The organism is Micromonospora sp. NPDC023737 (assembly GCF_040639715.1).
GTDB lineage: Bacteria > Actinomycetota > Actinomycetes > Mycobacteriales > Micromonosporaceae > Micromonospora.
In genome coordinates, this window is record NZ_JBFAAL010000003.1 from 451,799 (window position 1) to 508,579 (window position 56,781).

Annotated in this window: 52 protein-coding genes (2 of these 52 only partly in view); 32 read left to right on the plus strand and 20 right to left on the minus strand. The window is 71.7% G+C overall.

From position 1 onward, the window contains the following. Window positions 1-180: the 5' end (the start) of an AraC family transcriptional regulator gene (locus AB0F98_RS10945; protein ID WP_357732141.1), read on the minus strand. The gene continues 639 nt to the left of window position 1, outside the view; 180 of the gene's 819 nt are visible here — the first part of the coding sequence; it begins with the start codon at window positions 178-180; its stop codon lies off the left edge, out of view. 31 nt (window positions 181-211) lie between these two features. Here AB0F98_RS10945 and AB0F98_RS10950 point away from each other — a divergent pair, with 31 nt between their 5' ends. From AB0F98_RS10950 to AB0F98_RS10975, 6 genes are all read left to right on the plus strand, one after another. After that, entirely contained in the window at window positions 212-781 is a 570-nt protein-coding gene (locus AB0F98_RS10950) for a TIGR03086 family metal-binding protein (RefSeq protein WP_357732144.1), read from the plus strand. 118 nt (window positions 782-899) lie between these two features. After that, a complete protein-coding gene (locus tag AB0F98_RS10955; protein ID WP_357732147.1) occupies window positions 900-1,454 on the plus strand; it encodes a PadR family transcriptional regulator in 555 nt (184 codons plus the stop codon). After that, window positions 1,432-2,133 (plus strand): ABC transporter ATP-binding protein, encoded by a 702-nt coding sequence (locus AB0F98_RS10960; protein ID WP_357732150.1) that lies wholly within the window; start codon window positions 1,432-1,434, stop codon window positions 2,131-2,133. The genes AB0F98_RS10955 and AB0F98_RS10960 overlap by 23 nt, the downstream gene beginning before the upstream one ends. After that, on the plus strand, window positions 2,130-3,659 hold the full coding sequence (locus tag AB0F98_RS10965) for an FtsX-like permease family protein (RefSeq protein WP_357732153.1): 1,530 nt from the start codon (window positions 2,130-2,132) through the stop codon (window positions 3,657-3,659). Before AB0F98_RS10960 ends, AB0F98_RS10965 begins: the two co-directional genes overlap by 4 nt. A gap of 96 nt (window positions 3,660-3,755) precedes the next feature. After that, window positions 3,756-4,193: a hypothetical protein gene (locus tag AB0F98_RS10970; protein WP_357732156.1), complete on the plus strand. Its 438-nt coding sequence runs from the start codon at window positions 3,756-3,758 to the stop codon at window positions 4,191-4,193. Beyond that, on the plus strand, window positions 4,190-6,322 hold the full coding sequence (locus AB0F98_RS10975) for a bifunctional polysaccharide deacetylase/glycosyltransferase family 2 protein (RefSeq protein ID WP_357732159.1): 2,133 nt from the start codon (window positions 4,190-4,192) through the stop codon (window positions 6,320-6,322). Before AB0F98_RS10970 ends, AB0F98_RS10975 begins: the two co-directional genes overlap by 4 nt. A 23-nt stretch (window positions 6,323-6,345) precedes the next feature. Here the strand turns inward: AB0F98_RS10975 and AB0F98_RS10980 are convergent, their stop codons facing one another. After that, the gene (locus AB0F98_RS10980; protein WP_357732162.1) at window positions 6,346-6,531 is read right to left on the minus strand and encodes a hypothetical protein; all 186 of its coding nucleotides are present in this window, start codon (window positions 6,529-6,531) and stop codon (window positions 6,346-6,348) included. 91 nt (window positions 6,532-6,622) lie between these two features. Between AB0F98_RS10980 and AB0F98_RS10985 the strand changes: the two genes are divergently transcribed. After that, the gene (locus AB0F98_RS10985; protein ID WP_357732165.1) at window positions 6,623-7,576 is read left to right on the plus strand and encodes a threonine/serine dehydratase; all 954 of its coding nucleotides are present in this window, start codon (window positions 6,623-6,625) and stop codon (window positions 7,574-7,576) included. A gap of 159 nt (window positions 7,577-7,735) precedes the next feature. Here the strand turns inward: AB0F98_RS10985 and AB0F98_RS10990 are convergent, their stop codons facing one another. Beyond that, on the minus strand, window positions 7,736-9,832 hold the full coding sequence (locus AB0F98_RS10990) for a S9 family peptidase (protein WP_357732168.1): 2,097 nt from the start codon (window positions 9,830-9,832) through the stop codon (window positions 7,736-7,738). Window positions 9,833-9,933: 101 nt separating this feature from the next. On the opposite strand from AB0F98_RS10990, the gene AB0F98_RS10995 reads away from it, so the two are divergent. Beyond that, the gene (locus AB0F98_RS10995) at window positions 9,934-11,286 is read left to right on the plus strand and encodes an FAD-binding oxidoreductase (protein WP_357732171.1); all 1,353 of its coding nucleotides are present in this window, start codon (window positions 9,934-9,936) and stop codon (window positions 11,284-11,286) included. A 122-nt stretch (window positions 11,287-11,408) separates the two neighbouring features. Here the strand turns inward: AB0F98_RS10995 and AB0F98_RS11000 are convergent, their stop codons facing one another. Both AB0F98_RS11000 and AB0F98_RS11005 read right to left on the minus strand, forming a co-directional pair. Beyond that, the gene (locus AB0F98_RS11000; protein ID WP_357732174.1) at window positions 11,409-11,840 is read right to left on the minus strand and encodes a hypothetical protein; all 432 of its coding nucleotides are present in this window, start codon (window positions 11,838-11,840) and stop codon (window positions 11,409-11,411) included. Between the two features lie 252 nt (window positions 11,841-12,092). Next, window positions 12,093-14,177, minus strand: coding sequence for a SpoIIE family protein phosphatase (locus AB0F98_RS11005; protein ID WP_357732177.1), 2,085 nt, complete (start codon window positions 14,175-14,177; stop codon window positions 12,093-12,095). Between the two features lie 180 nt (window positions 14,178-14,357). Here AB0F98_RS11005 and AB0F98_RS11010 point away from each other — a divergent pair, with 180 nt between their 5' ends. Beyond that, window positions 14,358-18,722, plus strand: coding sequence for a HAMP domain-containing protein (locus tag AB0F98_RS11010; protein WP_357732180.1), 4,365 nt, complete (start codon window positions 14,358-14,360; stop codon window positions 18,720-18,722). Then, window positions 18,719-19,273 (plus strand): response regulator, encoded by a 555-nt coding sequence (locus tag AB0F98_RS11015; RefSeq protein WP_357732183.1) that lies wholly within the window; start codon window positions 18,719-18,721, stop codon window positions 19,271-19,273. Before AB0F98_RS11010 ends, AB0F98_RS11015 begins: the two co-directional genes overlap by 4 nt. A gap of 129 nt (window positions 19,274-19,402) precedes the next feature. On the opposite strand, the gene AB0F98_RS11020 is transcribed toward AB0F98_RS11015, so the two are convergent. After that, a complete protein-coding gene (locus AB0F98_RS11020; RefSeq protein WP_357732186.1) occupies window positions 19,403-19,738 on the minus strand; it encodes an STAS domain-containing protein in 336 nt (111 codons plus the stop codon). Window positions 19,739-19,878: 140 nt separating this feature from the next. On the opposite strand from AB0F98_RS11020, the gene hemL reads away from it, so the two are divergent. Genes hemL through ccsB form a run of 6 tightly spaced genes read left to right on the plus strand, consistent with a single transcriptional unit; the run spans window position 19,879 to window position 25,948 of the window. Continuing rightward, the gene (hemL, locus tag AB0F98_RS11025) at window positions 19,879-21,216 is read left to right on the plus strand and encodes a glutamate-1-semialdehyde 2,1-aminomutase (protein WP_357732189.1); all 1,338 of its coding nucleotides are present in this window, start codon (window positions 19,879-19,881) and stop codon (window positions 21,214-21,216) included. 5 nt (window positions 21,217-21,221) lie between these two features. After that, window positions 21,222-21,869, plus strand: coding sequence for a histidine phosphatase family protein (locus AB0F98_RS11030; protein WP_357732193.1), 648 nt, complete (start codon window positions 21,222-21,224; stop codon window positions 21,867-21,869). A 2-nt stretch (window positions 21,870-21,871) separates the two neighbouring features. Further along, the gene (locus AB0F98_RS11035; protein WP_357732196.1) at window positions 21,872-22,447 is read left to right on the plus strand and encodes a TlpA disulfide reductase family protein; all 576 of its coding nucleotides are present in this window, start codon (window positions 21,872-21,874) and stop codon (window positions 22,445-22,447) included. Then, on the plus strand, window positions 22,447-23,292 hold the full coding sequence (locus AB0F98_RS11040; protein ID WP_357732199.1) for a cytochrome c biogenesis protein CcdA: 846 nt from the start codon (window positions 22,447-22,449) through the stop codon (window positions 23,290-23,292). The genes AB0F98_RS11035 and AB0F98_RS11040 overlap by 1 nt, the downstream gene beginning before the upstream one ends. Beyond that, complete coding sequence (locus tag AB0F98_RS11045; RefSeq protein ID WP_357732202.1) at window positions 23,292-24,956, plus strand: cytochrome c biogenesis protein ResB; 1,665 nt, start codon at window positions 23,292-23,294, stop codon at window positions 24,954-24,956. Before AB0F98_RS11040 ends, AB0F98_RS11045 begins: the two co-directional genes overlap by 1 nt. Next, window positions 24,956-25,948 carry a c-type cytochrome biogenesis protein CcsB gene (gene ccsB / locus AB0F98_RS11050; RefSeq protein WP_357732205.1) on the plus strand — a complete coding sequence of 331 codons (993 nt, stop codon included), beginning with the start codon at window positions 24,956-24,958 and terminating at the stop codon, window positions 25,946-25,948. The genes AB0F98_RS11045 and ccsB overlap by 1 nt, the downstream gene beginning before the upstream one ends. A 532-nt stretch (window positions 25,949-26,480) precedes the next feature. Here the strand turns inward: ccsB and AB0F98_RS11055 are convergent. Beyond that, window positions 26,481-26,657: a hypothetical protein gene (locus AB0F98_RS11055; RefSeq protein ID WP_357732208.1), complete on the minus strand. Its 177-nt coding sequence runs from the start codon at window positions 26,655-26,657 to the stop codon at window positions 26,481-26,483. Window positions 26,658-27,119: 462 nt separating this feature from the next. Between AB0F98_RS11055 and AB0F98_RS11060 the strand changes: the two genes are divergently transcribed. The 3 genes from AB0F98_RS11060 to AB0F98_RS11070 are packed head-to-tail and all read left to right on the plus strand — an operon-like array spanning window position 27,120 to window position 30,140. Beyond that, window positions 27,120-28,580, plus strand: coding sequence for a menaquinone biosynthesis decarboxylase (locus tag AB0F98_RS11060; protein WP_357732211.1), 1,461 nt, complete (start codon window positions 27,120-27,122; stop codon window positions 28,578-28,580). Next, complete coding sequence (mqnP, locus tag AB0F98_RS11065) at window positions 28,580-29,491, plus strand: menaquinone biosynthesis prenyltransferase MqnP (RefSeq protein WP_357732214.1); 912 nt, start codon at window positions 28,580-28,582, stop codon at window positions 29,489-29,491. The genes AB0F98_RS11060 and mqnP overlap by 1 nt, the downstream gene beginning before the upstream one ends. Before the next feature lie 19 nt (window positions 29,492-29,510). After that, complete coding sequence (locus AB0F98_RS11070) at window positions 29,511-30,140, plus strand: UbiX family flavin prenyltransferase (protein WP_357732217.1); 630 nt, start codon at window positions 29,511-29,513, stop codon at window positions 30,138-30,140. A 79-nt stretch (window positions 30,141-30,219) separates the two neighbouring features. Here the strand turns inward: AB0F98_RS11070 and AB0F98_RS11075 are convergent, their stop codons facing one another. Beyond that, on the minus strand, window positions 30,220-30,486 hold the full coding sequence (locus tag AB0F98_RS11075) for a BldC family transcriptional regulator (protein WP_076469042.1): 267 nt from the start codon (window positions 30,484-30,486) through the stop codon (window positions 30,220-30,222). 268 nt (window positions 30,487-30,754) lie between these two features. Between AB0F98_RS11075 and AB0F98_RS11080 the strand changes: the two genes are divergently transcribed. After that, window positions 30,755-31,213: an Lrp/AsnC family transcriptional regulator gene (locus AB0F98_RS11080; protein ID WP_357732221.1), complete on the plus strand. Its 459-nt coding sequence runs from the start codon at window positions 30,755-30,757 to the stop codon at window positions 31,211-31,213. Window positions 31,214-31,273: 60 nt separating this feature from the next. Here the strand turns inward: AB0F98_RS11080 and AB0F98_RS11085 are convergent, their stop codons facing one another. The 3 genes from AB0F98_RS11085 to AB0F98_RS11095 all read right to left on the minus strand — a co-directional run bounded on the left by AB0F98_RS11085 (window position 31,274) and on the right by AB0F98_RS11095 (window position 34,513). Continuing rightward, complete coding sequence (locus AB0F98_RS11085; protein ID WP_357732224.1) at window positions 31,274-31,903, minus strand: putative glycolipid-binding domain-containing protein; 630 nt, start codon at window positions 31,901-31,903, stop codon at window positions 31,274-31,276. A 166-nt stretch (window positions 31,904-32,069) separates the two neighbouring features. Next, complete coding sequence (locus AB0F98_RS11090) at window positions 32,070-33,662, minus strand: DEAD/DEAH box helicase (protein WP_357732491.1); 1,593 nt, start codon at window positions 33,660-33,662, stop codon at window positions 32,070-32,072. Between the two features lie 341 nt (window positions 33,663-34,003). Beyond that, on the minus strand, window positions 34,004-34,513 hold the full coding sequence (locus AB0F98_RS11095; RefSeq protein ID WP_357732227.1) for a hypothetical protein: 510 nt from the start codon (window positions 34,511-34,513) through the stop codon (window positions 34,004-34,006). On the opposite strand from AB0F98_RS11095, the gene AB0F98_RS11100 reads away from it, so the two are divergent. Beyond that, a complete protein-coding gene (locus AB0F98_RS11100; RefSeq protein WP_357732230.1) occupies window positions 34,512-35,048 on the plus strand; it encodes a hypothetical protein in 537 nt (178 codons plus the stop codon). The two genes, AB0F98_RS11095 and AB0F98_RS11100, sit on opposite strands and share 2 nt — an antisense overlap. Window positions 35,049-35,389: 341 nt before the next feature. Here AB0F98_RS11100 and AB0F98_RS11105 read toward each other — a convergent pair whose 3' ends face one another. Continuing rightward, window positions 35,390-36,949: an NlpC/P60 family protein gene (locus tag AB0F98_RS11105; protein ID WP_357732494.1), complete on the minus strand. Its 1,560-nt coding sequence runs from the start codon at window positions 36,947-36,949 to the stop codon at window positions 35,390-35,392. 321 nt (window positions 36,950-37,270) lie between these two features. Here AB0F98_RS11105 and mqnE point away from each other — a divergent pair, with 321 nt between their 5' ends. From mqnE to AB0F98_RS11125, 4 genes are all read left to right on the plus strand, one after another. Next, window positions 37,271-38,440 (plus strand): aminofutalosine synthase MqnE, encoded by a 1,170-nt coding sequence (mqnE, locus tag AB0F98_RS11110; protein ID WP_357732233.1) that lies wholly within the window; start codon window positions 37,271-37,273, stop codon window positions 38,438-38,440. 24 nt (window positions 38,441-38,464) lie between these two features. After that, window positions 38,465-38,887, plus strand: coding sequence for a hypothetical protein (locus AB0F98_RS11115; protein WP_357732236.1), 423 nt, complete (start codon window positions 38,465-38,467; stop codon window positions 38,885-38,887). 63 nt (window positions 38,888-38,950) lie between these two features. Next, the gene (locus tag AB0F98_RS11120; RefSeq protein WP_357732239.1) at window positions 38,951-39,235 is read left to right on the plus strand and encodes a DUF4229 domain-containing protein; all 285 of its coding nucleotides are present in this window, start codon (window positions 38,951-38,953) and stop codon (window positions 39,233-39,235) included. Window positions 39,236-39,312: 77 nt separating this feature from the next. Continuing rightward, window positions 39,313-39,789 (plus strand): hypothetical protein, encoded by a 477-nt coding sequence (locus AB0F98_RS11125; RefSeq protein WP_357732242.1) that lies wholly within the window; start codon window positions 39,313-39,315, stop codon window positions 39,787-39,789. A gap of 54 nt (window positions 39,790-39,843) precedes the next feature. Here AB0F98_RS11125 and AB0F98_RS11130 read toward each other — a convergent pair whose 3' ends face one another. Then, complete coding sequence (locus AB0F98_RS11130) at window positions 39,844-41,205, minus strand: C39 family peptidase (RefSeq protein WP_357732245.1); 1,362 nt, start codon at window positions 41,203-41,205, stop codon at window positions 39,844-39,846. A gap of 212 nt (window positions 41,206-41,417) precedes the next feature. Here AB0F98_RS11130 and AB0F98_RS11135 point away from each other — a divergent pair, with 212 nt between their 5' ends. The 4 genes from AB0F98_RS11135 (at window position 41,418) to AB0F98_RS11150 (ending at window position 46,498) form a co-directional block, all read left to right on the plus strand. Next, entirely contained in the window at window positions 41,418-43,289 is a 1,872-nt protein-coding gene (locus AB0F98_RS11135) for a M14 family zinc carboxypeptidase (RefSeq protein WP_357732248.1), read from the plus strand. Between the two features lie 365 nt (window positions 43,290-43,654). After that, entirely contained in the window at window positions 43,655-44,590 is a 936-nt protein-coding gene (locus AB0F98_RS11140) for an ABC transporter substrate-binding protein (RefSeq protein ID WP_357732251.1), read from the plus strand. A gap of 31 nt (window positions 44,591-44,621) precedes the next feature. Then, window positions 44,622-45,719, plus strand: coding sequence for an iron ABC transporter permease (locus AB0F98_RS11145; protein WP_357732497.1), 1,098 nt, complete (start codon window positions 44,622-44,624; stop codon window positions 45,717-45,719). Continuing rightward, complete coding sequence (locus AB0F98_RS11150; protein WP_357732254.1) at window positions 45,716-46,498, plus strand: ABC transporter ATP-binding protein; 783 nt, start codon at window positions 45,716-45,718, stop codon at window positions 46,496-46,498. The genes AB0F98_RS11145 and AB0F98_RS11150 overlap by 4 nt, the downstream gene beginning before the upstream one ends. Before the next feature lie 181 nt (window positions 46,499-46,679). Here AB0F98_RS11150 and AB0F98_RS11155 read toward each other — a convergent pair whose 3' ends face one another. The 5 genes from AB0F98_RS11155 to AB0F98_RS11175 form a co-directional block, all read right to left on the minus strand. Next, a complete protein-coding gene (locus AB0F98_RS11155; protein WP_357732257.1) occupies window positions 46,680-47,447 on the minus strand; it encodes a VOC family protein in 768 nt (255 codons plus the stop codon). A gap of 93 nt (window positions 47,448-47,540) precedes the next feature. Further along, window positions 47,541-48,278: an ABC transporter permease gene (locus tag AB0F98_RS11160; RefSeq protein WP_357732260.1), complete on the minus strand. Its 738-nt coding sequence runs from the start codon at window positions 48,276-48,278 to the stop codon at window positions 47,541-47,543. 13 nt (window positions 48,279-48,291) lie between these two features. Further along, the gene (locus tag AB0F98_RS11165; protein ID WP_357732263.1) at window positions 48,292-49,281 is read right to left on the minus strand and encodes an ABC transporter ATP-binding protein; all 990 of its coding nucleotides are present in this window, start codon (window positions 49,279-49,281) and stop codon (window positions 48,292-48,294) included. Window positions 49,282-49,418: 137 nt separating this feature from the next. Further along, window positions 49,419-51,500 carry an AAA family ATPase gene (locus AB0F98_RS11170; protein ID WP_357732266.1) on the minus strand — a complete coding sequence of 694 codons (2,082 nt, stop codon included), beginning with the start codon at window positions 51,498-51,500 and terminating at the stop codon, window positions 49,419-49,421. A 385-nt stretch (window positions 51,501-51,885) separates the two neighbouring features. Next, entirely contained in the window at window positions 51,886-52,686 is an 801-nt protein-coding gene (locus AB0F98_RS11175) for a carbon-nitrogen hydrolase family protein (protein WP_357732269.1), read from the minus strand. A 122-nt stretch (window positions 52,687-52,808) separates the two neighbouring features. Between AB0F98_RS11175 and AB0F98_RS11180 the strand changes: the two genes are divergently transcribed. Genes AB0F98_RS11180 through AB0F98_RS11190 form a run of 3 tightly spaced genes read left to right on the plus strand, consistent with a single transcriptional unit; the run spans window position 52,809 to window position 55,641 of the window. Continuing rightward, window positions 52,809-53,390 (plus strand): metalloregulator ArsR/SmtB family transcription factor, encoded by a 582-nt coding sequence (locus tag AB0F98_RS11180; RefSeq protein ID WP_357732272.1) that lies wholly within the window; start codon window positions 52,809-52,811, stop codon window positions 53,388-53,390. A gap of 43 nt (window positions 53,391-53,433) precedes the next feature. After that, the gene (locus AB0F98_RS11185; RefSeq protein WP_357732274.1) at window positions 53,434-54,753 is read left to right on the plus strand and encodes an MFS transporter; all 1,320 of its coding nucleotides are present in this window, start codon (window positions 53,434-53,436) and stop codon (window positions 54,751-54,753) included. 33 nt (window positions 54,754-54,786) lie between these two features. Further along, entirely contained in the window at window positions 54,787-55,641 is an 855-nt protein-coding gene (locus AB0F98_RS11190; RefSeq protein ID WP_357732277.1) for a menaquinone biosynthesis protein, read from the plus strand. A gap of 108 nt (window positions 55,642-55,749) precedes the next feature. On the opposite strand, the gene AB0F98_RS11195 is transcribed toward AB0F98_RS11190, so the two are convergent. Continuing rightward, complete coding sequence (locus AB0F98_RS11195) at window positions 55,750-56,688, minus strand: serine hydrolase (RefSeq protein WP_357732280.1); 939 nt, start codon at window positions 56,686-56,688, stop codon at window positions 55,750-55,752. Then, a protein-coding gene (locus AB0F98_RS11200) for a hypothetical protein (protein ID WP_357732283.1) crosses the window boundary here: on the minus strand, window positions 56,688-56,781 show its final stretch. It continues 890 nt past the right edge of the window; the window shows 94 of its 984 coding nt (coding positions 891-984); its start codon lies off the right edge, out of view — the gene reads right to left on this strand; the stop codon is at window positions 56,688-56,690. Before AB0F98_RS11200 ends, AB0F98_RS11195 begins: the two co-directional genes overlap by 1 nt.

Sequence of the window (56,781 nt, forward strand, 5' to 3'; positions counted from 1 at the left end):
CGCCGGATGCGGTACGACCTGCTGCGCGAACGGTTCGGTCAGCTCCCAGTCGACGAGCCAGTAGTGCTCGACCCACGGGCGTAGTGCCGGCGCCGGCAGGTGCCGACGGAACCGGACCTGCCGCAGCAACCGGCCGGGGGCGAGAATTCCCCGGCTGTCGCCACGCGGTCGCTGTCGCATTTTTTCAAGACCACCCTCATACGCTGGGCCTATGGCCACAGAGACTAGCGATCTGCTGACGGCTGCGGCGCCGCCGACGGTCGCGGTGGTGCGGGGCATCGCCGACGACCAGCTGCACCTGCCGACGCCGTGCCGCGACTACGCCGTACGCGACCTGCTCAACCACCTCTTCCAGGTGGTGGTCAACTTCCAGGACCTGGCCGCGAAGCGCGCCGTGACCTGGGCGGAGAAGCTGGACCACCTCACCGACGACTGGCGGAGCCGGTTCGAGGCGGAGATCGACAGGTTGATCGCCGCCTGGTCCGACCCGGCGAGTTCGGAGGGCATCTCGCCCGGGATGGGCATGCCGCAAACCACTGTGGGCGGCATGGTTCTGCTCGACCTGACCGTGCACGGCTGGGACCTGGCCGTCGCGACCGGCCAACCGTACGCGCCGGCGCCCGAGGTCACCGTCGCGCTGCACCAGCCGACCGTGCAGCTCGCCCCGACGGCCCGGCAGATGGGTGTCTTCGCCGACCCGGTACCGACCGACCCGACCGTGCCCGACCTGGACCGGCTGCTCGGCCTGACCGGACGCGATCCCCGCTGGAGCGTCGGCTGACAGTCACACTCCATCCGCGCGTCGACCGCGCTCCGCGCGTACCCGCGTCACCAGCGGGGTGTGATCGGCGGGCCCCGACTCATTGACTCGCACTATTCACTGAGTGAATAGTGGACGCGTGTCCATGCCGCACGTCCTGCTCGGGCTGCTCGCGACCGGCGACAAGCACGGTTACGAACTCAAGCGGGCTCACGACGAGCGGCTGCCGCAGGCTCGACCAGTGGCCTTCGGTCAGGTCTACGCCACGCTGAGCCGGTTGCAGCGGGACGGGTTGGTGGTCCCCACCGGACAGAACCGCGACGGCGGGCCCGAGCGCACCACCTATGCGCTCACCGACGACGGACGGGCCGCGCTGGACCGCTGGCTGACCGAGGTCGAGCCGCCGCTCCCGTACGTGGCCAGCACGCTCCTCACCAAGGTGGCGGTGACGCTGCTGGTCGCCGATGTGGACCGGGCCCGTGCCTGCCTGGCCGCCCAGCGTCAGGCGCACACCGCGCGACTGCGCGAGCTGACCGCGCTGAAACACGCCCCGGCCGCCTCCCTCGACGACATCGTGGCGGTCGATTTCGCCATTGCTCACCTCGACGCCGACCTGCGCTGGCTGCAAACCACGCTGAGCCGCGTCGCCGACTGGCACCGGGAGGTGCGGCATGAGCCAGCTACAGACTCGTGACCTGGTCAAATCGTACGGGCGGACGCCCGCGTTGCGCGGGGTGGCGCTCGACGTCGACGAGGGGGAGATCCTCGCGGTGACCGGGCCGAGTGGGTGCGGCAAGTCCACCCTCCTGCACTGTCTCGCCGGGATCCTGCGGCCCGACGCCGGTCAGGTGCTCTGGCGCGGTGAACGGCTCGACACCTGGTCCGAGGCCGCCCGATCGAGGCTGCGGCGCACCGAGTTCGGGGTGCTGTTCCAGTTCGGTCAGCTCGTGGCCGAACTGACCGCGGCGGAGAACGTCGCACTCCCGTTGCTTCTCGCCGGCACGGGGCGGCGAGAAGCACGGGAGGCGGCGGTGACCTGGCTGCACCGGTTCGGCGTGGCGGAGCTGGCCGACGTACGGCCGGGCGAGATGTCCGGTGGGCAGCAGCAGCGGTGCGCCACGGCGCGGGCGCTGGTCACCGGCCCGCGGGTGCTCTTCGCGGACGAGCCGACCGGCGCGTTGGACTCGCTCACCGGCGAAGAGGTGCTCACCACGCTGGTCCGGGTCGCCCGGGAGCAGCGCACCTCGATCGTGCTGGTGACGCACGAACCGCGCATCGCCGCGTACGCCGACCGGGAGGTGACCCTCCGCGACGGAACGGTCGACCACAGTGGCCTCGGCCTGGACGCGCCGTTGATCGGCGGTGACCGGTGAGACCACAGGCGTTGCTCCGGCTCGCCCTGGCCGGGACCCGCACCGACACCGCACGTGTGCTGCTCACCGCGTTCAGCGCCACCCTGGCGGCGCTGGCCGCGTTCGCGGCGCTCAACGTGCTGGCCATCCCCACCCCGCCCGCCACGGAAGGCAACATGGTCCGCTGGTCCGAGCAGTACTCGCACGCGCTCCTGCGGGAGCCGGGGCTGCGCGGCGGCACCGCGTTCGCCCTCGTGCTGCTCACGATTCCGGTGCTGGCGCTGGCCGGGCAGTGTGCGCGGCTCGGCGCCCCGGCCCGGGACCGTCGACTCGCCGCGCTCCGGCTCGCCGGTGCCACCCCGGGGCAGGTCACCCGGCTCGCGATGCTGGAGACCGGGGTCGCCAGTCTCCTCGGCACCCTCACCGGTCTGGCGCTCTACCTGGTCGGTCGCGAGCTGCTCGACCGGCCGGACGAGCACGGGCAGCTCCCTCTCCCCACCGACGTGCTGCCGAACGGCGGGGCGCTCGCCGCGGTGGTGGTCGGCCTGCCGCTGATCGCCGGGCTGTCCACCGCACTGATGCTGCGACCGGTCATCACCACGCCGCTGGGTGTGACCCGACGGGCGGCCCGGGAGCGAGGCCCTGGCCCCTGGGCGGGAGTGCTGATCGTCGCCGGTGTCGCCGCCTTCATCGTCGGTTGGCCGGTCATCCTGGGACGGACCGTGGACGGGCCGTACGTCGGCCTCGCGCTGGTGCTGATCGTCGGGGGCGGGCTGGCCACCATGCTCGGCATCGTGACGGGCACCGGCTGGATCTCGTACACCACGGGACGGCTGCTGCGCAGGTACGCCCGGCACCCCGCCGCGCTGCTCGCCGGCGGCCGGATGATGGCCGATCCGTGGGCCGGGAGCCGCACCTTCGCCGCCCTGCTGGCGGCGGTGACCTTCGGCGCCGGGGCGGCCGCGCTGCGCTCGCACTTCGTCACTCAGGACCGGCTCATGCGGGAGGAGAGCCGAGTCGTCGGCGGCGAGGTGGGTGACAACCCGTTCTACCTCAGCACGATGAGTTTGGTGGACCTCGCGGTGGCGGTGGCGGTGGTGATCGCCGCCACCGGTCTGCTCGTCGCCGTCGTCGAGGGCATCGTCGCGCGGCGCCGGGCGTACACGGCCCTGGTGGCGGCCGGTGTGCCGCGAGGCACGGTGGGCTGGTCGATCGCCTGGCAGGCGGTGCTCCCCGCCGTTCCGGCGATCCTGCTGGCGTTGACCGTCGGCACGGTCCTGGGCCGGGCCTTCTTCGGCGACGTCCGGCGGGGTTCATCGACCTACGAGGTGTGTGAGGCGAGCGCGGCGCTCTGCGCCGACCCGGCGACCCGGGAGCAGTACACCCGGGTCATGGAGAGCCCGGCGCTGCGCGCGGTGCCCGACGTACCGCTGGAACAGCTTGCGCTGCTCGGGGCCGGGGCCCTGGCCGGGGTGCTCGCCACGGTCGGGATCGGCCTGCTCTTCCTCCGGTCCAGCACCGCGATCGAGGAGCTCAGGACGACCTGATGATGTAACGCCCCGAGCCCGGGGAGCGCTTTTAGCCTCGGGGCCCGGGATGCCGGGCTCTCGTCGAGGCTCGGACGAGCCTCGGCGGAGTCAGCCGTGGGAGTTCACCAGATGCACAACCAGCCGGGCGCCGCACCGCCGGTGTTCGTCGACCGCACCGGTCGCCGCCGTCGACTGACGGTGATCGCCGGTACCGCCATGGGCCTGGGCCTGCTCGCCAGCATCGTGCTGATCCTCGCCGGTCTCTTCTTCGAAGCCCCCGTGCCGGTGCCCAACTGGCCGGATTCCCGACCGGCGCGGCCGATCGAGGCCGGGCTGGACGGCCGTGACGGCTTCGGATCCTCGCCCTCCGCGAACCCCTCGCCGGCCACCAGCACGACCGAGCCCGCCTCGGCGCCCACCCGGGCGGTGACGCCGGAGGCCAGCCACACGGCTCCACAGACCGCCAGATCGACCTGGACCGACCATCCCGGTCAGGGAGACGAGCGGCGCGCGACGCCGAAGCCGAACAGGTCGCCGGGCAAGCCGCAGTGACCCCGGCGCGACATGTCGCCCGACGCGACCCTCGGGCGCACTGGTTCCTCCTCCTGCTCGGTGTGCTGCTGCTGCTCGCGACGCTCACCGTGCACGGCCTGGTGACAGGCCTCGGCGGCGGCTCCCGGCCGGCCGCCGACGCCACGGTCCACGCGGCGGGCCCGCCGAAGAGCGTCACCGCCGGTGGGCCGGTGCTCCGGCTGGATCGTGCCGAGCCGGTCAGTCGGTCGATGCCGGACCGCACCATCGCGCTCACCTTCGACGACGGACCGGACCCTCGCTGGACGCCGCAGGTGCTGGACGTGCTGCGGCGGCATCACGCCCACGCCACCTTCTTCGTCGTCGGCGCCCGGGTCAACGAACATCCCGAACTGGTGCGGCGGATACTCGCCGAGGGACACGAGATCGGTTCGCACACCTTCACGCACGCCGATCTCGCCGCCGTGCCCGGGTGGCGGGGCGACCTGGAACTGTCGCTGACCCGCAAGGCGATAGCCAGCGCCACCGGGCGCGAGGTCACCCTGCTGCGACCGCCCTTCTCCTCGCTGCCGTCGGCGCTGACCGCGGCCGACTACGCTGCGGTGCGCGCTGCCGCCGGCAGCGGACATGTCGCCGTGCTCGCCGACCGGGACACGCATGACTGGCAGCGTCCCGGTGCCGCGCGGATCGCCGAGGCGGCCACCCCGGCCGGTGGCCGCGGTGCGGTGGTGCTCATGCACGACGGGGGAGGCGACCGCGAGCAGACGGTCGCCGCGCTGGACCGGTTGCTGCCGGAGCTCACCCGGCAGGGCTACCGGTTCACCACCGTTTCGGCGGGGATCGACGCGCCCGAGTCGACCGTTCCGGCGGGCACCGGAACCCGGATCAGCGGCACGCTGGTTCGCTGGACACAGGTCGCGGCCGGCTGGGTGGCCAGCGGCATGAACCTGCTGCTCGGCATCGCGCTGGTGCTCGGCGTGGCCCGGCTCGCCGTCCAGGTGGTCTGCGCCCAGCGGCACGTCCGCCGGGTGCGACGGCGTACCGGCCACCAGCCAGAGGTGCGCGCGCCGGTTTCGGTGATCGTGCCGGCGTACAACGAGGCCGCGAACATCGCCGCGACGGTCCGGTCGCTGGTGGCGAGCCACTATCCGGCGTTGGAGGTGATCGTGGTGGACGACGGGTCCACCGACGGCACCGCCGACATCGTCGAGCGGATGCGTTTACGCGGCGTACGGGTCATCCGGCAGGCGAACGCGGGCAAGCCGGCGGCGCTGAACACCGGGATCCGGGCCGCGCGGGCCGGACTGCTGGTCCTGGTGGACGGGGACACGGTGTTCCAGCCGGACACCGTGCACCGGTTGGTCCAGGGCTTCGCCGACCCGACGGTGGGTGCGATCTCCGGCAACACCAAGGTGGCGAACCGGCGGCGGCTGCTCGGCCGCTGGCAGCACCTCGAGTACGTCATCGGCTTCAACCTCGACCGCCGGATGTACGACGTGCTGCAGTGCATGCCCACCATTCCCGGCGCGATCGGCGCGTTCCGCCGTGAGGTGCTGCTCGCCGTGGGTGGCGTGCCGGGGGACACCCTCGCGGAGGACACCGACCTCACCATGAAGGTGCTGCGGGCCGGTTGGCGGGTGGTGTACGAGGAGGCCGCGATCGCCTGGACCGAGGCGCCGTCCACGCTGCGGCAACTGTGGCGGCAACGGTACCGCTGGTGCTACGGCACGATGCAGGCGATGTGGAAGCACCGCCACGCGCTACGCGAGTCGGGGGCGGGCGGCAAGCTGGGCCGGCGCGGACTGCCCTACCTCACGGTGTTCCAGATCCTGCTGCCCTTGACCGCTCCGGCGGTCGACGTCTTCGCCCTCTACGGTCTGCTGTTCCTGCCCTGGTCGACGCTCGTCCTGTCCTGGTTCGGGCTGCTGCTGCTCCAGGCGCTGACCGCCGGCTACGCGCTGCGGCTGGACCGCGAACGCCTCGCGCCGCTGTGGGCACTGCCGTTGCAGCAGATCGTCTACCGGCAGGTGATGTACCTGGTCGTGGTGCAGTCCGTGGTCACCGCCGTCATCGGCAACCGGCTGCGCTGGCAACGCATGGCGCGTACCGGTGAGGCAGCGGCCCTGATCGCTCCTGGTCGCGCTCGCTGACGACGGCCCGTCGGTCGGCGTGATCACGCGGGTGGGTGGAAGAGCCCCGCCGACCAGGAGATGATCAGGCCGAGCGCCGCCGAACAACAGCAGACGAGCAGTGCGGCGACGACCACCGCGACGATGACCAGCCCCGGCCGGCGTCCGGCGGCGCTCGGTTCCGCCCCCGCTGGATCAGCCCCCTCCGGCTGCTCGTCGGCCTCGCTCACCGAGGCAGTCTAGGCCGCTGACGGCTCCCGCCGGGGCGAGTGCGCTCCGGAGGGGCAGCGGGCCGTCCTGCGGTGCGGGCAGCATGGTGCGATGGAGCTGATCTCGATCGATGATGTGCGGACCGCCGCGACGGACATCGCCGGCACCGTGACCCGTACCCCGCTGCTGCCGACACCGTGGGACGCGCAGACGTGGCTCAAACCGGAGAGCCTGCAACCGGTCGGCTCGTTCAAGCTGCGCGGCGCGACCCACGCGGTTGCCCGGCTCGACCCGGCGGTCCGCGCTCGCGGTGTGGTCACCCACTCGTCCGGGAACCACGGGCAGGCGCTGGCGTACGCGGCCCGGTCCGCGGGCGTGCCCTGCACGGTGGTGGTGCCGGAGGGCGCACCCGCCGTGAAGGTCGACCGGATCCGTGCCCGCGGCGCCGAGGTCGTGCTCGTCCCGCCGGCCCGGCGGCTGGTCGAGGCGGAACGGATCGCGGCGGAGACCGGCGGCGCGCTGGTGCCGCCCTTCGACGATCCGCGTGTCATCGCCGGTCAGGGCACCGTCGGGTTGGAGATCGTCGAGGACCTCCCCGACGTGGACGTGGTGCTGGTGCCGGTGGGCGGCGGTGGTCTCTCGTCGGGCGTGGCCACGGCGGTGAAGGCGCTGCGCCCGTCAGCCGCGGTGATCGGCGTCGAACCACTGCTCGCCGCCGACGCCCGGGAATCGCTCGCCGCGGGTGCGGTGGTCGTCTGGGACGTCGAGCGGACCCACCGGACGAGCGCCGACGGGTTGCGCACGAACCTGTCCGAGCTGACCTTCGCCCACCTGCGGGAACGCCTCGACGGGATCGTGACCGTGACCGAGGAGGAGATCACCGCCGCGATGGGTCGCCTGGTGCGCGATGCTCGGCTCGTGGTGGAGCCGAGCGGCGCGGTAGCCCTTGCCGCCCGGCTGTTCCACGGCCACGAGCTTCCCGAGGGCCGGACGGTCGTCGTGGTCACCGGCGGCAACGCCGACCCAAACGTACTGGCCGGTGTCCTGACCGCCGGGCCGGCCTGACCGGTGTGCCGCGCGCCGGGAGGGGCCCGTCGGACCCCTCCCGGCGTGTCAGGCGCGTCGGGCGCTTCCCGGCGTGTCAGGCGCGTCGGACCCCTCCCGGCGTGTCAGGCGCGTCGGACCCCTCCCGGCGTGTCAGGCGCGTCGGCGCCTCCCGGCTTGTCAGGCGCGGCCGAGGCGATCGAGGATCCAGGCGTTGATGAACGCCTCCTCACGCCAGGAGTCGTACCGGCCGCTGGGGCCGCCGTGGCCCGCGCCCATCTCGGTCTTCAGCAGATAGTCGCCCTGCGGCGCGGTCGCACGCAGGCGGGCGATCCACTTCGCCGGCTCGTGGTAGAGCACCCGGGTGTCGTTCAGGCTGGTCACCGCGAGGATCGCCGGGTAGTCGAGGGCCGCCACGTTCTCGTACGGCGTGTACGACTTCATGTACGCGTACACCTCGGGATCGTCGAGCGGGTTGCCCCACTCCTCCCACTCGGTGACGGTCAGCGGCAGCGACGGGTCGAGGATCGAGGTGAGCGCGTCCACGAAGGGCACCTGCGCCACGATCCCGCTGAACGCGTCCGGGGCGATGTTGGCGACCGCACCCATCAGCAGCCCGCCGGCCGACGCGCCCCGGGCCACCAGCCGGTCGTTAGCCGTCCAGCCCGCCTTGACCAGGTGCCGGGCGCAGGCCACGAAGTCGGTGAAGGTGTTCTTCTTGGCCAGCAGCTTGCCCTGCTCGTACCAGCGTCGGCCCAGCTCGCCACCGCCGCGGATGTGCGCCACCGCGAAGATCACGCCCCGGTCCAGCAGGGAGAGCCGGGCGACTGAGAACCACGGATCCATGCTGGCCTCGTACGAGCCGTAGCCGTAGAGCTCGCAGGGGGCGGATCCGTCGCGGGGCGTGCCCTTGCGGAAGACCAGCGAGATCGGCACACGGGTGCCGTCGTCGGCGAGCGCCCAGTCCCGGTGCTGCTCGTACTCCGCCGGGTCGTACGGCCGCCCGTCGGGGCCGGGCAGCACCGGCTTCTGCTTGCGCAGCACCATCTGCCGGGTCACCAGGTCGTAGTCGTAGACCGAGTCCGGGGTGATCAGCGAGGAGTAGCGCAGCCGGATCTGGCCGGTCCGGTACTCGGGGTTCGCGTCCAGGCCGACGCTGTAGATCGGCTCGGGGAAGTCGATGTCGTACGCGTCGCCGCCACCGATGGGGAGTACCCGCAACCCGGTCAGCCCGTTCGTGCGAAGCGAGACCACCAGGTGGTTCTCGAACGCGTCCACCGCCTCCAGCCGGGTGCCCGGGGAGTGTTCGATGAGCGGCACCCAGTCGCCCGGCGTGTCCGCCGAGGTGTACGCCAGCGCGAAGCCCTCCGCGCCGTCGTTGTGCAGGATCAGGAAGCGGTGGCCGTGGTGCTCCACCGTGTACTCGACGCCCTGCCGGCGGGGTGCGACGACCGCCGGCAGCCCGGTCGGGTTGCCGGCCGGGATCACCAGCACCTCACTGGTGATCTTGCTATGGATGTCGATGACGATGAACTTCTCGGAGCGGGTCAGCTCGACACCGACCCAGAACCGCTCGTCGTCCTCCTGGTGCACCACCACGTCCTCAGCGGACGGCGTCCCGATGGTGTGCCGCCAGACCCGGTACGGCCGCCAGGCGTCGTCGACGGTGACGTAGAAGAGCGCCGACGCGTCGCTGGACCAGGCGGTGCCGTAGAAGGTGTCCGGCACCTCGTCCGGGAGCAGCTCGCCGGTGGTCAGGTCCTTCACCCGCAGGGTGAACCGCTCGTCACCGGAGAAGTCGGTCGAGTACGCGAGCCAGCGTCCGTCCGGGCTCACGTCGAACGCGCCGAGCGCGAAGAAGTCGCGCCCCTCGGCCAGTTGGTTCCCGTCGAGCAGCACCTCCTCGCCGTCGAGCGGGGCTCCGTCGGCGCTCATCGGCGGTTCGGTCTCGCCCTCGCGTACGGCGCGCCGGCACTGCACGCCGTACTGCTGCCCCTCGACGGTCCGCGTGTAGTACCAGTAGCCGTCCTTGCGGCTCGGCACCGACAGGTCCGTCTCCTGGGTGCGCCGCCGGGTCTCCTCGAACAGCTGCTCGCGCAGCCCGGCCAGGTGTGCCGTGCGCGCCTCGGTGTAGTCGTTCTCGGCCGTCAGGTAGGCGATCGTCTGGGGGTCGTCCTTGGTGGCCAGCCAGGCGTACTCGTCGATGACGGTGTCGCCGTGGTGGTTGCGCTCGGCGGGCACCTGCTTGGCCACGGGCGGGGAAGTCTCGGTGGTCACGGCCGCCACGTTACCGGCCGGCCCCCGCTCGTCGCCGGTATGCGCGTCGCCTCCGCCGCGAATCCCCACCGCAGCTTTCGAACACATGTACGATGACCGGCATGGCGGCTGCAGCGAGTTCGACCGACCGGTCCGGAGCCCTCGAGATCACCCAACGGCTCACGGAGATCTGCGGGGCGCCCTTCGCCCGGTTCGCGGGTCCGGCCGATGAGGTGGCCGGGCGCGCTGCCCGCTGGGTCGCGGTGCCAGGTGGCCCGCAGGCGGCGGCCAAGGTGCTCCGGTTGGCGGCCCGGCACGACCTCACGGTGGTTCCGCGCGGCGCCGGCACCAAGATCGACTGGGGTGCGGCGCCGGAGCAGGTCGACATCATGCTCGACACCGGTCGGCTCGCCGGGATCGGCCACGAGCAGGTCGACGCGCCGGTGACCGAGGTGGGCGCCGGCACGCCGCTGCGCGCGGTGCAGGCGACACTCGACCGCACCGGGCAGCGGCTCGCCGTCGACGCACCCTCACCCGGGGCGACCCTGGGCGGCGTACTCGCCGCCGGCGAGGCCGGTCCGCTGCGGCACCGGCACGGCACCCCCTGCGATCAACTGGTCGGGCTGCGCTACCTGACCGCCGACGGAGAGTTGATCCACGCCGGTGGCGGAGCGCCCGGGCTCGATCTGGCGCGCCTGCTCTGCGGGTCGCAGGGCACGCTCGGGGTGCTGGTCTCGGCCACCCTACGAGTGCAGGCGGTGCCGGCCACCCGGCTCTGGGTCTCCCGTCCGGTCTGGACCCCGCTCGAGGTGCACGACCTGGTGCGCACGGTCCTCGCCGCACGCCTCGACCCGGCCGCGATCGAGTTGGACCTTCCCGCCCTGCCCCGGCCCCGCCGCCCGATCGACCCGGCCGACCCGGCAGCCGCGGCCCGGGCACGGCACCCGTCGATGGCCGGGCGGGCGGACGCCCCGTCGCGGGCCGGCAGTGTCGTGGTGCTGCTCGAAGGCGGTCCGGCAGACGCCGTCGAACGGGCCGAACGCCTGGTGTCCCTGATCGACGGTGCCCTGGTCACCCACTCGGCCCCGCCGTGGTGGCGGCGCTACCCGTTCGGGCCGGGTGACACCGCGCTGCGCATCGAGGTGCCGATCACCGACCTGCACGCGGCCGTCTACGCGCTACGCGACGCGGCCGGCGCCCCGGTGCCCGTACGCGGCTCCGCCGGTCTGGGCGTGGTGCACGCGGCACTGCCGGGGTCGCTCCCCGCCGACCGGGTCGCCTCGATCCTGGCCGCCGTCCGTGGGGTGTTGCTGGCTCGCAAGGGCCGGTGCGTGGTCCTGTCGGCGCCGGCGTCGGTGCGCCGCGAGGTCGACCTCTGGGGTGAGCTGACCGGGCTGCCCCGGCTGCGCGCGGCCAAGGCGCACCTCGACCCGCACCACCGACTCGCCCCCGGTCGCCTCCCCGGCGGCGGCTGAAGTCCACCCCCAGCCCCTGCCCCGCCCGACCGTGGCGGTTGATCATGACGTCGGCGGCGAGTTCGATCCGCGCGCGTCGTCAACCTCATGATCAAGCTGGGTCTGCGGGCCGGGCCACTGCCTCAGTCGAGCCACCAGCGGTGCATGTCGGCGACGGCCGGGGTCAACCGGGCCAGCAGGAGAAGCGTCGTCGTGCCCGCGCCGAGCAGCAGGAGTGTCCGAATGCGCCGCGAGATGCGGTCGGCGTCCCGGGCCGCCACCGCCACGGCGTAGACCGCCATCGGCACGGTGAACGCGGCGCCCATCAGGTAGACGACCGAGATGACGGCGTACAGCCAGAAGAACGGGTTCGCGGCGTGCAGGCCGAACGGAACGAGGTCCTTCGGGTCGTACGCCCCGCTGACCATCTCGGCCGGGCCCACGCCGGCGGTCACCATTCGTAAGACATAGAGCAGCACCACCACGACGAACGCGGCAGCCACCGCCATCTGGGTGACCAGGACGGTACGGACGAGCCGCGGCAGGTCGGCGATGGCATCCACGACGATCGACATGTAGGTCAACCTACGGCCTGCCGCCGGTCGGGTTCGCGCTCGGGCCGGGGACGGGGCGGTCGTGTTCGCCCTCGGGCCGGGGACAGGGCGGTCGGATTCAGGGCGGGGTGCGCAGGACCGGGTGAGGGCGGCGAGGATTGGTTTGATCCACTCGCCTTCCCTGAAGTCGGGGTGTCCGTGGCAGGCGGATGCCCCGACTTCAGGGAAGGCGAGTCGATCGAGCGGCGCGACGCGGCGCCGGGAGGGTTCCGGTCAGGCCGCTTCGTTGCGCAGGACCAGGATCGCGATGTCGTCGCGAGGCGCCTCGACCGAGAAACCCAGTGCGGTGGCCCGCAGCCGGGCGGCGACCACGTCGGCCGAGTAGCCGGCCAACGGCATGGCGGCCTCGCGGAGCCGTTCGGTGCCGAAGAGTTCCCGCCCGCGCCGCCGTTCGGTGACCCCGTCGGTGTAGAAGACCAGTGCGTCGCCCGGGGCCAGCGGCACCTCGGCGGTGGGCGTACTGATCCGGTCGAGCAGGCCGAGCGCCGTGCCGCCGGCGCCGACGAAGGCGCCCCCGCCCCCGCCGCGCAGCAGCACCGGCCGGTCGTGGCCCGCCAGGTGCAGGGAGACGTCCAGCCGGTCGCCGTTGACCGGCCCGACCGCCGCCAGCGCCAGCGTGCAGTACCGGCCGCCGCCGCGCTCGACCAGCGTCTCGTTGAGGCGGGTGAGCACCTCGGGCAGCGGCTTGCCGTCGCCGACCAGCACCCGGATGACGTCGCGGACCAGCCCGGTGACCGCCGCCGCCTGCACGCCCTTGCCGGAGACGTCCCCGATCACCACCAGCCACCGCCCGTCGGGCAGCGGCACCACGTCGTAGAAGTCGCCGCCGACGTCGGCGTCGCCCCCGGTGGGGACGTACTCGGCGGCGAACCCGATCCCCTCGACCACGGGTAGCACGGGCGGCAGCAGCGACTGTTGCAGCGTCTGCGCGATACGCCGGCGTTCGGCGTGAATGCGGGCGTTCTCGATCGCCAACGCGGCCCGGCGGGCGACGTCCTCGAGCACCGCGACCTCGTCCGGGTCGTGCCGGTGCCGCTGGTGCCGGCCGACGGCCAACGTCCCGAGCCGCTGACCACGGGCGATCAGCGGTACGGCGAAGCCTTCCATCGGCCCGCCGAGTGGCACCTGTGCGGCGCTGCGGGACGCCTCACGCAGCCGGGCCTGTACCGAGTCCGGACCGGTCTCGGCGAGCACCTTGTGCAGTTGTGGCAGCACCGACTCGTCGGCGTGGGTGGCCGCTGCGAGCCGTAGCCGCCCCCACTCGTCGGTCGTGTGCACCGCGCACCACTGGCCGAGCCGGGGCACCACCAGTTGCGGAACGAGCGCCATGGTCAACTCGACGTCGAGCGACTGGGCGAGCAGTTCGCTCGCCTCGGCGAGGAACGTCAGCCAGGACTGCCGCCGGACGTCGGCCCGGCGCAGCCGGTCGTTCTCCAGGTGCAGCGAGAGTCGCTCGGCCGCGAGCACGGCCAGCGGTTCGGCGTACGCCGACGGTGCGGCGTCCAGCTCCAGCTCACCGGCGTACGGGCGGTGCACGGTCAACGGCACGTGGAGCAGCTCGTTGCCGGCCCGGGGCTGCCGGCCGTAGCGGGCCAGCACCTGGGGGCCCGTCCCGTCCCCGCGGTCCAACCGGATCAGGCCGCCGGCCGCGCCGACCATCTCGGCGACCCGGGCCAGCAGGCTGGTGGCGAAGTCCGGCAGCGGGTCGTCCGCGTACGTGTCGGGGCTGATCTTCATCAGCTCACTCACCGCGGCGGCGCTCGGGGCGGAGTTGGTAGTCGGCGTCGCGTCGCCGCCCCGGGCGTTGCCGAGCGTACCGGAGGCGGCGGCCGCGGCGTCCGGCTGGGTATCGGCGCTGCCGGACCGGTCGAGCCGGAACCAGACGCCCTTGCCGGTGGGCAGGTAGGTGGTGCCCCACCGGCTGGAGAAGTGATCGACGAGCAGCAGCCCGCGGCCCCGCTCGGCCACCTCGGTGATCTCGTTGGCCTCGTTGCGTACGCCGACGATGAGTTCCTCGACCGGGCCGGACGCGAAATCGGACACGGTGACGGTCAGCCCGACCTCGTCGGCGTTGACCTCGATGTCCAGGTCCGTGCCGGCATGTTCCACCGCGTTCGTCGTGAGCTCGGTGGTGAGCAGCAGGGCCTCGTTGAGCAGTTCGTCCAGGTGTGCCTCGGCCAGCACGGAGCGGACGAGAGCACGGGCGGCCGCAGGCGTACGCCGGTCGGCGGGCAGGCGGACGCGCCGGAGATGCCCGTCCGGGCCCCCGGCCGTCGCGGGCCTCGTCTCCGCCGACACTCTCGTATCCTCCACCGCCACCCCGGCGACTGCCAACCCGCTCCCGGATCGATGCTTCCGGCTCGGTGCCGGGGCGTGGCGAGCGTTCACGCGCCCTGGCAACGGAGCGTCCGCGGGCACAATATGGGATGGCCGGCATCTCGGCACGAGCCGGTGGCCCCCGAGCTGAGACGAGGAAGAATGACCACGGTGAAGCAGTCGGTGGCGGACTCCTCCGCGCCCGACCACGAGGCGCTCCTCGATGAACTGACCGAGGCGCTGCGGCGGGTTCGTCGCGGTGATCTGAAGGTGCGGTTGTCCCGACGCGCCGGGCAGGCCGGGGAGGTCGCGGACGCCTTCAACGAGGTGGTCTCGCTCCAGGAGCGGCAGTGTCTCGGCCTGCGGCGGATCAGCCGGGTCGTCGGCCGGGACGGCCGGCTCACCGAGCGCCTGGACGAGGAAGGGCTGGACGGCTCCTGGGCCGAGGGCAACCGGGCGGTCAACTCCCTCATCGACGACCTCGGCCGACCGGCCACCGAGATCGCCCGGGTGATCGTCGCGGTCGCCGACGGCGACCTCTCCCAGCACATGGCGCTGGAGATCGACGGGCGGCCACTGCGCGGTGAGTACCTGCGCATCGGGCGCACGGTGAACACGATGGTTGATCAGCTGTCGTCGTTCGCGGACGAGGTGACCCGGGTGGCCCGTGAGGTGGGTACCGAGGGCAAGCTGGGTGGCCAGGCCGACGTTCGGGGCGTCGCGGGCACCTGGAAGGACCTCACCGACTCGGTGAACACCATGGCGTCGAACCTGACCGGTCAGGTTCGGTCGATCTCCCAGGTGGCGCGGGCGGTCGCCAAGGGCGACCTGTCGCAGAAGATCACGGTCGGGGCGCGTGGCGAGGTCGCCGAGCTGGCCGACACGATGAACTCGCTCACAGACACGCTGCGGCTCTTCGCTGAGCAGGTGACCCGGGTGGCCCGTGAGGTGGGCACCGAGGGCAAGCTCGGCGGCCAGGCGGAGGTGCCGAACGTCGCCGGGACCTGGAAGGACCTGACCGACAGCGTCAACTCGATGGCGTCGAACCTGACGGCGCAGGTGCGGAACATCGCCCAGGTCTCGACGGCGGTGGCGAAGGGTGACCTGTCGCAGAAGATCACGGTTGCGGCGCAGGGCGAGATCCTGGAGCTGAAGAACACCGTGAACACGATGGTCGATCAGCTGTCGTCGTTCGCGGACGAGGTGACCCGGGTCGCGCGTGAGGTGGGCATCGAGGGGAAGCTCGGTGGCCAGGCCCAGGTGCGCGGCGTCTCCGGCACCTGGCGGGACCTCACCGAGAACGTGAACCAGCTCGCCGGCAACCTGACGGCGCAGGTGCGGAACATCTCGCAGGTCTCGACGGCGGTGGCGAAGGGTGACCTGTCGCAGAAGATCACGGTCGACGCTCGGGGCGAGATCCTGGAGCTGAAGAACACCGTGAACACGATGGTCGACCAGCTGTCGTCGTTCGCGGACGAGGTGACCCGGGTCGCCCGTGAGGTGGGTACCGAGGGCAAGCTCGGTGGCCAGGCGCAGGTGAAGGGCGTGTTGGGGACCTGGCGGGACCTAACGGACAACGTGAACTCGATGGCGTCGAACCTGACCAGTCAGGTACGGAACATCGCCTCGGTCACCACAGCCGTGGCGAAGGGTGACCTGTCGCAGAAGATCACCGTGGACGCCCGGGGCGAGATCCTGGAGCTGAAGTCGACGGTGAACACGATGGTCGACCAGCTGTCGTCGTTCGCGGACGAGGTGACCCGGGTGGCCCGTGAGGTGGGTACCGAGGGCAAGCTCGGCGGCCAGGCCCAGGTGCGCGGCGTGGCGGGCACCTGGCGGGACCTGACGGACAACGTGAACTCGATGGCGTCGAACCTGACGGCGCAGGTGCGGAACATCGCCCAGGTCTCGACGGCGGTGGCGAAGGGTGACCTGTCGCAGAAGATCACGGTCGACGCGCAGGGCGAGATCCTGGAGCTGAAGTCGACGGTGAACACGATGGTCGATCAGCTGTCGTCGTTCGCGGACGAGGTGACCCGGGTCGCGCGTGAGGTGGGTACCGAGGGCAAGCTCGGCGGTCAGGCGCAGGTGAAGGGTGTGTCGGGTACCTGGCGGGACCTCACCGGCAACGTGAACTCGATGGCGTCGAACCTGACCAGTCAGGTACGGAACATCGCCTCCGTCACCACGGCGGTCGCCACCGGCGACCTCCGCCAGAAGATCACCGTGGACGCGCAGGGCGAGATCCTGGAGCTGAAGAACACCATCAACACGATGGTGGATCAGCTGTCGTCGTTCGCCGACGAGTTGACCCGGGTCGGCCGGGAGGTCGGCATCGAGGGCAAGCTCGGTGGCCAGGCGCAGGTGAAGGGGGTCTCCGGCACCTGGCGGGACCTCACCGAGAACGTCAACCAGCTCGCCTCCACGCTCACCACCCAGCTGCGGGCGATCGCCGAGGTCTCCACCTCCGTCACCCGTGGTGACCTGACCCAGCGGATCAACGTCCAGGCCCAGGGCGAGGTCGCCGAGCTCAAGGACAACATCAACCAGATGATCGTCACCCTCCGGGAGACGACGAAGAAGAACGCCGAGCAGGGCTGGCTGGACTCCAACCTCGCCCGGATCAGCGGCCTGCTCCAAGGCCAGCGCGACCTCGGCGAGGTCTGCCGCATGATCATGATGGAGGTGACCCCGCTGGTGGACGCGCAACTCGGCGCGTTCTTCCTGGTGGACAACTCCGACGGCAGCATGCGGCTGCGGCTCACCGCTTCCTACGGGTACGTGGCCCGCGGGCACGACGTGACGTTCGGGCCGGGTGAGGGGCTGGTCGGCCAGGCGGCGCTCAGCCGCCGGACCATCCGGGTCAGCGCCGCCCCGGAAGGCGCGCTGACGCTCCGCTCCGGGCTGGCCAGCACGCCGCCGGCCGACCTGGTGGTGCTCCCCGTGCTGTTCGAGGGCGAGTTGCTCGGCGTGATCGAGTTCGCCAGCGTGGTCCCCTTCTCCGAGCTGCACCTGTCGTTCCTGGAGCGGCTGGTGCTCACCATCGGCATCGCGGTCAACACCATTCAGGCAAACCGCCGTACGGAGGAGCTGCTGGCCCAGTCGCAGCGGCTCGCGCACGAACTCCAGGAGCAGTCGGCCGAGCTTCAGCGGACCAACGCGGAGCTGGAGGAGAAGGCCACGCTGCTCTCCGAGCAGAAGGGCAACATCGAGGTCAAGAACCGGGAGATCGAGCTGGCCCGGTTGGGCCTGGAGGAGAAGGCTCAGCAGCTCACCCGCGCCTCCGCGTACAAGTCGGAGTTCCTGGCGAACATGAGCCACGAGCTGCGTACGCCGTTGAACTCGCTGCTGCTGCTGGCCCGACTGCTGGCGGAGAACTCGGAGCAGAACCTGACCCCGAAGCAGATCGAGTTCGCCCGGACCATCCACGGCGCGGGTTCCGACCTGCTCTCGCTGATCGACGACATCCTGGACCTGTCCAAGATCGAGGCGGGCCGGATGGACGTGGAGCCGACCGAGGTCCGGTTCGCCGACATCCGGGGCTACGTCGAGCAGGCGTTCGCCCCGCAGGCGGAGGACAAGGGCCTGGACTTCCAGGTACGCATCAGCAAGGACCTGCCGGGCTCGGTCGTCACCGACGCGCAGCGGTTGCAGCAGATCCTCCGCAACCTGCTCTCGAACGCGGTGAAGTTCACCGACAACGGTGCGGTGACCCTGCGGATCGCCCCGGCGGCCGAGAGCGTGGTCTTCGACGTACCGACGTTGACCAACGCGCGGCAGGTGATCGCGTTCACCGTGATCGACACCGGTATCGGCATCTCCGACGACAAGCTGTCGATCATCTTCGAGGCGTTCCAGCAGGCGGACGGTACGACCAGCCGCCGGTACGGCGGTACGGGACTCGGCCTGTCGATCAGCCGTGACCTGGCCCGTCTGCTCGGCGGCACCATCACCGTCGCGTCGGCGCCGGGACAGGGCTCGACCTTCACGCTCTTCGTCCCGGACGTACTGGCGCCGGACGCCGTGGTGGCTCCGCTGCCGCCGTCGCCGACCCGGGCCGGACTGCCGTCGTCGCTGCTCATGCCGCCGCTGGAGGTGCCCGAGCCGGTGGCCGCCCCGACCAGTCGGCAGCTCGACGGGGCGACCGTTTTGATCATCGACGACGACGTCCGGAACGTCTTCGCCCTGACCAGCGCATTGGAACTGCACGGTATGACCGTGTTGTACTCGGACAACGGGGCGGACGGCGTCCGCCTGCTCGCCGAGCACCCGGAGGTGGACATCGTGCTGATGGACGCCATGATGCCCGACCAGGACGGCTACGAGACGACCCGCCAGATCCGCCGTAACCACCGGTTCGCGGACCTGCCCATCGTCTTCCTGACCGCGAAGGCGATGCCGGGTGACCGGGAGTCGGCCCTGGCCGCCGGGGGTAGCGACTACATCACCAAGCCGGTCGACCTGGACGAACTGATCGAGCTCATGTCGTCCTGGATCAGCGGCAGCCGGACGGAGGAGAGCTCGTGACCCAGATGGCCAAGGCGCTGCTCGTGGACGATCGCCGGGAGAACCTGATGGCCCTGGAGGCGATCCTCCAGGGCCTGCCGGTCCAGGCGGTGGCCGTGGAGAGCGGTGAGGCGGCGCTCAAGCAGTTGCTGGTGGACGACTTCGCCGTGATCCTGCTGGACGCCCAGATGCCGGACATGGACGGCTTCGAGACGGCGGGCCACATCAAGCGGCGCGAGCGGACCCGGCACGTACCGATCATCTTCCTCACCGCAGCCGACCGGGATGCCCAGTTGGCGCTGCGTGGCTACCAGGTCGGCGCGGTCGACTACCTGACCAAGCCGTTCGACCCCTGGGTGCTGCGGGCCAAGGTCTCGGTCTTCGTGGAGTTGTGGGTCAAGACCCGTCAGCTCGCCGCGCAGTCCGACCTGGTGCGGGAGCGGGACGCGCAGTGGCGGATGCTGACCGACGCGGTCGACGAGGCGACCGCCCTGCTCCGCGCCGACGACCCGGACGCCCGTGATCGCGCCGTGAACCTGCTGGAGCAGGCTCGCTGGGGCACCCCCACCTGACCCACCCCCGATTTCGCGCCGGTGATCATGAAGTCATTGCCGCCCGACGCCCGGAATGTCGGCAATAACTTCATGATCACCTAGCAGGGGTGGCGGGAGCCACCGGAGGGAGGGTGGGGATGGGGTGGGTTAGCTGGCGGGTTGGTCGTTGCGGATCATCAGGGCCGAGCGGAGGCCGGTGATGTCCAGGACACGGAGCAGGAAATCGCCCACGTGGGTGAGGATCAGGAGGCTCTGGGCGTGACTCGCCTTGCGGCTCAGCACGACCAGCGTGCCCAGACCCTGCGAGTCGCAGAAGGTCACCCCGGCGAGGTCGAGCACGATTCGAGCCGGCGGATCGGTGAGCACCTCGTTCACGACGGTCGAGAGTTGGGCGGCCGTGAGCATGTCGATCTCCCCGGCGAGACGCAGCACAGCCTCGTCACCCGCCCGGTGTAGCGTGATGGACAGTTCGGCACGATCCACCGGGCCAGCCTAACCCGATCTGATCGACCCGGCCCGCCGAGGAGCCGTCACCCCACGATCCGTCCCCAGGGGTGAGCCCGGTAACCCCAGGCCGGGGTGCCTGCCACTACTCCTGCCGGCGCTGACACAATGGCGGCATCGTGACCGATACCCTGTCCGCCGGATCCGGCCGCTACCCGGCCGACGCGCCGGCCTCCGAGGCCCTTTTCGACCGCGCCCGCGCCATCGTGCCGGGCGGGGTGAACTCCCCCGTGCGCGCCTTCCGCGCGGTCGGTGGCACCCCGCGCTTCATGGTCCGAGGGGAGGGCCCGTGGCTCTACGACGCCGACGAGCGGCGCTACGTCGACCTGGTCTGCTCCTGGGGCCCGCTGATCCTCGGTCATGCCCACCCCGAGGTGGTCGCCGCCGTGCAGGCAGCCGCCGCCCGGGGCACCAGCTTCGGCACCCCCACCCCGGCTGAGGTCGAACTGGCCGCCGAGATCGTCGACCGGACTCCGGTCGAGCAGGTCCGGCTGGTCAACTCCGGCACCGAGGCCACCATGTCGGCGATCCGGCTGGCCCGGGGTTTCACCGGCCGCTCCAAGATTGTGAAGTTCGCCGGCTGCTACCACGGCCATGTGGACGCGCTGCTCGCCGCCGCCGGTTCGGGCGTGGCAACCCTCGGTCTGCCCGACTCGCCCGGCGTGACCGGTGCCGCGGCGAGCGAGACCGTCGTGCTGCCGTACAACGACCTGCGGGCGGTGGAGGAGGCCTTCGCCGCCGAGGGCCAGCACATCGCGGCGATCATCACCGAGGCCGCCGCCGGCAACATGGGCGTGGTCGCCCCGCGCGACGGCTTCAACCAGGAGTTGGCCCGCATCGCCCACGCGCACGGCGCGCTGCTCATCGTCGACGAGGTGATGACCGGGTTCCGGGTCTCCCGCTCCGGATGGCACGGCCTCGACCCCACCGACGCGGACCTCTGGACGTACGGCAAGGTCATGGGCGGCGGCCTGCCCGCCGCGGCGTTCGGCGGCCGCGCGGAGATCATGGCCCGGCTCGCCCCGGCCGGTCCGGTCTACCAGGCCGGCACGCTCTCCGGTAACCCGCTGGCCTGCGCCGCCGGCCTGGCCACCCTGCGCCTGGCCGACGACGCGCTCTACCGCAAGCTGGACGACACGGCCGCCCTCGTGGGCAAGCTGGCGTCGGACGCCCTGGCCGCCGCGGGTGTCCCGCACCGGCTGTCGTACGCGGGCAGCATGTTCTCGATCTTCTTCACGGACGCCGACGTGGTCGACTACGACAGCGCGCGGACCCAGCAGGTGCCGGCGTTCAAGGCGTTCTTCCACTCCATGCTCGCCGCGGGCGTGTACCTGCCGCCCAGCGCGTTCGAGTCCTGGTTCGTCTCGGCGGCGCTGGATGACGCCGCCCTGGAACAGATCGCCGCGGCGTTGCCGGCGGCGGCGCGGGCAGCGGCAGCGGCGGGTCACAGGGGGTAGGCGCGGTGAGCAGTACGGTCGTTCACGTGCTCCGGCACGGCGAGGTGCACAATCCCGACAAGATCCTCTACGGGCGGCTCCCCGGTTTCCGCCTGTCCGAGCTCGGTGTGCAGATGGCCAAGGCCGCCGCGCAGGGGCTCGCCGACCGGGACGTGGTACACGTGGTCGCCAGCCCGCTGGAACGCGCGCAGCAGACCGCCGAGCCCATCGCCGCGCAGTTCGGGCTGCCGGTCGGGGTGGACGAGCGGCTGATCGAGAGCGCCAACTGGTTCGAGGGCAAGCGGGTCTCTCCGGGCGACGGCTCGTTCCGCGACCCCCGCAACTGGTGGGTGCTGCGCGACCCGATCACCCCGTCGTGGGGTGAGGCGTACCAGGCGATCGCGGAGCGCATGTTCGCGGCGCTGCACGCCGCCCGGATCGCCGCCGAGGGGCGGGAGGCCGTGCTGGTCTCGCACCAGCTGCCGATCTGGACGCTGCGCCGGTACGTCGAGCGCAAGCGGCTCTGGCACGACCCGCGCCGGCGGCAGTGCTCCCTGGCCAGCCTCACCTCGTTCCACTTCGACGGGGCGAAGGTGGCCGGTATCGGCTACACCGAGCCCGCCGCGCACCTGGTCGCCATGTCGTCGACCGCCCGGACGGCCAAGGGGGCTTGATGATGCGCGTCCGGAGGTGGACCGCCGGCCTGCTCGCCACCGTCGCCGCGGTGGCGCTGGTGGGCTGCACGTCGCAGAGCCAGGAGAAGTCCTGCGGCACCACCCCGGACGGTGTCATCGAGTGCGCGCCCGACGAGCGGTCGGCGCCGCCGAAGGTCGCCGGGGAACTGCTCACCGGCGGCAACTACGACGTCGTCCAGGCGCGCGGCCAGGTGGTCGTACTCAACTTCTGGGGTTCGTGGTGCTCGCCCTGCCGGGCCGAGGCGGACGACCTGGAGGCCACCTACCAGGCGACCAAGGCCTCCGGGGTGACCTTCCTGGGCATCAACGTCCAGGACAACAAGGACAAGGCGCTGGCGTTCGAGCAGAGCTTCGGCATCACCTACCAGAGCCTCTTCGACCCGGCCAGCCGGATGGCGCTCGCCCTGGACATCCCGCCGAACACCATTCCGGCGACGGTGGTGCTCGATCGTGAGGGCCGGATCGCCGCGGTTATCCGGGCCGCCGTCAAGCAGGAGGGCCTGAAGCCGATCGTCGAACGGATCGCCGCCGAACAGCCCACCAGCGGTCCGAACTGATGGGCGAGACATTCCGGCAGATCGCCCTCTCCGGGCCGTTGCTGCTCGCCATCGGGGCGGCCGCGCTCGCCGGTCTCGTCAGCTTCCTCTCCCCGTGCGTGCTCCCGCTGGTCCCCGGCTACCTCTCGTACGTCACCGGTCTGGCCGGCGCCGACCTCGAAGGGCGGGCACGGCAGGCGACGCCGGAGGGCGCGGGCGACGGCGACTCCGGTGGCGGGGTGGCCGTCGCGGTACGCCGGCGTACGACCCGGAGCGCGGTGGCCGCGGTCAAGGGCCGGGTACTCGCCGGAACGCTGCTCTTCATCGCCGGCTTCACCGTCGTGTTCACCGCCACCGCGGTGCTCTTCGCCAGCGTCGGCAAGGTCTTCTTCGCGTACGAGCGGACGCTGGAGATCGTCATCGGCGCGCTGATCATCCTGCTGGGGCTGGCCTTCGTCGGCGTGGTCCCCGGTATGGAGCGCGAGTTCCGGATTCACCGGCTGCCGGCCGCCGGGCTGCTCGGTGCGCCGGTCTTCGGCGCGGTCTTCGCGCTCAGCTGGGTGCCGTGCGTCGGTCCGACGCTCGCCGCCGTCACCGGGATGGCCACGGTCAGCGGCCAGATCGACCGGGCCGTGGTGCTGGCCGTGGCGTACTGCCTGGGGCTGGGGATACCGTTCGTCGTCTTCGGGTTGGGCTTCCAGCGCCTGCTCGGGGTCTTCCGCGCTATCCGCCGCAACAGCCGCTGGGTCACCCGGGTCGGCGGCGTGCTGCTGATCGTGATCGGCCTCGCGCTGGTCACCGGCGGGTGGACGAACATCGTGATCTGGTTGCAGACCACCGTCGGCGTGGGTGAGGTGAGCATCTGATGACCATCGTGGACGAGCGGCCCGCCACCCCGGCCGAGGCGCCCCGTCGCCGCCCGAACCGCCTGCTGGCCCTGCTGCGCAACTCGTGGCGGCAGCTCACCAGCATGCGTACGGCTCTCGTACTGCTCTTCCTGCTCGCGGTCGCGGCGATCCCGGGTTCGGTGCTCCCGCAGCGGAACATCAGCCCGGAGAAGGTCAACGAGTACTTCACGGAGCACCCCGACCTGGCCCCCCGGCTGGACAAGATCGGTGGCTTCGAGGTCTTCGGCTCGGTCTGGTTCTCAGCGATCTACCTGCTGCTCTTCACCTCGCTGATCGGCTGCATCACCCCGCGGATGCGCGACCACATCCGGACGCTGCGGTCGAAGCCGCCGGCCGCGCCGAAGCGACTCGACCGGCTGCCGCAGCATTCGACGCTGGTTCTCCCGGCCGGTGGCGTGCCGGCGATCGCCGAGGTGCTGCGCCGCCGCCGCTGGCGGGTGACGGTACGCAGCAACGAGGTCTCCGCCGAGAAGGGCTACCTCAAGGAGACCGGAAACCTGATCTTCCACACCTCGCTGGTGGTCGTCCTGGCCGGCGTCGCGCTCGGCCACTGGTACGGCTGGAGCGGTAACCGGCTGCTGGTCGCCGGCGAGGACAAGTCCTTCTGCAACACGGCTCAGCAGTACGCCGAGACGAAGCTCGGGCCGCGCGTGGACACCGGCAACCTGCCCGGTTTCTGCCTGACCCTGGACCGGTTCGACGCCCGCTTCCTGGAGTCCGGGCAGCCGTCGTCCTTCAACGCCACGGTGACCGTGGACGAACCCGGTGCGGCGACCCGGGAGGCGGACTTCTCGGTCAACTCGCCGCTACGGCTCGACGGCGCGAACGTGTACCTGCTCGGCCACGGATACGCCCCGATCATCCGCTACACCGACCGTTACGGGCGCAGCCAGACCAGCGTCGAGCCGTTCCTCACCACCGGTGACATGGGCCTGACCAGCGAGGGCCTGGCTGCTTTCCCCGACGCCAACGTCGACCCGAAGACCGGGAAGCGGGACTCGAACCTGCAGATGGCCTTCACCGGTCTCTACCTGCCGACCGCGCCGGACTCCGCGCCGTTCGTGCGGTCGGAGTATCCGACGGAGCGCAACCCGATGCTCAACCTGGTCGCGTACCGGGGCAACCTCGGCATGGACGCCGGCATCTCCGGGTCGGTCTACGAACTGGACCAGCGGCAGATCCGTACCGGCAAGGTGAAGCAGGTCGGCGACAAGCTGCTCAAGCCGGGCGAGAGCTGGAAGCTCGACGACGGGAGCACCGTCGAGTTCCTCGGCACCCGGCGCTACATCACTCTCTCGGTACGGCACGACCCCGGCTCCGGCATCCTGCTGGTGAGCTGCGGCTTCCTGCTCGCCGGTCTGATGGGGTCGCTCTTCGGTCGACGGCGTCGGGTCTTCTTCCGGGTGACGTCCGGTGGATCCGCGGACCCCACAGGCGAAACTCCGACGGGCGGTAGTAGTTTGGTCGAGGCCGGTGGGTTGCCGCGCACCGACTATCCAGGGTTCGCAGACGAGTTCGCGCAGCTCGTCGCCGCGGTCAGCGGTGACGGGCGGCCGGACGAGCGGGTCGGCACGGATCGCGACGGTGGCGACCGGGCCGGGATGCGGGAAGGGACCAACTGATGTCCGCACTCTCCGACCAACTGGTGACGTTCGCGATCCTGGCGTACCTGGTCGCGATGATCAGCCACGCCGTCGAATTCGCCCTCGGCAACGTCCGAGCCCGGGTCCGGGTCGCCGCCGCGAGTCCCGCCCGGGAACTCGTGGGGGCCGGCGTCGGCGCTCCCGGCGGCACGGTCGCCGCCCCGATCGATCCGGTGCCGCCGGTGGCGGTCACCGACGGCCGCTCGGCCGGTCGGGCCCGGTTGGCCGGCCGGATCGCCGTCGGGGCCACCGTGGTCGCCGCCGTGCTGCACCTCGCGGCCCTGGTCACCCGCGGCATCGCCGCCGACCGGATGCCGTGGGGCAACATGTACGAGTTCGTGCTCACGGTCACCTTCATCGGTGTCTCCGCCTGGCTCGTGGTGCTCGCCAAGCGACCGTCGCTGCGCAAGCTCGGCCTGTTCCTCACGCTGGTGATGGTGCTGCTGGTGGCCACCGCCGAGCTGGTGCTCTACGTGCCGGTGGTGCCGCTGGTCCCGGCCCTGAACTCGTACTGGTTCGTCATCCACGTCTCGACCATCGTCTTCAGCTCCGGGATCTTCCTGCTCGGCGTGGTGCCGGCGGTGTCGTTCCTGATGCGCCGGGGGTACGAGGCGGGCAAGCGCAGCTTCCCGTACACCCTGGCGAAGCGGCTGCCGGCGGCTGCCGCGCTGGAGCGGCTGACCTTCGTGCTGCACGCCTTCGCGTTCCCGATCTTCACGTTCGCGGTGATCGCCGGGGCGATCTGGGCCGAGGCGGCTTGGGGCCGCCCGTGGGGCTGGGACCCGAAGGAGACCTGGGCGTTCATCTCCTGGGTGGTGTACGCGGGCTACCTGCACGCCCGGGCCACCCCGAGCGTCAAGCGGAACGTGGCGACCTGGATCGCCGTGCTCGGCTTCTTCACCATGCTGATGAACCTGTTCGGCGTGAACATCTTCTTCACCGGCCTGCACTCGTACGGCGGCCTGAGCTGACGCGAGCTTCACGCCGCCGCGCTTGATCGGCTCGCGCGACCCTGGCGTTCTGCGGGGCGTTGTCCGGGTTGGTCGGCGTTGCCCAGGGCTGCGGGGTTGACTCCGAGTTGTCCGGCGTCGTGCGGGGTCGGGTCCGGGTTGTTCGGGGTCGGGTTCGGCTCGGTCGGGGTCGCGCGGGGTTGGGTCCGGGTTGGTTGGGGTCGTGCGGGCTTGGTCCGGGTTGGTCGAGGTCGTGCGGGTCGCGCGGGGTTGGTGCCCGGGGCTGCGCGGGGTTGGTCCGGGTTGATCGACTCGACTTCATTGACGTCGGGGTGTCGGACGCGGCTGGATACCGCGACTTCACAGATGTCGAGTCGATCATTCGTGCCGACGCCGACGCCGACGCCGATGCCGAGCGCCGACCTCGCGGCCGATCCGTGCCTGCGTCGCGGCCGATAGTGATCAACGCCGGGCCGAGGCGGTCGACGGTGGGCCGATCGCGGTCGATGCCCCTGCCGGGCGGTCTCCGTCCGTGCCGGTCTTCCGGATCTCGTCAGGCGCCGAACCAGCCGGGCGCGTCGAAGCGGAACCAGTTCGCCGGGGTGACGGCGCGCAGGTCGTCCTCGATGGCGGCGACCCGTTCCGCCCCGAGCGTGGCCACCCACCGATCGCGGACCTGGTCGAAGACGACCATTGAGCGGCGCAGCCCGTCGTGTCCACGCTCGGTCATCCGCACCAGCTTGGGCCGGGCATCGCGGGCCGCTGCCAAGGACCCGGGCCGCGCCGCGTCGCCAAGGGTCGGGCCGCGTCGCCAAGGGGCGCGCCGCGTCGCCAAGGGTCGGGCCGCGTCGCCAAGGGTCGGGCCGCGTCGCCAAGGGTCGGGCCGCGCCGCCAAGGATCCGGGCCGCGCCGCCAAGGATCCGGGCCGCGCCGCCAAGGATCCGGGCCGCGCCGCCAAGGATCCGGGCCGCGCCGCGAGGGGGCGCGGGCGGGCCTCAGGGAGCTGTTAACGCGCCGTGCAAGGCTGCCGATCGGGGCCGCGCGGGGTTGATCGACTCGACCTCCTGGAAGTCGCGGTGTCAGCTGCGGCTGGATACCGCGACTTCACAGATGTCGAGTCGATCATGCGCGGCGGTCGACATGACCGACCCGGTTGGGGTGGTCGGGGTGCCGGTGCGGGAGACTGGCGGGTATGGCGGCTCGTGGCTTCCCGTACAACGATCTCAAGGACTTCCTCGCGGCCCTGGAGCGCGCGGGCGAACTGCGGCGGGTGAGCGTCCCGGTCGACCCGACCCTGGAGATCAGCGAGATCGTCACCCGGACGGTACGCGCGGGCGGCCCGGCGCTGCTCTTCGAGCGCCCGACCCGCGGTGAGATGCCCGTGGCGATCAACCTCTTCGGCACCGAGAAGCGGATGGCGATGGCGCTGGGCGTCGAGTCGCTCGACGAGGTCGGGGCGCGGATCGGTGAGCTGATCAAGCCGGAGCTGCCGGTCGGCTGGTCGGGCATCCGCGAGGGGCTCGGCAAGGTCATGCAGCTCAAGTCGCTGCCGCCGCGCAAGGTGAAGACCGCGCCGTGCCAGCAGGTGGTGTACCGCGGGGACGACGTCGACCTGAACCGGCTCCCCGGCCTGCAGGTGTGGCCCGGCGACGGCGGGATCTTCCACAACTTCGGGCTGACCCACACGAAGCACCCGGAGACCGGCAAGCGCAACCTCGGCCTCTACCGGCTCCAGCAGCACGGCCGCAACACCCTCGGCATGCACTGGCAGATCCACAAGGACTCCACCGCGCACCACGCCGTCGCGGAGCGCCTGGGCCAGCGCCTGCCGGTCGCGGTGGCGATCGGCTGCGACCCGGTGGTGTCGTACGCGGCCTCCGCGCCGCTGCCCAGCGACATCGACGAGTACCTGTTCGCCGGTTTCCTGCGTGGCGAGCGGGTGGAGATGGTGGACTGCCTCACCGTGCCGTTGCAGGTGCCGGCGAACGCGCAGGTGGTGCTGGAGGGCTACCTGGAGCCGGGCGAGCGGCTGCCGGAGGGCCCGTTCGGCGACCACACCGGTTTCTACACCCCGGTCGAGCCGTTCCCGGTGCTGCACGTCGAGACGATGACCATGCAGCGTGACCCGGTCTACCACTCGATCATCACGTCGAAGCCGCCGCAGGAGGACCACGGGCTCGGCAAGGCCACCGAACGGATCTTCCAGCCGCTGCTCAAGATGCTGATCCCGGACATCGTCGACTACGACCTGCCGGCCGCCGGCGTCTTCCACAACTGCGCGATCGTGTCGATCCGCAAGCGCTACCCGAAGCACGCGCAGAAGGTGATGAACGCGATCTGGGGCGCGCACCTGATGTCGCTGACCAAGCTGATCGTGATCGTCGACGAGGACTGCGACGTGCACGACTACAACGAGGTGGCGTTCCGCGCGTTCGGCAACGTCGACTACGCCCGCGACCTGCTGCTCACCGAGGGGCCGGTGGACCACCTCGACCACTCGTCGTACCAGCAGTTCTGGGGCGGCAAGGCGGGCGTCGACGCGACCCGCAAGCTGCCCGAGGAGGGCTACAGCCGGGGCTGGCCGGAGGAAATGCGGATGTCCCCCGAGGTGGTCTCCCTGGTCGACAAGCGTTGGAAGGAGTACGAGATCTGATGGCGGTCCTCGACGCTCCGGTGGAACAGCCGGGCAGGGTCAAGTCCTTCCTCCGGCTGGTCACCATCGAGCACTCGGTCTTCGCGCTGCCCTTCGGGTACCTCTCCGCGCTCACCGCGATGCAGGTCAACGGCGGCCACGTGCGCTGGCTCGACCTGCTGCTGATCACGATCGCGATGGTCGGCGCGCGGACGTTCGCGATGGCCGCCAACCGGATCCTCGACCGGCGGATCGACGCGCGGAATCCGCGTACGGCCAGGCGGGAGCTGGTCACCGGGGCGGTGAGCGTACGGACGGCCTGGACCGGTGCGCTGGTCGCGATCGTGGTCTTCCTGGCCGCCGCCGCGCTGCTCAACCCGCTCTGCCTGGCGCTCGCCCCGCTCGCCGTGGTGCCGTTGGTCGTCTACCCGTACGGCAAGCGGTTCACCAACTGGCCGCACGCGATCCTGGGGATCGCCCAGGCGGTCGGGCCGGTCGGCGCGTGGCTGGCCGTCACCGGCACGTTCGACGGCTCCGGACCGGCGTGGCTGCTCGGCGCGGCGGTCGGTCTCTGGATCGGCGGCTTCGACCTGATCTACGCCTGCCAGGACATCGAGGTCGACCGGCAGATCGGGGTGCACAGCGTCCCCGCCAGGTACGGCGCACGCTTCGCGCTGCACGCCTCGACCGTGGCGCACGTGGTGACGTTCGCTCTCTTCCTCTGGTTCGGCGCGCTGGTCGGCTTCGGGTGGCTCTGGTGGATCGGCCTGGTGCTGACCGCGGCCGCCTTCGCGTACCAGCACCTGGTGGTCAGCCCGACCGACCTCAGCAAGGTCAACCGGGCGTTCTTCACCGCGAACGGCTTCGTCGGCATCGCGTTGTTCGTGCTCGCCCTGCTCGACCTGGTGGTCCGGCTCGGCCTGCGGGCCTGACCGGGTGAGGCGGGACGGCATGCGTGAGCCATGGGTGGTCGGCGTCTCCGGCGCGTCCGGGACTCCGTACGCGGCGGCCGTCGTGCGTGGGCTGCTCGACGCGGGGGAGCCGGTCGACCTGATCGTCTCGCGAGCGGCCCGGCTCACGCTGCTCGACGAGACCGGCCGCCCGTTCCGCGACGCGCACTGGGCCGACGACCTCGCCGGCTGGCTCGACCGGGACCTGGGCGACGCGGATGTGCGGTACTGGCCCGCGGGCGATCTCGCCGCGGGGCCGAGCAGCGGCTCGTACCGCGTCCGTGGGATGACGGTGGTGCCGGCGAGCACCGCGGCCTGCGCGGGTATCGCGATCGGCCTCTCCAAGGACCTGCTGCAACGGGCGGCGGAGGTCAACCTCAAGGAGCGTCGGCCGGTGGTGGTGGTGCCCCGGGAGACCCCGGTGACCCGAAGCCACCTCGAGCACCTGATCGCGTTGCACGAAGCCGGTGCGGTGGTGCTGCCCGCCAGCCCCGGCTTCTACGGTGCCGGAGCGTCCGCGTCGGCCCAGCAGCTCGTCGACTTCGTGGCCGGAAAGGTGCTGGACGCGCTGGGCGTGTCGCACACGCTGTTCCGGCGTTGGTCAGGCGAGCTCGGCGCGGCCCGGGACTGACATCTCCGATCCCCGGGCCGCAGGGCGGTACGCGAACCGGGCACGCTGGCCCGGCCCACGCGGTAACCTCGCACCAAACTCAATACATGCCGGCGTTGGCCGGACCGGGACCGGTCGAAGCCGCCGGACCGGCATTTCGTGGCCGGCCCGCCTCGTCGGTCTCCTCCAGCATGCCCTCCCCCTCCAGCAGGGCCCGCACCTCGGATTCCCGAAACCGGCGATGCCCGCCTGGAGTCCGGATGCTGCCGATCCGGCCCGCCGCTGCCCATCTCGTCACAGTCTTCGGGTCAACCCGAAACAGCGCGGCGACTTCACCCGGTGTCAGCAGGCGATCTCCAGTGTCCACAGCCCCCTCCTCGCGTCGACGAAGCCCCCGGCTGAACACACTGCCCCCGGCCGGTGCGAGCCCAGAGCCGTCATGAGGGACGTATGGCAATTACAGCACCAGCGACCTGGCCTGTCCGCCAAACGCGAAAAACGCACTGAGTGGGAAGTTAGTCAATGGTACCGGCGATGCGCTCCTCTGACTGTGCGTACGCGAACTGTTACCTGCTGTCATGTGCAACGGATGCCGAAGTCCTCGCGTTACGCGTGACGAGCTAGGGTCACCATCCGTGGACGCCATCGACCTCACCCTCGTGGACCTGCTACGCACCAACGCCCGCCTCTCGTACGCCGAGCTCGCCCGCCAGGTCGGCCTCTCCGCGCCGGCCGTTCACGAGCGGGTCGGCAAGCTGGAGAACAGCGGCGTGTTGCGGGGTTACCGGGCCGACGTCGAGCCGGAGGCCGTCGGGCTCGGGGTGACCGCGCTCATCGGCATCGTGGAGGACTCCGGCGCCGACACGGACGACGTCCTCACCGCGTTCCGGAACATGCCCGAGATCGAGTCCTGCTACTTCATGGCCGGGGTCGAGTCGTTCCTGCTCAAGGCGCGGGTCGGCACCATCGCCGAGCTGGAGCAGCTGATCGTACGGCTGAACCGGACACCCGGCGTCGCCTCCACCCGGACCGGTATCGCGCTCTCCACCAAGTGGGAGAACCGCCCACAGCCGGTCAGCCCGCCCGCCTCCTGATCGCGTCGGCGGCGCGCCTGCTCAGCTCAGCCCGCCGGTCGAGCCTCGGCCCCGTCCGGCTCAGCGCGGGTCGATCCGCTCGGCGAGCCCCGGGTAGCGCAGCACGTACCCCTCACCGTCCAGGTCGATGTCGGCGGTGTAGGTGTCACTGGCGAACCGCATCCGGCCCGGCCCGAGCGACGTGTAGACCTGCTCGGCAGCCACCACGATCAGGCTCGGCATCAGCACCCAGGCCACGGTGATGCGGTGCGACCGGTCGGCCGGCGCGCCGCGCAGCCCGAGCCGGTGCACCGGCAGCGTGTTGAACAGCGGGGAACCGCCGAGGTCGACGTCGAGCGCCTCGGCCAGCCGGTCCGGGTCGTCGGTGCCGGGTAGTCCGGCCGGCGGGTACCCGGCCGCCGCCAGCGCCGCGTCCAGGTCACCCTGTTCGGCGGTGGTCACCCGCCATCGGCCGGCCGCCCGTTCCAGCCGTACGCTGCGCAGCCAGCCCGTGCCCTCCACCTCGATCTCGACGCGGGTGGTCGCCCAGTCCGGATCGGTGCTGACCTGGTAGCGGCCGGTCCACTGGACCGGGTCGACGGCGAGCATCGTGCCGCAGGCCGCCAACCCCCGCGCGTCGTCGAAGAGGACGTGCTCGGCGCCGGCCGTGTCCGTCCGGGTCCAGAAGAGCGACTTCGGCATGCTCGGCATGAGCCGACGGTACGCGACCGGACCGTCGCCGGCAGCACATGCGCGAACGCCGTCGCGGAGCGCGAACTCCGCGACGGCGTTGCGGCACGTCGATGCCGTAGCTGGAACCTCCTCGACCGCCGGCCCACTTCAGCGTGGGCGGCAGCCGGCCCAGGTCGACGCAGGATCAGTGGGTACGGGCCGGTGCCCGGTCGCCGTAGCCACGGCGCTCGTCGCGCGGCCGGTCGTCACGACCCCGGCCCTCCGTCCGGAAGCCACCCCGGACGTCCCCGGCACGGTCGGCGTACCGGCGCTCGCCGTAGCCACGGTCGGCCTGCGGTCGGTCGCCGTTGCGGCGGTCGCCGTACGTGCGGTCGCCCTGGGGCCGGTCGCCGTGGCGCCGATCGTCACGCTCGCCGCCGTACCGGCGCTCGTCGCGGGGACGGTCCGACGTCCGGTACCCGGAACGGTCGTCGCGGCCGGCGGAGAAGCGTTCGCCACGCGGCCGGTCGCCGTACCGGCGCTCGCCACCGCGCTCGCCGAAGCGACGCTCCGGGCGGTCACCGAAGCGGCGCTGACCACCGGAGCGGGCACCCTGACGGCGCGGCTCCTCCGGCTCCTCGCGAACCGGGACGCCGCTCGGCTCCCGGGCGCCGGTCAGCTCGGCGAGGGCGGGATCGCCGGCCCGCACCCGGGTCTCCGACGGCGCGACCCCGGCCTTCTCCATCATCGCGAGGGTGGTCCGGCGTTGCTTCGGCAGCACGAGCGTGGCGACCGCACCGGACTCACCCGCCCGGGCGGTCCGGCCGGCCCGGTGCAGGTAGTCCTTCGGGTCCTTCGGCGGGTCGACGTGCAGCACCAGGGTGACACCGTCGACGTGGATGCCGCGCGCGGCCACGTCGGTGGCGACCAGCACGTTCATCCGGCCCTCGCGGAACTCCGCCAGGGTGCGGGTACGCATCCGCTGGGTCTTGCCGCCGTGCAGCCCGCCCGCCCGTACGCCCACCGCGGCGAGCTGGCCGACCAGCCGGTCCACACCGAGCTGGGTGCGGGCGAAGACCATGGTCCGACCCTGGCGGGCGGCGATCGACGCCACCACCGGGAACTTGTCCTGCGGCGGGATGAGCAGCACGTGGTGGTCCATGGTGGTCACCGCAGCGGTCGGCGGTGCGGTCGAGTGGGTGACCGGATCGGTCATGAACCGCTTGACCAGCGTGTCGACGTCGCCGTCGAGGGTGGCCGAGAAGAGCAGCCGCTGTGCGCCCGCCGGAGTCTTCGCGAGCAACTCGGTGACCTCGGGCAGGAAGCCCATGTCGGCCATCTGGTCGGCCTCGTCGAGCACGGTGATCTCGACATCGTCGAGGTGGCAGACGCCGCGCTCGATCAGGTCGCCGAGTCGTCCGGGGGTGGCGACGACGATCTCCACGCCGCGGCGCAGCGCGTCGATCTGCCGGTCGTACGGCACGCCGCCGACGGCGGTCTTGAGGAACACGCCGACCGCCTTGCCCAGCGGCAGGAGTGCGTCGTTGACCTGCATGGCCAGTTCCCGGGTCGGAACCAGGACGAGGGCGCGCGGGCGCAGCGGTCGCGCCCGGTCCCCGGCTGCGACGCGGGCGAGCAGCGGCAGCCCGAACGCGAGGGTCTTGCCGGAGCCGGTCTGCCCGCGGCCGAGCACGTCCCGGCCGGAGAGGGCGTCCGGGAGGGTGGCGCTCTGGATCTCGAACGGGGTGGTGATGTCCTGCCGGGCGAGCGCGCGGACCAGCGGCTGGGGCAGCCCCAGGGCGGCGAAGTCCCGGGGGGCCTCGGCGACCTGCGTGCTGGCCTGCTCGGCGGAGTCCTCCTGGCTGGGCTGGTCGGCCGGTACGGCGTCGAACGCGGACGGGAACGTGCTGGGGTCAGCAAAGGTGGTCAAGAAGTGCCTTTCGAGCGGGGCGCATCTTCGCGATGGCCCGCCGCAGCTCGACGCCGCGCGAATCGCCCGCAAGACCGCCCATGGGCGCGCACGGTGCACGCCAGGTGAATGATCACAACAAGTGTACGGCGACCACCGCGAGCCGCCACCCACGTGGAACCGCAGTGGGCGGACTCACCGTCGGATCGCGCTGCCGCGCCGCAGGTTGATCAGCTGTTGAGCACGCCGCCGATGAACCCGTCGACGGCGTCTCCGGCGACCAGTACGAGCAGCACGCTGATCAACACCAGCAGACCGAGGGAGGTGGCGAGCACGATCACCACCCGGGTGGTACGCGACCGTTCCGTCCGTGTCGGTGTGTCCGCCCACCCCTGCGCCAGGATGTGCCCGGTCAACGAGCCGGAGTTCTCAACCGCGTTGTTCGGTAGCGCGATGGTGGTGAAGCCCGGCCCGTCGGTGGAGTCGCCGCCGTAGACGGTGCCGGCCAGGTCCGGCCCGCCGTCGTACCGTCCGGCGCGGGGCCCGGCCGACGTACCGCCGCTCAGCGGAGCGCCGCGGGTACGACTGCCTTCGGCCGGCGTCGAGACCGCTCCGGCGGACCCCGCCGGGGACCACGACGTGGCGGGAGGCGGCGGGAACGGCGGTGCCGGGGTGGGGCCGGGCGGCGGCGGTGGCGGCGGAACCGGTGGTCCCGGCGGCGGTGCCGGTGGTACCGGCATGGGCGGTACCGGCCCGGGCGGTGGCTCGGGGCGCGGCCCCGGCGGGTACGGACCCGGGGTCGGCGGGGTCGGCCTCGGCGACGGCGGGGCGGGCGACGGCGGGACGGGGCCGGGTGCCGGAGGAGTGGGTACGGGTGCCGGCTCCGGTTCCGGGGTGGGTGGCTTCGGCGGCTGCGCCGGCTCGGGCGGCTGTGCCGGCTCGGGGGGCTCGGGGTTGACCGGCCCCGACCGGTACACCGCCGGTTCGCCGGCCCGCGCATCGTTGGCGGCCTGCGCCTCCGACGCCGTCACCCGGCTGGGGGTCGGCACGGTGGCGCTGGCCCGGGCGGCCGCGGCCGCCCCGTCGGTCGTCGCCGGGCTGGGCGTGGGCGCGCCGGTCCGGGCGGCTGGGGTCGCGTCGTCGGCAGTGGCCCTGGTCGTACCCGGGACCGTGGCGCTGGCCCGGGCCGGTCCACCCGAGCTGTCCCGCTGGCTCGGCAGGCCCGCCGAGCTGACGGAACTCGCCGTCGCTGCGGCCGAGCCGGCCGCCCGGTAGGTCGTGCCGGGACTCGGACTGTCCTTCGGCGTCTCGGCCGGGGTCGACGCGGTGGCGGTGGCGACGCTGGCCCGGGCCCGAACCGGGGTCGCCGAGGGTTCCGGGTCCGGCTGCTCGACAGCAGAGGCCGCCGGCGTCGCCGAGGATTCCGGTCCCGGCTGCTCGACAGGAGGTGCCGCCGGCGTCGCCGCGGGTTCCGCCGCCTTCGCCGGATCCTTCTGCTCGGCCATCATCGCCCCTCCGCCCACGCCTGCACCCCCGCACCCGGCCGTAACCGAGTGTCTGGGTGTCACGGTGCCACATTCTGCCCGGGTGGCACACCCGGAGTGGGTGCTTGCGGCTCAGCTGTCGCCGCTCGGGCTCGCCGACTCGCTCACGGGCGGGCTGCTGCTCGCCTCGGCGCTGCGACTGGCCGAGGGGGAGGTGGTGGGAGACTCCGGGGGAGTGGAAGTCGGCGGCGGGCTGGTGGTCGGAGTGGAATCCGGCGTCTCGCTCGGGCTCGTCGTGGGCGACCCGGAGGGCGATCCACTCGGCGACCCGGTGGGCGAACCACTGGGTGACCCGGTGGGCGAACCGGTGGGTGACCCGGTGGGCTTCGGGGTCGTCGGTGGCTTGGGGGTCGTCGGTGGCTTCGGAGTCGTGGGCGGCTTCGGAGTCGTGGGCGGCTTCGGCGTCGTCGTCGGGGCCGGCACGGCACCGATCACGCGGGTCGCGGCGTATAGCCGGGACCAGGTGACGGTGGAGATCTTGACGACGTCGCCGGTGGTGGGCGCGTGCACCATCTTGCCGTTGCCGATGTACATGCCGACGTGGTGGATCGTCGTCCAGCTGCTGCCCGAGGCGAAGAAGAGCAGGTCGCCAGGGAGGAGCGCGGTGCGCGCCACGGTGCGGCCGCGGGTCGCGTAGTACTGGTCGCGGGAGACCCGGGGCAGGTTGAAGTAGTCGGCGCCCTTCGACCGGTAGGCCGCCCACATCAGGCCCGAGCAGTCGAACCGGTTCGGCCCCTCCGCGGCCCAGAGGTAAGGGTCGCCGAGCTGGGCGAGCGCGTAGCGAACGGCGGCCAGCGCGCGCGGGTGAGCGGCCACCCCGTCGGCGCTCTGGCCCTGCACGTACCCGGCGCCGAGCTGCTGCTCGCTGGCCTCCTGCTGGCGTTCGAGCGCGACGAGCTGCTCGGCGTTGTCCTTGCGCAGCTTGAGGAGCTTCGCCTCCGCGGTGTGCAGAGCCGTCTCGCTGGTGGTGAAGTCGGTCTGGACGGCGCGCAGTTGCGCCTCGGCCGTGGTGTAGCTCTGGTAGGCGGTCTGCTCGGCCGCCTGGGCGCGCGCCAGCTCACCGGTCACGGCGGTGGTGGAGCCCTCGACCTTCTCGCCGCGAGTGATCCGCTGGAGCCGGCTGAGCCCTTCGATCTCCTCCGCGAACTCGGCGGACGGCAGCGCGGCGGCGGCCTTGAACGCGTCGGCGGCCGCCTCGTCGGCCTGCTGCTGGGCCTGGGCCAGCGTGTCGCGGGCGAGCTTCAGCTCCCGGTCGGCGCTCGCGAACTGGGTTTCCGTGGCGGTGCGTTTCTCCCGTAGCTCCAGCAGTGTGTCGCCGAGCAGGCCGACCTGGGTCTCAGCGGCGTAGATCTGGCTGGCCAGCGGCCCGGTGCCGAGGTTGCCGGCCGGCGCGCCGGTCGTCGGGTTCGTCGTGACGGGCGCACCGCCGGGCAGTTGAAGCGACCCCGTGATGGTGGGTCGGGCCCCCGAGTCCGGTACGGCGGTGGGTGGCGCGGGGTCGGCGTACACCGGGGCGGCCATCACCGCGGCGGCTATCGCGCCGAGCAGAGCGGCCCAGAGTCGTGGTCGCAACACCGGCGAGATCACCGGGCTCCGCCGTCGCCGTCGTCGCCCGTGCCCGCTGCCGACCATCCCGCTCCCCATCCGCCGAGCAGTCACCGCGCCGGGGTGGACGCGGCCGTGGGGACGCTACCAGTGAACCTTTTTCAACCCGGACCGCGGATCGCCGTGTGCCGACCCGTGCTCGCGGCCACAACGGACCGCAAAGCGGGCGAAAAAGGGTTCAGTGTGTCCCTCCCCACCCTGTCTTACCTCAGTCGGCGCAGCCCTGTCGATGTGTGGTCGGGTTACGGATGGCTGAGAATGTGGTTAACGCGGCCGCGGACCGTGCCGGTGGAGTCGCCGGCCGCCCGTCGTACGCTCGATCGGGACCGCGGGTGGAAGGGACGTGCCATGGACGCCGGACTCAAGCGTGAGCTCGAAGCGAAGGTGTACGCCGGGGAGCGACTGAGCCGAGAGGACGGGATCGCCCTCTACGAGAGCGACGACCTGGCCTGGCTCGGGCGGCTGGCGCACCACCGGCGCACCGAACTCAACGGCGACCGGGTGATGTTCAACGTCAACCGGCACCTCAACCTGACCAACGTCTGCTCCGCCTCGTGCGCGTACTGCTCGTTCCAGCGCAAGCCGGGCGAGAAGGACGCGTACACGATGCGTATCGACGAGGCGGTCCGCAAGGCGAAGGAGATGGAGGACGAGCAGCTCACCGAGCTGCACATCGTCAACGGCCTGCACCCCACCCTGCCCTGGCGCTACTACCCGAAGGTGCTGCGCGAACTGAAGGCGGCGCTGCCGAACGTCAAGCTCAAGTGCTTCACCGCGACCGAGGTGCAGTGGTTCGAGAAGATCAGTGGGCTGAGCGCCGACGAGATCCTCGACGAGCTGATGGACGCCGGCCTGGAGTCGCTGACCGGCGGTGGCGCGGAGATCTTCGACTGGGAGGTCCGCCAGCACATCGTCGACCACGAGTGCCACTGGGAGGACTGGTCGCGGATCCACGCGCTGGCCCACAGCAAGGGCATGAAGACGCCGGCCACGATGCTCTACGGCCACATCGAGGAGCCCCGGCACCGGGTCGATCACGTGCTGCGGCTGCGGGAGCTCCAGGACGAGACCGGCGGCTTCGCGGTCTTCATCCCGCTGCGCTACCAGCACGACTTCGTCGACTCGGCGGACGGCAAGATCCGCAACCGGATCCAGGCGCGTACGACGATGGCCTCGCCGGCCGAGTCGCTGAAGACGTTCGCGGTGTCCCGGCTGCTCTTCGACAACGTGCCGCACGTCAAGTGCTTCTGGGTGATGCACGGCCTGTCCGTCGCCCAGCTCTCGCTGAACTTCGGTGCGGACGACCTGGACGGCTCGGTCGTCGAATACAAGATCACGCACGACGCGGACTCGTACGGCACCCCGAACACCATGCACCGGGAGGACCTGCTCAACCTGATCTGGGAGGCAGGTTTCCGCCCCGTCGAGCGGGACACCCGCTACAACGTGGTGCGCGAGTACGACGCCGCTCCGTCGCTGGCGGAGCGCCGGGCCGAGCCGCAGCGGGTCTGGGCCTGACCGGGCACGTACTCTCGTAGAGCGATGACTGAACAGCAGAGCAGTTTCCCCCGGCGCGACGCCGAGGGGCGGGTACGTTTCCTCGGCGACCTGCTCGGGATCAGCCTCGCCGGCTGGGTGATCGGGGTGCTCGCCCTGGTGTTGTTCGACTGGGCGTTCGCCTCGTTCGGGTCGGGCGGCTTCGGGCGCGCCAACGGGTGGCTTTCGGTGATCCTCCCGGTCTGGCTCTTCTGGGAGGAGTTCCGCGCCTGGGAGTTCGGCGCGGCCCGGGTGATGGCGGGGCTGGCGGCCGTCGCGGTCGGAGTGGTCGTCGGGCTACTGGTGGCCGGTTTTGCCGCGGGCCTGCCGGGGCTGCTCTCCGGCGCGCTGGCGGCGGCCGCCTTCACGGTGGCGTACGCCGTGGTGTGGTTTTCCGGCGTCCGCTGGCTGGCTCGCCGGACGGGCTGAACCGCCCTCGCGGGCTGAGGCGTTCGCCGGACCGACCGGCGGAGCGGGAACGGAGTGGTGCAGGTGAGCGCGGCGGTCAAGTACACACTGGGGCGAATAGGACTGTTCGTCCTCGTGTTGGCGGCCCTCTGGCTGGTCGACATCAACGTCTTCCTGAAGCTGATGTTGGCGTTGGTCTTCTCCGCCGCACTCTCGTTCTTCCTGCTCAAGGGCTGGCGGGACGAGATGGCCGAGGAGATGGCCGGCGCCGCGCAGCGCCGCCGCGAGGAGAAGCAGCGGCTGCGCTCCGCGCTGGCCGGCGAGGACGAGCCGAGCGAGGGTGAGCGGCCGGACGGTCAGCCTCGGTAGTCGGTCGCTGGTGACGGTGGAAGCCGGGAAGAAAACGGGGTAACGCGGCCGGGCCCGTCCCGCTAACCTCTGCCGCCGTGGGGATCTTCAGCAAGATCAGTGACTGGCGGGGCAAGTTCTTCGTCTGGGTCGGCCTTCCGATCATCGCCGTCATCGGGTTCGTGACGGGCACCGGCGACCTCGTGCCGGCCTGGCAGGCGCACGGCGGTGGCGGCAGCTCTGGCACCTTCACGGCGGTGCATCAGGAGTGTTCCCGGCGTAGCTGCACCTGGTACGGGGACTTCACGGCCGAGGCGGGCACTACACGCAAGGACGTGATCCTCTACGACGCGCCGGACGCGCTCTCGGGGGGTGAGACCGCGCCGGCCCGGGACACGGGCGCGAGCGACGGCGTCTTCTCCGCCACCGGTGGTTCCACCTGGCTGCTTGTCACCGGGCTCACCCTGGCCGGCCTGGTGGCTGCGGTGGCCTGGGTGATAGTCATCCTGCGGGCGGTCCGACGGCGCCGTGAGCAGACAGACGAGGCGGTCCTCGCCTCGACCGGACTGAACTGAACCTACGGGCGAGCTCGGCACGGTCGACCGCGACCGTGCCGGGCTCGTCCGCTGTCACCAGTTGGTCGAGCCGGGCACGTGCGGCCAGGGCTTGTTGACCGGCTTGATGAGGTACGCGACGCCGCCGGAGCCGCCGGAGACGCCGCCGCTGGCGTTGATCCGCTTGGTACGCAGCCAGATCTGCTCGAACTGCTCCCGCTGGTAGACGTTGCGCACCACCTCGTTGCTGGACGAGGCCGGGTCGTTGACGATGACGTCGCCGTCCGAAGTGAAGCCGACCACCACGAACAGGTGGCCGGAGGTGCCGTAGTTCGCTCCGTCCAGTTCACTGGCGAGGAAGGACTGGCTGGTCACGACCGGGATTCCGGCGGCGATGAAGCGTTCCACCTCGTCCAGGGAGTGCAGCCGGGTGACCCGTCCCTCCAGTCCGGGGAAGCTGGCGGCGTACGCGGTGTTGAACGGCCAGTTGCCCGCGCCGTCGTACGCGTAGTCGAAGGTCATCCGCGCCGCGTGGTTCACGGTCGGGTCCGGGTAGGTCGGGTCCACCCAGGCGGTGTCCGCCTCGGACGGCTTCCGTCCCCAGTACTCGATCACCATTTCGGTGGAGGTGGGCGAGCACCACGCCTCGCCGCCGCCGTCGTACTCGGGGTAGTGCCCGGCGTGCACGTTCTGCGAGTACCGGGGCACCGGCAGCTCGACGCCCCAGGCGATGTGCCCCTCGCTCGGTGTAACGGTGAACCGGTCCGGGACGTTCGAACTCATCGCCCCGAGCATGTGCACCACCGGCGCGGCCGCCTGCCCGGGCGCCCGGTAGAGGGTCAGCCGCAGCTGGTACGAGCGCAGCAGCACCCCGGCGGACGCGTCGTCGATGCTGAACGTGTCGGTCCAGATCGTCGACCACGGGTCGCCCTGGCTGTTGACGGTGGTCCGCTTGACGTCGGCATCACCGGAGGACCAGCGTCCCATCACGTACCACGGGGTCTTGTCGCCGGTGTTGTAACCGCCCTGGAGCTCGACCTGGATCCAGGTGCCGGCGGGGGTCTCGGCGTTCCAGGAGGCGACCAGTTCGGTCGCGTCGAAGCCGACCGCAGTGACCGGGGAGGTCCAGGTGGCGTACTCCCAGGTGCGGGTGACCCCGGTGTGCGGGTCGGTGTAGTCGGTGGTGCCGGCGGGCCGGGCCAGGGTCAGGCCGGGGCGGGCACCGGGTACGGCACGGGTGCCGGAGTGGCTGCCCCGCCGCCAGTCGGGGTAGCGGGACCAGTCGTGGAAGGTGACCTGCTCGTCGTGGCTGATCGGCCGACCGGTCGCCTGGACGGTCGCGGTGGGGGAGACCGCGTTCGCCGGTGCGGCGGTGCCGAGGAGGGTGAGCGCGGTGACGCCGGCGAGGGCGGCCACGCTCAGGCGTGATCTGACCATGGGTGCTCCGCGGGGGTGTGGTCGGGCATCGTCGCCGGTCAGTCTCCCGCTCGCAGAGAAGTTTCGCCATATCTACATGGATGGAAAATCGTTGCCGGGGTGATGATCAGCCTGGCATGGAATAGACGATGATCGATATTGATATGACCATGTGACGGGTGGTGGAGTGTGCTCCACCGAGCGGGATCTCCCGCCCCCCGAGGAGGTTGTCCATGGCCTTCCGTACACCCATCCGTCTCCGTCGCGCCCTGGCGCTCGCCGTCGCCGCCGGCCTGGGGCTCGTCACCGTCGCCACCGCGCCGGTCTCGGCGCGCCCGGCCCCGGAACCCGGCGGCTCGGCCGCCGCTGCCTACCGGGTACTCGGCCCGCGTACCCTCGCCGACCGCAACGCGGTGGCGCGGACCGGAGCCGCCATCGACTACAGCGAGCACGGCGTGCTGCACGTCTCGGCCACGACCGCCGCGGCCGCCGCGATCACTCGGCTGGGCTTCCGGCTGGAACCGGACGCCGCGCCGCCGGTACGCGACCACGGCGAGGTCGGCACCCTCGCCTTCCCGCCCGCCGACTCGAACTACCACGACTACGCGGAGCTGACCGCCGTGGTGAACCAGGTCGTCGCGGACCACCCGACGATCGCCCGCAAGCTCAGCATCGGCAACTCCTACCAGGGCCGCGACCTGACGGCCGTGAAGATCTCCGACAACGTGACCACCGACGAGAACGAGCCGGAGATCCTCTTCAACGCGCAGCAGCACGCCCGCGAGCACCTGACTGTGGAGATGGCGATCTACCTGCTGAACCTCTTCACCGACGGGTACGGCAGCGACTCCCGGATCACGAACATCGTGAACGGCCGGGAGATCTGGATCGTGCCGACGGTGAACCCGGACGGCAGCGAGTACGACATCGCCACCGGCTCCTACCGCTCCTGGCGCAAGAACCGGCAGCCGAACAGCGGCTCCTCGGCGATCGGCACCGACCTGAACCGGAACTGGGGCTACCAGTGGGGTTGCTGCGGCGGCTCGTCCGGCTCGACCTCGTCGGAGACCTACCGGGGCCCGTCGGCGTTCTCCGCCCCGGAGACGCAGGCGCTGCGGAACTTCGTCGACAGCCGGGTGGTCGGCGGGGTGCAGCAGATCAAGGCCAACATCGACTTCCACACGTACTCGCAGCTCGTGCTCTGGCCGTACGGCTACACGACCGCCAACACGCCGAGCGGGATGACGGCCGACCAGTACAACACCTTCGCCACCATCGGGCAGCAGATGGCGGCCACGAACAGCTACACGCCCGAGCAGTCCAGCGACCTCTACATCGCCGACGGCACCAGCATCGACTGGATGTGGGCGGCGCACGGCATCTGGGCGTACACCTTCGAGATGTACCCGGGGTCGGCCGGCGGCGGCGGCTTCTACCCGCCCGACGAGGTCATTCCCGCGCAGACCTCTCGCAACCGGGAGGCCGTGCTGATGCTCAGCGAGTACGCCGACTGCCCGTACCGTGCGATCGGCAAGCAGGCGCAGTACTGCGGCGGCGGTGGTGGCGGCACCACGGTCTGGTCGGACACCTTCGAGACGGCGACCGGGTGGACGATCAACCCGAACGGCACGGACACCGCCACCGCGGGCGCCTTCGAGCGGGGCGCCGCGCAGGCCACCACGTCCGGCGGAGCCAAGCAGCTCACCCCGTACGCCGGCAGCAACGACCTGGTCACCGGCCGGCTCGCCGGCTCCGCGGCGGGTGACTACGACCTCGACGGCGGGGTGACCAGCGCCCGGTCGCCGGCGGTGACGCTGCCGTCCAGCGGCACGCTCACCCTCTCGCTGTCCTGGTACCTGGCGCACGGCTCGAACTCCTCGTCGGCCGACTACCTCCGGGTGAGCGTGGTGCACAACGGCGGCACCACCACTCTGCTCAACCAGGCCGGGGCGGCGACCAACCGCAACGGATCCTGGGCGGTGGCGAACCTGAACCTCACCCCGTACGCCGGGCAGAGCGTACGGATCCTGGTCCAGGCGGCGGACGCCTCGGGCGCGAGCCTCGTCGAGGCGGCTGTGGACAACGTCACCATCACCGCCTCCTGAACCGGTGGGGCCCCGTCGCGCCCCCGGCGGGGCCCCACCCGTCCACCCAAGGATCGGGGCAATTCGGTAACCAGCGGCCGATCGGCCCGACCTCCGGGCAGTCGGACGATCGACCTACCTGGATGGGTTCCTTCATCGATGGGGCCTGGTCGGCTGGTGCGCTACGGTCTTACCGACCGTTCCCAGCGAAGCCGGTGTGACTCCGGTGCTGTCCCGCAACTGTGATACCCCTCCGCACGCGGAGGGGACGAGCCAGGTCGCCTGCGGATCGGTCGCGACCCGCGCTCTCGAGGAAGGGCGCCTCGCGGACGGGCGATGTGTCCCTGTCGGCGAAGCACCACGCTCCTCGACCGACAGGAGGACCGATGTCCAGACGTACCCCTCGGCTGTTCGCCGCGACCCTCGCGATCGCCGCGCTCGCCCTCGGCGCCTGCGCAGACAACACCGACGACGCCCCCGAGGCCGGCGCCGGCCAGTCGGCCGCCGCCTTCCCGGCCACCGCCGGCAAGGTCACCCTCGACCAGCGTCCCGAGAAGATCGTCTCCCTCACGCCGAGCGCGACCGAGATGCTCTTCGCCATCGGCGCCGGCCCGCAGGTGATCGCGGTCGACAACAACTCGAACTACCCCGCGGACGCGCCGAAGACCGACCTCTCCGGTTTCCAGCCGAACGCGGAGGCGATCGCCGGCCGGAACCCCGACCTGGTGGTGATCTCCGACGACCGAAACAAGATCGTCGACCAGCTCGCCAAGCTCAAGATCCCGGTGTACCTCACGCCCGCGGCGACCACCCTCGACGACACGTACCAGCAGATCAGCGAGCTGGGCACGCTCACCGGGCACCCCACCGAGGCGGCCGACCTCACCCAGCGCATGCGCGACGAGATCGCCAAGCTGGTGAAGGACCTGCCGCAGCGGCCGGAGAAGCTCACCTACTACCACGAGCTGGGCACGGAGCTGTACAGCGCGACCAGCAAGACCTTCATCGGCTCGCTCTACGCGATGGCCGGCCTGGAGAACATCGCCGACCCGTCGGACGCCGACGGCAAGAACGGCGGCTACCCGCAGCTCTCCCAGGAGGTCATCGTCAAGGCCGACCCGGACTTCGTCTTCCTCGCCGACACGAAGTGCTGCCAGCAGAACGCCGACACGGTCAAGGCGCGCGCCGGCTGGTCCGGGATCACCGCGGTGAAGAACAACCAGGTGATCGCGCTCGACGACGACATCGCGTCCCGCTGGGGGCCGCGCGTGGTCGACCTGCTCCGGTCGATCGTGGACGCCGTCGCCAAGGTGCCCGCGTGACGGAGCACCGTCGGTGACCAGGGTCGCACCCGTGACCCCCGACGCGCCGCCCGCCCGGCCGGTCGGGGCGCCGACCCCGTCCCGGCCGGCCGGCCTGCGACCGGGCTGGCTGGCCGCCGGGGTCGTCGCGGTGCTCGTCGCGCTGGTGGCCGGGGTGTCGCTCGGCCCCGTCACCATCCCGCCGGGCAGCGTCGCCGCCGAACTGCTCAACCTGCTGCCCGGGGTGCACCTGGACAGCGGGCTCAACGAGCGGGAGATCGCCATCGTGACCGAGCTGCGGCTGCCCCGCGTGGTGCTCGGCCTGCTCGTCGGCGGGATGCTCGCCCTGGCCGGTGGCTGCTACCAGGGCGTGTTCCGCAACCCGCTGGCCGACCCGTACCTGCTCGGCGTGGCCGCCGGGGCGGGCCTGGCGGTGACCGCGGTGATCGCCCTCGGCGGAGCCGGCACGGAAGGTGCCCTCACCGGCCTGCCGCTGACCATCCCGCTCGCCGCGTTCGCCGGCTCGCTGGGCGCGGTGGCGTTGACCTATCTGCTCGGCGCGGCGGGTGGCCGCAACCGTTCCCCCGCCATGCTGATCCTGGCCGGGGTGGCCGTCTCCGCGTTCCTCTCCGCCGGGCAGACCTACCTGTTGCAACGGCACTCCGACAGCATCCAGGCGGTCTACTCCTGGCTGCTCGGCCGGCTCGCCACCGCCGGCTGGCACGACGTGCTGCTGGTCCTGCCGTACGCCGTGCTCACCGCCGTCGTGGTGCTGCTGCACGGCCGGGAACTGGACGTCCTGTCGGTCGGTGACGACGAGGCGAGCAGCCTCGGCCTGCACCCGCAGCGCTCCCGCTACCTGCTGATCGCCGCGGCCTCGCTCGGCACCGCCGCGGCGGTCTCCGCCACCGGCCTGATCGGCTTCGTCGGCATCATCGTGCCGCACACCGTGCGGCTGCTCGCCGGATCGAGCTACCGGGTGATCCTGCCGCTCTCCCTGCTCTTCGGCGCCGCGTTCCTGGCGCTCACCGACGTGGCGGCACGTACCGTCGCCGCACCCGCCGAGATCCCGATCGGCGTGGTCACGGCCCTGCTCGGCGGCCCGTTCTTCGTCCTGGTCCTGCGCACCGCCCGGCGGGTGCTCACGTGAGCGCCGCACCCGCCGTCGAGGTGCGTGACCTGCACGTCACCCTGGACCGCACGCCGATCCTCGCCGGCATCGACCTGACCGTCTCCGTCGGCGAGTGGGTCACCGTGATCGGCCCCAACGGCGCCGGCAAGTCGACCCTGTTGCGTGCCGTCGGCGGGCTGCTGGCCGCGCCGGGCGCCGTCACTCTCTTCGGTACGCAAATCGAGTCGCTGCGCCGGCGGGACCGGGCCCGGGTGGTGGCCACGGTGGCGCAGTCCCCGGTGGTGCCGCCCGGCATGTCGGTGCTGGACTACGTGCTGCTCGGCCGCACCCCGTACATCCCGTCGCTGGGGCGGGAGTCGGCCGCCGACCTGGCCGCCGTGCACGAGGTGCTGGCGCGGCTGGACCTGACCGGATTCGTACGGCGGGAGCTGGCGACCCTCTCCGGCGGTGAACGACAGCGGGTCTTCCTGGCCCGGGCGCTCGCCCAGGGTGCCACGCTGTTGCTGCTCGACGAGCCGACGAGCGCGCTGGACATCGGCCACCAGCAGGAGGTGCTGGACCTCGTCGACCAGTTGCGCCACGAGCATGGGCTGACCGTGGTCGCCACCATGCACGACCTCTCGATCGCCGGCGAGTACGCCGACCGGATGGTGCTGCTCGCCGCCGGTCGGGTGGCCGCCGTCGGCACCCCCCGGGAGGTGCTCACCGAGCGACTGCTCGCCGAGCACTACAAGGCCAGCGTCCGCGTGGTCGACGGCGACCACGGCCCCCTGATAGTCCCCGTCCGCCGCCGCTGACCCTGCTCCGCAGCTCCTCGCTGCCGGGCGCCGCTGCCCCTCGGCCGTCGCTGTCCCACGACCGTCGCTGTCCCACGGTCATGATCGCGCTCGATCCTCGATGTAGTGCCCTCCCCGCCGCGTCGAGGCCACTACATCCTGGATAGAGCGTGATCATGCGGTGCGGGTGCGGGGTGGGCGGTCAGGGGGTTCCTACGTCGATGACCGAGAAGAGGGCGCCTTGGGGGTCGCGTAGGGCGGCGAACCGGCCGGTCGGGATGTCCCTCGGCGGTACCAGGATGGTCCCGCCCAGCGTGGCGGCCCGGGCCGCGGCCGCATCGGCGTCGGCGACCGCGAAGTAGACCGTCCAGTACGCCGGCAGGTCGTCCGGGAAGTCGTCGGCGAGCGGAGGCATCATCCCGGCCACGATCTGCGCGCCGAGCCGCCAACCGGTGTAGGTCATCGAGCCGACCAGCTGGTCGTCCGGCTGCCAGCCGAAGACCAGCTCGTAGAAGACCTTGGCCCCCTCCGGGTCGGGGGTGACCAACTCGTTCCAGGCCATCGCCCCCGGAATGTTGAAGACCTCGCCGCCGGGCATCGCCAACGGTTGCCAGACGCTGAACGACGCGCCGGACGGGTCCGCGAAGACCGCCATCCGCCCACGGTCGAACACCTCGAACGGTGGTACCACCACCTGCCCGCCGGCCCGCTCGACCCGCCCGGCGACCAGGTCGGCGTCATCGGTGGCCATGTAGGTCGACCAGATCGGCACCTGGTCGGGGATGGCCGGCGGACCGGCCCCGGCGACCGCGCGCCCCTGTAGCTGGAAGACCGTGTAACCGCTCGCCTCGGGCTCCGGCGCCACCCGTCCGGTCCAGCCGAACAGCTCCGGATAGAACCGCCGCGCGTCGGCCAGGTCGGGGGTGGCCAGGTCGGCCCAGCAGGGCGTACCCGGCGGGACGGTGTTCACGGCGACCCCTCTCGGCTCGGGGCGACACGACGTCTCCCTTGCCGGAATCCTGGCACCGCCCGACCGACGTACGGGGCTGAAACGGGCGAATCGTCAGCTGAACCGGCGACCCTCGTCCCGCCGGTACGCCCAGACAGCCAGCGTCGCCAGCGCCACCACCCAGACGCCCAGCATGGTCAGCGACAGCGGGTGCGCCGGGTAGTCGCCGACGGTCGCCCACATCAGCTCGACCGCGCCCCGGGTGGGCAGGTACGGCGCGATCACCTCGATGAACCCCGGTGCCTCGTCCGGGGCGGAGAGCAGGCCACCGCCGAAGGCGAGCGGGAAGAAGATGATCTGCGCGACCACGATGGCCGCCTTGCTGGGCAGCGAGTAGCCGATGGCGAGCCCCATCAGCGTGAACGGCACCGACACCACCGCCACGGTGCCGATGGCCAGCAGGAACGCCATCGGGGTGATCTGCGCGGCGGTCAGTGTCGCACCGATCACCACCACCGGGATCAGCGAGAGATAGGTGAGGACCAGCCCGGCCAGCACCCGACCGGCGAGCCGGGGGCCCGGCCCGGCGGGCAGCGTCCGGGTGTACGGATCCCAGGGCTGGGCGCGATCCTCGGCGACGCCGATGCCGTACTGGAAGATGTTGGCGCTCATCACCGCGAAGGTGACCATCGCGGCGGTGGCGTACGTGGCGCCGACCGCGTCCTTGCCGGCGAACGGCACCACGAAGAAGAGCATCGCGGCGGCGGGGAAGAACGCGCTGCCGACGACGGCGATCGGGATCCGGACGGTCTCCAGCAGCTGGTACCGGGTGTGGACCAGGGTGAGTTGCATCGCGTCCCCCTCCTCAGGCGGTGGCCGGTCGGCCGCCTGTGGCGGCGGTGGTGGACTCGTCGTCATCGGCGGCCGGTCGGCTCCCGACGGTCACCGGGCCGTCGCCAGGGCGGGGTGCGGGAGAGCCGCCACGCGGCGAGTCCTCGGCAGTGATGGCGAGGAACGCCTCCTCCAGCGAGGTGGGGCGTACCTCCAGGTCGGTGAAGCCGACCCCGGCGGTGACCAGGTCCCGCACCAACTGGTCGGCGTCGGTGGTGAGCAGGTGGTTGCGGCCGTCGATCAGCTCGGCCCGTACCACGCCGGGCAGCGCCGGTAGGCCGTCGGCGACGAAGCTGACCCGACGGACGCCGACCACGGAGCGGACCGCGTCCACGCTGTCGTCGGCGAGCACCCGACCGTGCCCGATCACCACGACCCGGCTGGCCAGCGCCTCCACCTCCTCCAGGTAGTGGCTGCTCAACAGAACTGTCCCGCCTTCGGCGTGGAAGGCGCGGATGGCGTCCCAGAGGGTGCGGCGTGCTTCGACGTCGAGGCCCGTGGTCGGCTCGTCGAGCAGCACCAGCCGGGGCCGACCGACGAAGGCCAAGGCCACTGCCAGTCGCCGGCGCTGGCCGCCGGAGAGACCACCGGTCTGCCGTCGGACCTGGTCGGTCAGCCCGAAACGGTCGAGCAATTCGTCGCGCGACACGGGATCGGCGTAATGCGCGGCGGCGAAGTCCACCACCTCGCCGACGCGCAACGTGCCGGGCAGGCCGGTCTCCTGCGGCGTCATGCCGAGCTGCCGGCGCGGCGCCGGGTCGCGAGGGTCGCCGCCGAAGAGCTCCACCCGGCCGGACGTGGGGCGGCGCAGACCGACGATCAGGTTCATCAGGGTGCTCTTGCCGGCGCCGTTCGGCCCGAGCAGCCCGACCATCTCGCCGGCACGGACGGTCAGGTCGACCCGGTCGAGGGCCAGCACGTCGCCGTAGCGGCGGGAGACCTGGTCGGCACGCGCCAGGATCATGCGGTTCTCCTTCGTGGATACCGTGAATCTCTGCCGACTCTCTGTCTACTCCGCCGGTGCCAGTCCCGCTGTCCCTGAGCAGGGTGTCGGCGACTCCGCGTGCGCGCCTCGCCCGGTCCAGGCCCGGCCGCGGCCGTTCAGCCGGCCAGTGCGGCCGGCAGCGGCTCCCGGTGCAGCACAGCCAGCCGGGACACCGCCCGGGTCAGCACGACGTAGAGCCGGTGCAGGCCGCGTGGCTCGGCGGCCACGATCGCGGCCGGCTCGACGACCACCACGTGGTCGTACTCCAGACCCTTCACCAGCGTCGCCGGCACCACGGTGACCCGCGCCGCGGTCGACACGTCGTCGGCGGTCGCGGTCTCGACCCCCGCGTCGGCGAGCGCCGCCCGCAGCTGCTCCACCGCGTCGTCCGCGGCGATGACACCGACCGAGCCGTCGTGCGTGAGCGCCGCCCGCACCTCGGTCACCGTCGCTTCGGTCAGATCCGTGACCGTACGTACGTCGAGGCCGCCGTCACGACGTAGCGACTCGGCCGGCGGGACGTTCACGGCGAGTGCCGGGAGCAACCGGTTCGCGAACGCGACCACGGCGGCCGGTACCCGGAAGCCGACCGTCAACGGAACCACCACCGCGTCCGGCTTGCCCAGATGGGCGAGGGTCTCGTGCCAGTCGGTGGCGGCCCAGGGGGCGGTGCCCTGGGCCAGGTCGCCGAGGAGGGTGATCGACGCGTGCTCGCTGCGCCGTGCGATGGCCCGGCACTGCATCGGCGAGAGGTCCTGCGCCTCGTCGATGACGACGTGGCCGAAGCCGGCGGGTCGCTCGATCAGTCCTGCGGCCTCATCGATGAGGACCGCGTCCGCGGCTGTCCACCGGGTCGCCTTCGCGGTGCGCGGAGGCTTCGCCCAGGTCAGCTGCGCCTGCTCGGCCTCGGTGAGCAGACCGTCCGCCGCGGCGGCGAGTGCCGCCGGGTCGGCGAGCAGGGTGTGCACCAGGCCCTCGGGGGTGACCGCCGGCCAGACCGCGTCGAGGAAGGTGGTCACCGGCTTCGACTTCGCCATCCGGCGCAGCCAGGCGTCGCTGGGCGACTCGGCGCGGCGCGCCTCGGACTGCCGTTGCAGCAGGCTGACCACCCGCGCCCGGACCCGCTCGCGGCCGACGGCGTACGGCAGCTTCTCCTGGCGGGTCTCCTCGAGCACCCGAAACAGCGGCTCCAGCCCGATCCGCCAGCGGAACGAGCCGTCGGACACCATGATCGGCTCGGTCGGCTCCCCGATGTGGATCTCGAGGGCGCGGCGCAGCACCTCCGCCAGCCGTACGTCGTGCTTCAGCGTCGCCGTGGTGACGTCCTCGACCGCGCGCACCGGCACGCGGGCTAACAGGTCCTCCACCGTGGACTGCTCCACCTCCACCTCGCCGAGAGCGGGCAGCACCGCCGCGATGTAGGACAGGAATGCCCGGTTCGGCCCGACGATCAGCACACCGGACCGGTTCAGCCGCTCCCGGTGCAGGTAGAGCAGAAAAGCAGCCCGGTGCAGCCCGACCGCGGTCTTTCCGGTTCCCGGCGCCCCCTGCACGCAGATCGAGTCGGCGAGGTCGGCTCGGACCAGCTCGTCCTGCTCCGGCTGGATGGTGGCGACGATGTCCCGCATCGGCCCGACGCGGGGGCGTTCGATCTCGGCGGTCAGGATCCGGCTCGCGGTGCCGAGTTCCTCGCCCCGGTCCAGATGCTCGTCCTCGAAGCTGGTCAGCGCGCCGGTGCTGAACCCGAACCGCCGGCGGACGGTCACCCCCTGCGGGTCCCGGGCGCTGGCCCGGTAGAACGACCGGGAGACGGGGGCCCGCCAGTCGATCACCATCGGCTCGCCCAGTTCGTCGGTGACGTGCCGCCGTCCGACGTGGTACACCCCGACGACCTCGTCGTCGGGTCCGGCGTCGTCGCTGTGCCGGCGGTCGGCGGTCCCGCCGAAGTCCAGCCGGCCGAAGAAGAGCGGGGTGGTCGGATCGTCCGCCAGTTCCTTCACTCGCCGGGCCATGTGGCGGCCCAGCTGTTCGGCGGTGTACGAGTCACCGGCGACCTTGTCGCCGGTGGAGAAGAGGGCCTCCGCGCGTTCCCGCATCCGGCGCAGCGCCGCTCGGGAACTCTCCAGGTGGGCTCGTTCCGACGACAGCTCGTCATCGAGGCCGGCGGGGTCGTTCGACGTGTGGGCAGCAAGGGTCATCCGAGGCGACCTTCCGGTGCGTTCGTGTGATCGGTTGACCTGGGCCGCCCGGCGCTCCGTCGACGCGGTGCCGGCTGTGCCCGTAGGCAGGAGGCGCGCGTCAGCGCGCGCGGTCGTCCACCCTACGCCTCGACGCCGCCGACGCCGAGTGATTTCCCGGCCCGATCCCGCCGGCCGCCGTGCAGTCGCCGTGCCGGCCGCCTTGATCCGGGCACCCGTCCTGCGCGGACACGTCTGCGCGTCCCGCCTGACGGCCATGCCGGTGAGGTTGATACCTCTCAGGCATTTTTATGCCCCAGAGGTATCAACCTCGTGCTGATGTCTACTGCTCGGGGCCAACCGGCCAACCGGCCAACCGGCCAACCGGGCTGCAGGGCCACGGGCGTCAGGCATGATCGCGGGCGTCGGGTCGGTACCGCAGGTCGACCACGTCCCGTCGCTGTTGGTCGAGGGTCCAGTCCGAGACCTCGGCCAGGTCGACGGTGACCCGGAGCGTGCCCGCCTGGCCGGGCGGCAGCTCGGCGAGCACCTCGCCCCGTGGCGACACGACCATGGTCGGGCAGTGCTGGCGGGGATCGGCGAGGTTCACCGAGAAGACGAACCGCTGGTTCTCGGCCGCTCGGCTGATCAGGTGGCTGCGCCAGACACCGGGGGTCGCCTCGGGACTGGCGGCGTTGGTGAGGTAGACGAATGCCTGCGCGCCCGAACGCGCCAGGTGCTGCCACTGCTCGGGGTAGCGGATCTCCCGGCACAGCTGCACGCCGACGGCGAACTCCCCGTCGGGCTGACGTACCTGCCGCGTGGGCAGCTCGGTACCGGCCCGGAGCGCCGCCGCCCGCTCGTTCACCGCGAGGTTGATCTTCCGGTAGACCCATCGCCCACCGGACGGCGGGAAGTGCAGCGCGACGTTCCACCAGCCGCCCTGCTCCGGCAGGAGTGAGCCGCAGAAGATGTGGACTCCCCGATGTCGTGCCAGTTCGGCGACCCGCTCGATCGCGTCGGCGAGGTGGGCCTGGTCGAGCGTGGCGAGTGGCGACAGGTCCGGTGCGTATCCCGAGATGGCCCCCTCGGGTAGCAGCACGAGGTCGTCCGGTTCGCTCTCGGCCACCACCGCTTCGATGGACGCGAGATTTGTACTGATGTCCCAGGGCGTCGGGATCTGACCGATGGTCGCGCTGATTCGCATCGTCCCTTCCTATCGGGTCGGTGACGAGGCGCGTCGTCGGCGGGGGGTGAGTTGTCGGGCATCGTCGTCGCGCTGGGAGGGGCGGACGGCGAGGTGGGGCAACGGCCGGGATCATGGGGGGTATGACCGAGCCGCCTGCCGAGCGACGTGGGCTGAGGATCAGCGACCCGCAGGTGATGCGGGCGCTGGCCCATCCGGCCCGACTCGCGATCATGGAACACCTGAGTGCGCTCCAGGAGGGCGCCACGGCCACCGAGTCCGCCGAGGTCGCCGGCCTGTCGCCGAGTGCCACCAGTTATCACCTGCGGGAGCTGGCCAAGGCCGGCCTCATCGAGCCGGCGCCGAGCCGTGGTGACGCGCGGGAGCGGATCTGGCGGACCGTCAGCTCCAGTTGGACGGTGGACGCCGGTCGGGACGCCGAGCCGGAGGCGGTGGCGGCGCAGACCGCGCTCGTCGAGGCGTTCCTCGCCGTCGAGCTGGAGCGCAGCCGCAACTGGTTGCGGCGCGCGTCTGCCGAGCCGCCCGAGTGGTACGACGTCGCCCGGCTCTTCGACAGCCAGCTACTGATCACCGCGGCGGAGCTCGCCGAGCTGAACGGTGCGGTGGATCGGCTGCTGGAGCCGTACCGCAAGCGGACGCGTACCGATCCGCCGTCCGACGCCCGGACCGTCTCGATTCACTACAAGGCGCTGCCTCTGGAGTGAACAGGGGTTGCCCCGAGCACTTGTGAAGGATTATTTTCGAAGTATGTCCTTCACAAGTGCTCCCTCGCGCTGGTCAGACGTCTGGCTCGTCACCGCCGCCCGCGGCATCTCCAGCTGTGGCGACTTCCTCGCCGCGAGCGCGCTCACCCTCACCCTGCAGAGCGCCGGGGCCGGCGGCCTGGCCGTCTCCGGCCTGCTGCTGGCCGCGACCCTGCCGCTGGTGGCGCTGGCCCCGCTGACCGGGCGGCTCGCCGACCGGGTGGACAGCCGCACGCTGCTGGTGGTCGTCGGTCTGGCACAGGCAGTCATCTGCCTGGCGCTCGCGCACACCCCGCACCCGGCGCTGGTGATCCTCCTCGTCGGGCTCCTCGCCGCCGGTCTGGCGGTGACCCAACCGGTGCTCGCCGCCCTGGTGCCCGCGATGGTCCGGCCGACGGACCTGCCCCGCGCCAGCGCCCTGCAACAGTCGGCCGGCACGCTCGGCGTGCTCGCCGGCCCGGCCCTCGCCGGAGTGCTGGTCGGCGGGTTCGGGGTACGCCTCCCGTTGCTGATCGACGCGGCCAGCTACCTCGCCCTCGTGGGGGCCGGGCTCCTGATCCGTACCCGGCGGGGCGGCCGCAGGTCGGCGCCGGGAAGCGAGGTCGGCAGCGACGGTGCGACACCTGACTGGCGGCTGCGCCGCGATCCGCTGCTGCTCGCCACCGTGGTCGCTGTGGCTGGGGTGATCGGCGCGGTCGGTGCCATCAACGTCGTGGAGGTCTTCTTCATCCGCGAGACGCTGCACAGCACGACGACGATGTACGGGCTGGTGACCGGTTGCTGGACGCTGGGTGTCCTGGCCGGTGCGTGGATCTTCGCGCGGGTGGCCGGGCGCCTCCGCGGCGACGCGGCGCTCGCGGGCGGCAATCTCGCACTGCTCGGTGGATGCTGCCTGGCCGTCCTAGCGTCGGCGGCCGTGCCGTCGGCGGCGTTGCTGGTGCCGATCTGGTTCGTCGGGGGGATCTGCAACGGAGGCGACAACGTCTTCGGCAACGTGCTGCTGGCCCGTCGGGTGCCCGAGGCGGCCCGCGGTCGCGCCTTCGCGGTGTACGTGGGAGCCGTGCAGGGCGCGTCGATGGTGGGCTATCTGGCAGGCGGGTTCCTGCTCGAACTGCTCGCCCCCCGGCCGTTGGTGGTCGCCGCCGGGGTCGCCGGCTTGATCGCGGTCGCGGTGCTGGCCGTACCTCTCTCCAGGGCGGCGCGGGCCGAGCGCGACGGTCGGGTCCCGGTCGGGAGCGGTGGGGAGGCGCCGGCCCCGGAGGAGCGGGCGGAGGCGGCACGCGTGCCGGATGCGGGGTTGGCCACTCCCACACCGGGCCGCTGAGCCGACGCCCGCGGGCGGGGATACGGTCAGGGCATGGCTGCTGATCGCATCGCCCGCCCTCGGGTCGGGCACATCCAGTTCCTGAACTGCCTCCCGATCTACTGGGGGCTGATGCGATCCGGAGCGCTGATCGACGTGGACCTGTACAAGGACACGCCGGACCAGCTGAACTCCGCGCTGGTCGCCGGCGATCTGGACATCGGGCCGATCTCGCAGCTCGAGTACCTGCGGCACGCCGACGAGCTGTTGCTCCTGCCGGGCCTGGCGGTCGGCAGCGACGGGCCCGTGCTCTCGGTAAACATCGTCTCCACCCGGCCGCTCAACGAGCTGGACGGTGCCCGGGTCGCGCTCGGCTCGACCTCGCGGACCGGTGTGCTGCTCGCGCAACTGCTGCTCGGCGAGCGGTACGGCGTGCGCCCCGAGTACTTCCGCTGCCCGCCGGACCTGACGCAGATGCTGCTGGAGGCGGACGCCGCGGTGGTGATCGGTGACGTGGCGCTGCGCGCGCTCTACGAGGCGCCGAAGCGGGGCCTGGAGGTCACCGACCTCGGGCAGGCCTGGCGGGATTGGACCGGGCTACCGATGGTCTTCGCGGTCTGGGCGGTACGCCGCGATTTCGCGGCTGCCCACCCAGGCCGGGTCAAGGAGGTGCACGAGGCGTTCCTGCGCTCCCGTGACCTCTCCCTGACGGAGCTGGACCAGGTCGCCGAGGCCGGTGCCCGTTGGGAACCGTTCGACGCGGAGACCCTGGCCACGTACTTCCGGACCCTGGACTTCTCCCTCGGTGAGCGGCAGGTCGCCGGCCTGCGCGAGTTCGCCCGGCGGGCCGCCGCCCTCGGCGAGGCGCCGGAACTGCCGGCGGACGGCCCCGCCTTCTTCGCCGGCTGACCACTCGGGACGTGGCCGCCGCTCGGTGCGGTCCTTCCACCTCTTCGACGAGAGACCGCCCTGGCCATCGCTGCGGCCAGGGCGGTCTCTCGTTCGGTTCTCGATGGGTCAGGTGGCGTCGCGGAGCAGGGCTTCGGTGATCTTCTGGCAGTTCTTCATGCCGTAGTCGTAGCCCATGTCGATCGGGTACTTGACCATCACGCCCATCGTCCAGGTGTCGCCGATGGCCAGGCAGTTGATGTGCATCTCCTGCTCCCTGGTCCGGTCGATCCACCCGTTCTTGATGGCGATCTGCTTCCGTTCGGCGGCCGGGAACGCCTTCCGGATGCCGAAGTCACCGGTACCGCGGACCTCGCGCATCTCGTTGAGCAGCCAGTCGGTCCACTCAGGGCCGGCGGCCTTGCCCTCGGCGATGCAGTTGCCGAGCCGGGCCACGTCCCGGGGGGAGAGGGCGGTACGGCTCCAGCCGCCGTCGGGGGCGACGCTGCTGTCCGTGAGGCCGCACATCGAGATCGCGCGCTTGATCGAGGCGGCCCGTCCGACGCTGTCGTAGAACTGCTCGGCCCTGGTGTTGTCACTGTCCCGGATGATCAGCGTGGCGTCGGCGAGTTTGGCGTCACTCGGCTTCTGCCCCTTCTCGTCGGCCCGGCGCAGGTAGTCGGCGACGACCCAGGACTTGATCAGCGAGGCGGTGGTGCTGGTCTCGTCCATGGTCTTCGATCCGATGATCTCGCCGGTCCGCCGGTCCAGGACGGCCCACCCGTACCAGCCCTCGATGTCGAGGTCGAGGTCCTTGGCCTCGAACGGCAGCGGTGGCAGGGAGGGGCTGGGGCTCGGCTCCGCCGAGGGCCGGGTGCTGCGGTCGCCGGGTGCGTTGGTGGCCCGTGTGCCGTCGCCGGCGCCCGCGCCCCACGTCGCTGCGGCCTGGGACACGAACGGCGAGCCGGGCAGCAGGCGCAGCGACACGAGCACCAGGCCGATGAGGATCACCGCGACGGCGATCAGCCGCAGCGGGGACGCGTCCCGGCTCCGCCGGTCGCCGGCCATCAGAGCTTCCCGACCGGCTGCTGCGGCACCTTGAGCACGGCGCCGGGCTGCGGAGTCACCAACTGGGTGGCCACGCTGGCGCAGGCCTTCGCG

Coding starts and splice junctions, on each gene's coding strand:
- AB0F98_RS10950 (WP_357732144.1), top strand. CDS start 212: ATGGCCACAGAGACTAGCGATCTGCTGACGGCTGCGGCGCCGCCGACG.
- AB0F98_RS10960 (WP_357732150.1), top strand. CDS start 1,432: ATGAGCCAGCTACAGACTCGTGACCTGGTCAAATCGTACGGGCGGACG.
- AB0F98_RS10985 (WP_357732165.1), top strand. CDS start 6,623: ATGGAGCTGATCTCGATCGATGATGTGCGGACCGCCGCGACGGACATC.
- AB0F98_RS10995 (WP_357732171.1), top strand. CDS start 9,934: ATGGCGGCTGCAGCGAGTTCGACCGACCGGTCCGGAGCCCTCGAGATC.
- AB0F98_RS11000 (WP_357732174.1), bottom strand. CDS start 11,840: ATGTCGATCGTCGTGGATGCCATCGCCGACCTGCCGCGGCTCGTCCGT.
- AB0F98_RS11010 (WP_357732180.1), top strand. CDS start 14,358: ATGACCACGGTGAAGCAGTCGGTGGCGGACTCCTCCGCGCCCGACCAC.
- AB0F98_RS11035 (WP_357732196.1), top strand. CDS start 21,872: ATGCGCGTCCGGAGGTGGACCGCCGGCCTGCTCGCCACCGTCGCCGCG.
- AB0F98_RS11040 (WP_357732199.1), top strand. CDS start 22,447: ATGGGCGAGACATTCCGGCAGATCGCCCTCTCCGGGCCGTTGCTGCTC.
- AB0F98_RS11045 (WP_357732202.1), top strand. CDS start 23,292: ATGACCATCGTGGACGAGCGGCCCGCCACCCCGGCCGAGGCGCCCCGT.
- ccsB (WP_357732205.1), top strand. CDS start 24,956: ATGTCCGCACTCTCCGACCAACTGGTGACGTTCGCGATCCTGGCGTAC.
- AB0F98_RS11055 (WP_357732208.1), bottom strand. CDS start 26,657: ATGACCGAGCGTGGACACGACGGGCTGCGCCGCTCAATGGTCGTCTTC.
- AB0F98_RS11060 (WP_357732211.1), top strand. CDS start 27,120: ATGGCGGCTCGTGGCTTCCCGTACAACGATCTCAAGGACTTCCTCGCG.
- mqnP (WP_357732214.1), top strand. CDS start 28,580: ATGGCGGTCCTCGACGCTCCGGTGGAACAGCCGGGCAGGGTCAAGTCC.
- AB0F98_RS11070 (WP_357732217.1), top strand. CDS start 29,511: ATGCGTGAGCCATGGGTGGTCGGCGTCTCCGGCGCGTCCGGGACTCCG.
- AB0F98_RS11085 (WP_357732224.1), bottom strand. CDS start 31,903: ATGCCGAGCATGCCGAAGTCGCTCTTCTGGACCCGGACGGACACGGCC.
- AB0F98_RS11100 (WP_357732230.1), top strand. CDS start 34,512: ATGGGCGGTACCGGCCCGGGCGGTGGCTCGGGGCGCGGCCCCGGCGGG.
- AB0F98_RS11095 (WP_357732227.1), bottom strand. CDS start 34,513: ATGCCGGTACCACCGGCACCGCCGCCGGGACCACCGGTTCCGCCGCCA.
- AB0F98_RS11105 (WP_357732494.1), bottom strand. CDS start 36,949: ATGGTCGGCAGCGGGCACGGGCGACGACGGCGACGGCGGAGCCCGGTG.
- mqnE (WP_357732233.1), top strand. CDS start 37,271: ATGGACGCCGGACTCAAGCGTGAGCTCGAAGCGAAGGTGTACGCCGGG.
- AB0F98_RS11115 (WP_357732236.1), top strand. CDS start 38,465: ATGACTGAACAGCAGAGCAGTTTCCCCCGGCGCGACGCCGAGGGGCGG.
- AB0F98_RS11130 (WP_357732245.1), bottom strand. CDS start 41,205: ATGGTCAGATCACGCCTGAGCGTGGCCGCCCTCGCCGGCGTCACCGCG.
- AB0F98_RS11135 (WP_357732248.1), top strand. CDS start 41,418: ATGGCCTTCCGTACACCCATCCGTCTCCGTCGCGCCCTGGCGCTCGCC.
- AB0F98_RS11140 (WP_357732251.1), top strand. CDS start 43,655: ATGTCCAGACGTACCCCTCGGCTGTTCGCCGCGACCCTCGCGATCGCC.
- AB0F98_RS11160 (WP_357732260.1), bottom strand. CDS start 48,278: ATGCAACTCACCCTGGTCCACACCCGGTACCAGCTGCTGGAGACCGTC.
- AB0F98_RS11165 (WP_357732263.1), bottom strand. CDS start 49,281: ATGATCCTGGCGCGTGCCGACCAGGTCTCCCGCCGCTACGGCGACGTG.
- AB0F98_RS11170 (WP_357732266.1), bottom strand. CDS start 51,500: ATGACCCTTGCTGCCCACACGTCGAACGACCCCGCCGGCCTCGATGAC.
- AB0F98_RS11175 (WP_357732269.1), bottom strand. CDS start 52,686: ATGCGAATCAGCGCGACCATCGGTCAGATCCCGACGCCCTGGGACATC.
- AB0F98_RS11180 (WP_357732272.1), top strand. CDS start 52,809: ATGACCGAGCCGCCTGCCGAGCGACGTGGGCTGAGGATCAGCGACCCG.
- AB0F98_RS11185 (WP_357732274.1), top strand. CDS start 53,434: ATGTCCTTCACAAGTGCTCCCTCGCGCTGGTCAGACGTCTGGCTCGTC.
- AB0F98_RS11190 (WP_357732277.1), top strand. CDS start 54,787: ATGGCTGCTGATCGCATCGCCCGCCCTCGGGTCGGGCACATCCAGTTC.
- AB0F98_RS11195 (WP_357732280.1), bottom strand. CDS start 56,688: ATGGCCGGCGACCGGCGGAGCCGGGACGCGTCCCCGCTGCGGCTGATC.